The 57671-nt window shown below is 72.6% G+C and carries 42 protein-coding genes, 2 pseudogenes and 1 riboswitch (1 of these 45 running past the window's edge); of the genes and pseudogenes, 22 read left to right on the top strand and 22 right to left on the bottom strand.

What is annotated here, in order from left to right; translation table 11 throughout:
- On the top strand, positions 1-160 hold the 3' end of the coding sequence (locus ACIO6U_RS33495; RefSeq protein ID WP_401724890.1) for a DUF5691 domain-containing protein. It extends 1442 nt beyond the left edge of the window; only the last 160 of its 1602 coding nucleotides appear in the window; its start codon lies off the left edge, out of view; the stop codon is at positions 158-160.
- A 104-nt stretch (positions 161-264) separates the two neighbouring features.
- Here ACIO6U_RS33495 and ACIO6U_RS33490 read toward each other — a convergent pair whose 3' ends face one another.
- Positions 265-678: a cobalamin B12-binding domain-containing protein gene (locus tag ACIO6U_RS33490; protein ID WP_355336833.1), complete on the bottom strand. Its 414-nt coding sequence runs from the start codon at positions 676-678 to the stop codon at positions 265-267.
- Positions 679-1047: 369 nt separating this feature from the next.
- On the opposite strand from ACIO6U_RS33490, the gene ACIO6U_RS33485 reads away from it, so the two are divergent.
- Together ACIO6U_RS33485 and ACIO6U_RS33480 are read left to right on the top strand one after the other, a co-directional pair.
- A complete protein-coding gene (locus ACIO6U_RS33485) occupies positions 1048-1989 on the top strand; it encodes an esterase/lipase family protein (protein WP_401724887.1) in 942 nt (313 codons plus the stop codon).
- Between the two features lie 139 nt (positions 1990-2128).
- Positions 2129-3679, top strand: coding sequence for a peptidoglycan DD-metalloendopeptidase family protein (locus ACIO6U_RS33480; protein ID WP_401724884.1), 1551 nt, complete (start codon positions 2129-2131; stop codon positions 3677-3679).
- A gap of 382 nt (positions 3680-4061) precedes the next feature.
- On the opposite strand, the gene pcrA is transcribed toward ACIO6U_RS33480, so the two are convergent.
- Entirely contained in the window at positions 4062-6530 is a 2469-nt protein-coding gene (gene pcrA, locus ACIO6U_RS33475) for a DNA helicase PcrA (protein WP_401724882.1), read from the bottom strand.
- A gap of 343 nt (positions 6531-6873) precedes the next feature.
- Here pcrA and ACIO6U_RS33470 point away from each other — a divergent pair, with 343 nt between their 5' ends.
- From ACIO6U_RS33470 to ACIO6U_RS33450, 5 genes are all read left to right on the top strand, one after another.
- Positions 6874-8004 (top strand): NlpC/P60 family protein, encoded by a 1131-nt coding sequence (locus tag ACIO6U_RS33470; RefSeq protein WP_401724879.1) that lies wholly within the window; start codon positions 6874-6876, stop codon positions 8002-8004.
- Positions 8005-8170: 166 nt separating this feature from the next.
- A riboswitch (cyclic di-AMP (ydaO/yuaA leader) is annotated at positions 8171-8325 on the top strand.
- A gap of 7 nt (positions 8326-8332) precedes the next feature.
- The gene (locus ACIO6U_RS33465; protein WP_401309338.1) at positions 8333-9418 is read left to right on the top strand and encodes an NlpC/P60 family protein; all 1086 of its coding nucleotides are present in this window, start codon (positions 8333-8335) and stop codon (positions 9416-9418) included.
- Between the two features lie 296 nt (positions 9419-9714).
- The gene (locus ACIO6U_RS33460) at positions 9715-9846 is read left to right on the top strand and encodes a hypothetical protein (protein WP_355336827.1); all 132 of its coding nucleotides are present in this window, start codon (positions 9715-9717) and stop codon (positions 9844-9846) included.
- 7 nt (positions 9847-9853) lie between these two features.
- Positions 9854-10966 carry an NlpC/P60 family protein gene (locus ACIO6U_RS33455; RefSeq protein WP_401724875.1) on the top strand — a complete coding sequence of 371 codons (1113 nt, stop codon included), beginning with the start codon at positions 9854-9856 and terminating at the stop codon, positions 10964-10966.
- Between the two features lie 134 nt (positions 10967-11100).
- On the top strand, positions 11101-12594 hold the full coding sequence (locus tag ACIO6U_RS33450) for a VWA domain-containing protein (RefSeq protein WP_401724872.1): 1494 nt from the start codon (positions 11101-11103) through the stop codon (positions 12592-12594).
- Positions 12595-12633: 39 nt separating this feature from the next.
- Here ACIO6U_RS33450 and ACIO6U_RS33445 read toward each other — a convergent pair whose 3' ends face one another.
- Both ACIO6U_RS33445 and ACIO6U_RS33440 read right to left on the bottom strand, forming a co-directional pair.
- The gene (locus tag ACIO6U_RS33445) at positions 12634-13434 is read right to left on the bottom strand and encodes a hypothetical protein (RefSeq protein WP_401724869.1); all 801 of its coding nucleotides are present in this window, start codon (positions 13432-13434) and stop codon (positions 12634-12636) included.
- Positions 13431-20006, bottom strand: coding sequence for an RHS repeat-associated core domain-containing protein (locus tag ACIO6U_RS33440; protein ID WP_401724866.1), 6576 nt, complete (start codon positions 20004-20006; stop codon positions 13431-13433). The genes ACIO6U_RS33445 and ACIO6U_RS33440 overlap by 4 nt, the downstream gene beginning before the upstream one ends.
- A gap of 742 nt (positions 20007-20748) precedes the next feature.
- Here ACIO6U_RS33440 and ACIO6U_RS33435 point away from each other — a divergent pair.
- Complete coding sequence (locus ACIO6U_RS33435) at positions 20749-21477, top strand: methyltransferase domain-containing protein (RefSeq protein WP_391163394.1); 729 nt, start codon at positions 20749-20751, stop codon at positions 21475-21477.
- Between the two features lie 10 nt (positions 21478-21487).
- Here ACIO6U_RS33435 and ACIO6U_RS33430 read toward each other — a convergent pair whose 3' ends face one another.
- From ACIO6U_RS33430 to ACIO6U_RS33415, 4 genes are all read right to left on the bottom strand, one after another.
- Entirely contained in the window at positions 21488-22129 is a 642-nt protein-coding gene (locus ACIO6U_RS33430; RefSeq protein ID WP_355336821.1) for a class I SAM-dependent methyltransferase, read from the bottom strand.
- Positions 22130-22162: 33 nt separating this feature from the next.
- Complete coding sequence (locus tag ACIO6U_RS33425; protein WP_355336820.1) at positions 22163-22435, bottom strand: hypothetical protein; 273 nt, start codon at positions 22433-22435, stop codon at positions 22163-22165.
- 101 nt (positions 22436-22536) lie between these two features.
- Positions 22537-23229, bottom strand: coding sequence for a response regulator transcription factor (locus ACIO6U_RS33420; protein ID WP_188281968.1), 693 nt, complete (start codon positions 23227-23229; stop codon positions 22537-22539).
- The gene (locus tag ACIO6U_RS33415; protein WP_401724861.1) at positions 23226-24665 is read right to left on the bottom strand and encodes a PspC domain-containing protein; all 1440 of its coding nucleotides are present in this window, start codon (positions 24663-24665) and stop codon (positions 23226-23228) included. Before ACIO6U_RS33415 ends, ACIO6U_RS33420 begins: the two co-directional genes overlap by 4 nt.
- Positions 24666-24799: 134 nt before the next feature.
- On the opposite strand from ACIO6U_RS33415, the gene ACIO6U_RS33410 reads away from it, so the two are divergent.
- Positions 24800-26266: a PspC domain-containing protein gene (locus tag ACIO6U_RS33410; RefSeq protein WP_401724860.1), complete on the top strand. Its 1467-nt coding sequence runs from the start codon at positions 24800-24802 to the stop codon at positions 26264-26266.
- On the top strand, positions 26263-26481 hold the full coding sequence (locus tag ACIO6U_RS33405) for a hypothetical protein (protein ID WP_355336817.1): 219 nt from the start codon (positions 26263-26265) through the stop codon (positions 26479-26481). The genes ACIO6U_RS33410 and ACIO6U_RS33405 overlap by 4 nt, the downstream gene beginning before the upstream one ends.
- Before the next feature lie 46 nt (positions 26482-26527).
- Here ACIO6U_RS33405 and ACIO6U_RS33400 read toward each other — a convergent pair.
- Positions 26528-27010 (bottom strand): annotated as a pseudogene (locus ACIO6U_RS33400) (DoxX family protein); the annotation flags it as partial.
- Between the two features lie 201 nt (positions 27011-27211).
- Between ACIO6U_RS33400 and ACIO6U_RS33395 the strand changes: the two are divergent.
- A complete protein-coding gene (locus ACIO6U_RS33395; protein WP_355336816.1) occupies positions 27212-27571 on the top strand; it encodes a hypothetical protein in 360 nt (119 codons plus the stop codon).
- A 7-nt stretch (positions 27572-27578) separates the two neighbouring features.
- Here the strand turns inward: ACIO6U_RS33395 and guaA are convergent, their stop codons facing one another.
- Positions 27579-29183 (bottom strand): glutamine-hydrolyzing GMP synthase, encoded by a 1605-nt coding sequence (gene guaA, locus ACIO6U_RS33390; protein WP_355336815.1) that lies wholly within the window; start codon positions 29181-29183, stop codon positions 27579-27581.
- Positions 29184-29477: 294 nt separating this feature from the next.
- Here guaA and ACIO6U_RS33385 point away from each other — a divergent pair, with 294 nt between their 5' ends.
- Positions 29478-29831, top strand: a complete 354-nt coding sequence (locus ACIO6U_RS33385; RefSeq protein WP_401724856.1) for a chorismate mutase — start codon at positions 29478-29480, stop codon at positions 29829-29831.
- Positions 29832-30332: 501 nt separating this feature from the next.
- Here ACIO6U_RS33385 and ACIO6U_RS33380 read toward each other — a convergent pair.
- The 7 genes from ACIO6U_RS33380 to ACIO6U_RS33350 form a co-directional block, all read right to left on the bottom strand.
- Positions 30333-32123, bottom strand: coding sequence for a GMC family oxidoreductase N-terminal domain-containing protein (locus ACIO6U_RS33380; RefSeq protein ID WP_391050455.1), 1791 nt, complete (start codon positions 32121-32123; stop codon positions 30333-30335).
- Between the two features lie 114 nt (positions 32124-32237).
- Positions 32238-33905 (bottom strand): succinic semialdehyde dehydrogenase, encoded by a 1668-nt coding sequence (locus tag ACIO6U_RS33375; protein WP_401724853.1) that lies wholly within the window; start codon positions 33903-33905, stop codon positions 32238-32240.
- Positions 33906-34091: 186 nt separating this feature from the next.
- Positions 34092-35651, bottom strand: a complete 1560-nt coding sequence (locus ACIO6U_RS33370; protein WP_401724850.1) for a serine/threonine-protein kinase — start codon at positions 35649-35651, stop codon at positions 34092-34094.
- Positions 35652-36005: 354 nt separating this feature from the next.
- Positions 36006-38009: a protein tyrosine kinase gene (locus ACIO6U_RS33365; RefSeq protein ID WP_355336806.1), complete on the bottom strand. Its 2004-nt coding sequence runs from the start codon at positions 38007-38009 to the stop codon at positions 36006-36008.
- Between the two features lie 147 nt (positions 38010-38156).
- Positions 38157-40046 carry a serine/threonine-protein kinase gene (locus ACIO6U_RS33360; RefSeq protein ID WP_401724847.1) on the bottom strand — a complete coding sequence of 630 codons (1890 nt, stop codon included), beginning with the start codon at positions 40044-40046 and terminating at the stop codon, positions 38157-38159.
- Between the two features lie 72 nt (positions 40047-40118).
- Positions 40119-41897, bottom strand: a complete 1779-nt coding sequence (locus ACIO6U_RS33355) for a serine/threonine-protein kinase (protein ID WP_401309291.1) — start codon at positions 41895-41897, stop codon at positions 40119-40121.
- 60 nt (positions 41898-41957) lie between these two features.
- A complete protein-coding gene (locus tag ACIO6U_RS33350) occupies positions 41958-43664 on the bottom strand; it encodes a glycerol-3-phosphate dehydrogenase/oxidase (protein ID WP_188281981.1) in 1707 nt (568 codons plus the stop codon).
- Positions 43665-44010: 346 nt separating this feature from the next.
- Here ACIO6U_RS33350 and ACIO6U_RS33345 point away from each other — a divergent pair, with 346 nt between their 5' ends.
- Positions 44011-45291, top strand: a complete 1281-nt coding sequence (locus tag ACIO6U_RS33345) for a nucleotide sugar dehydrogenase (RefSeq protein ID WP_355336803.1) — start codon at positions 44011-44013, stop codon at positions 45289-45291.
- A gap of 133 nt (positions 45292-45424) precedes the next feature.
- On the top strand, positions 45425-46090 hold the full coding sequence (locus tag ACIO6U_RS33340) for a hypothetical protein (protein WP_355336802.1): 666 nt from the start codon (positions 45425-45427) through the stop codon (positions 46088-46090).
- Between the two features lie 103 nt (positions 46091-46193).
- Here the strand turns inward: ACIO6U_RS33340 and ACIO6U_RS33335 are convergent, their stop codons facing one another.
- From ACIO6U_RS33335 to ACIO6U_RS33320, 4 genes are all read right to left on the bottom strand, one after another.
- Entirely contained in the window at positions 46194-47315 is a 1122-nt protein-coding gene (locus ACIO6U_RS33335; RefSeq protein WP_355336800.1) for a GuaB3 family IMP dehydrogenase-related protein, read from the bottom strand.
- A gap of 232 nt (positions 47316-47547) precedes the next feature.
- Positions 47548-49050, bottom strand: a complete 1503-nt coding sequence (gene guaB, locus ACIO6U_RS33330) for an IMP dehydrogenase (protein WP_355336799.1) — start codon at positions 49048-49050, stop codon at positions 47548-47550.
- A gap of 203 nt (positions 49051-49253) precedes the next feature.
- Complete coding sequence (locus ACIO6U_RS33325) at positions 49254-49874, bottom strand: sigma-70 family RNA polymerase sigma factor (RefSeq protein ID WP_355336798.1); 621 nt, start codon at positions 49872-49874, stop codon at positions 49254-49256.
- A 225-nt stretch (positions 49875-50099) separates the two neighbouring features.
- A complete protein-coding gene (locus tag ACIO6U_RS33320) occupies positions 50100-50711 on the bottom strand; it encodes a response regulator transcription factor (protein WP_003948568.1) in 612 nt (203 codons plus the stop codon).
- Between the two features lie 469 nt (positions 50712-51180).
- On the opposite strand from ACIO6U_RS33320, the pseudogene ACIO6U_RS33315 reads away from it, so the two are divergent.
- Both ACIO6U_RS33315 and ACIO6U_RS33310 read left to right on the top strand, forming a co-directional pair.
- Positions 51181-51495: pseudogene (locus ACIO6U_RS33315) on the top strand (WhiB family transcriptional regulator); the annotation flags it as partial.
- Between the two features lie 18 nt (positions 51496-51513).
- Complete coding sequence (locus tag ACIO6U_RS33310) at positions 51514-51681, top strand: pentapeptide repeat-containing protein (RefSeq protein WP_401725033.1); 168 nt, start codon at positions 51514-51516, stop codon at positions 51679-51681.
- Positions 51682-51859: 178 nt separating this feature from the next.
- On the opposite strand, the gene ACIO6U_RS33305 is transcribed toward ACIO6U_RS33310, so the two are convergent.
- Positions 51860-52765, bottom strand: coding sequence for a LysR family transcriptional regulator (locus tag ACIO6U_RS33305; protein ID WP_401309282.1), 906 nt, complete (start codon positions 52763-52765; stop codon positions 51860-51862).
- 84 nt (positions 52766-52849) lie between these two features.
- Between ACIO6U_RS33305 and ACIO6U_RS33300 the strand changes: the two genes are divergently transcribed.
- The 5 genes from ACIO6U_RS33300 to ACIO6U_RS33280 all read left to right on the top strand — a co-directional run bounded on the left by ACIO6U_RS33300 (position 52850) and on the right by ACIO6U_RS33280 (position 57100).
- On the top strand, positions 52850-54037 hold the full coding sequence (locus ACIO6U_RS33300) for an aminotransferase class V-fold PLP-dependent enzyme (protein ID WP_401724840.1): 1188 nt from the start codon (positions 52850-52852) through the stop codon (positions 54035-54037).
- 96 nt (positions 54038-54133) lie between these two features.
- Entirely contained in the window at positions 54134-54922 is a 789-nt protein-coding gene (locus ACIO6U_RS33295; RefSeq protein WP_401724838.1) for a GNAT family N-acetyltransferase, read from the top strand.
- A gap of 19 nt (positions 54923-54941) precedes the next feature.
- Positions 54942-55607 (top strand): MOSC domain-containing protein, encoded by a 666-nt coding sequence (locus ACIO6U_RS33290; RefSeq protein WP_391050438.1) that lies wholly within the window; start codon positions 54942-54944, stop codon positions 55605-55607.
- Positions 55608-55617: 10 nt separating this feature from the next.
- Positions 55618-56289: an MOSC domain-containing protein gene (locus ACIO6U_RS33285; RefSeq protein WP_401309269.1), complete on the top strand. Its 672-nt coding sequence runs from the start codon at positions 55618-55620 to the stop codon at positions 56287-56289.
- Positions 56290-56323: 34 nt separating this feature from the next.
- On the top strand, positions 56324-57100 hold the full coding sequence (locus ACIO6U_RS33280) for an SDR family NAD(P)-dependent oxidoreductase (protein WP_401309266.1): 777 nt from the start codon (positions 56324-56326) through the stop codon (positions 57098-57100).
- Positions 57101-57671 lie beyond the last annotated feature (571 nt).

The following is a 57671-nucleotide window of genomic DNA, read 5'->3' as shown; positions in this document are numbered from 1 at the left end:
GGCGGCGGAGGAGCCGCCGGACGGTTCGCCGGGCGCGGGCGCGTACTGGTCGGAGGCGTTCCAGCGGCTGACGGGCACGCTGCGGCTGCGCGCGGTGATGCTGGCCGAGCTGCGCGGCAAGGCCACCGCCCCCGGGGCGCCGGGGGACGGGGGTGAGTGATCATGCGGACGGTACGGCGGGCGGCCCGCACCGCGGCCCGGGCGCTCCGGGGCCTGGCGCGGCCCGGAGGGCCCGGCGGGCTCGGGCGGACGGGGCGGCGGCGGTCAGGCGCCGGTGGCCTGGTGGACGTTGGCGCGCACCCAGTCCACGGCGGCCGTGGTCGGGGTGCCGGGGGTGAAGATCGCGGCGACGCCGAGTTCCTTGAGGGGCGCGATGTCGGCCTCGGGGATGATGCCGCCGCCGAAGACCTTGATGTCCAGGGCGTCGCGCTCCTTGAGCAGTTCGAGGACCTTCGCGAAGAGCGTCATATGGGCGCCGGACAGGATCGACAGGCCGATCGCGTCGGCGTCCTCCTGGATGGCGGTGTCGACGACCTGCTCGGGCGTCTGGTGCAGGCCGGTGTAGATGACCTCCATACCGGCGTCCCGCAGGGCGCGGGCGATGACCTTGGCCCCGCGATCGTGGCCGTCGAGACCCGGCTTGGCCACCACCACGCGGATCGGACCGGACACTCCCATCACTGCCTCCATGCGTACGGCTCGCGGGCCGGGAATTCGGGGCTGCGGTCGCGGAGAGCGTCCCACAGTGTGAACGAACGTTATCGCCCCGCTCCGCCGCCCGACAGTTTCGCGGGACCCAGGGAGGGGGAAATCACACAGTGGGACACATTCACCACGGGTGGGACCCCGGGAAACGGCTCGTCACGGTGTGGGACACGCCGGAGCCGTCGCTCACCGGTCCGGCCCGCTGTGGAGGAGCCGCTGCCAGGATGCCGTGTTCCCGCGCTCGCAGCCGCAGAGCACGGGGACACGGCCTCCGCTCCGGCCCTCGACAGGGCACGCCGGGCCACCGGGCCGCACGGAGCGTGCCGTGACGGGAGGTGGGCCATGACCGTCGGACCAGCCGATTCGCCGGACGCCACGACACCGGCCGGCACCACGGCCGCCACCGGCCCTCCGCGGGCCGCGGAGGACCCGCAGGCGGACCGTCCGTCCGCCGGGGCGGCGACGGCCCCGCTGGCCCGGCTGCTGCACGGCGCGGCGCTGGTCAAGGCCACCGCGTTCGACCTGGCGATCCTGGCGGGCCACCTACTGCTCTACCCGACGGGGATACTCCCCGCGCGGACGGCCGCCCCCTCACCGAAGACACCCGCGATAGGCCAGGCGCCCGGCGGGGCGCTGCGGCTGCCGACCGAGGGCAGGGCCCACCCGCCCGTGGTGATGCTGCACGGCTTCGTGGACAACCGGTCGGTCTTCACCCTGCTGCGCCGCTCCCTGCTGCACCACGGCTGGACACGGGTCGACGCGCTGAACTACTCACCGTTGACCTGTGACATACGCGGAGCGGCCGAGCTGCTGGGGCGGCACGTCGAGCGGATCTGCGCGGAGTCCGGGCACAGCCGGGTCGACCTGGTGGGACACAGCCTGGGCGGGCTGATCGCGCGGTACTACGTGCAGCGGCTGGGCGGTGACGCGCGGGTGCGGACGCTGGTCACGCTGGGGACGCCGCACACCGGGACCAGGGTGGTGCCGCTGCTGACGCCGCTGCCGATCGTGCGGCAGATGCGGCCGGGGTCGGCGCTGCTGGAGGAGCTGTCGCAGCCCGCGCGGGGGTGCGGGACGCGCTTTGTGTCGTTCTGGAGCGACCTCGACCAGTTGATGGTCCCGGTGGCCGCGGCGCGCCTCGAACACCCGGATCTTTCGGCGGAGAACATCCGGGTGAGCGGGATCGGCCACCTGGCACTGCCCGTGCACCGGGGTGTGGCCGCCGAGATACGGCAAGCGCTGAGCGGGAAGGAGCTCTGGAGGGGCGCGATCGACGCCGCATAACGGACACGTAACGGTCGAATATCAACCGAACACCGGGCAAGGCGGACGCCAGGTCACCGCAGAAGATTGTCGGCTCCCCGTACGGGGAGCTACAGTCACCGCTAATTCTCCTGCTGCCTAGGCGAAAGAGAAGCTGGCGGTGAACGAACGTCCTGCGTCGGGGTACGCCCCCGACTACGACGCCTACGGGTACGACGCTTATTCCACGGGCGCCTACCAGACCGTCGGCACCACCTTCGCTGACGCCGATCCGCTGTACGGCCACGCGCCCGACGCGACCGGTAGTTACGCGTATGCCCCGCAGCCCCCGCAGTACACACACGGGTACGGCTACGACACCGGTTACAGCTACGACCAGGGGCAGCCGCAGGCCCAGACCCAGGTCCAGCAGCCCCACGTACCGGCGCAGTCCCAGCCCGCCGACGCGTACGACACCGGCACGTACACCTCGTACGACACGGGCACGTACGACACGGGCGTCTACGACACCGGCATGTACGCGGCCGGGACCGGGACGTACGACACCGGGACGTACGACACCGGCGGCTACGCGGCGTACGACCCGTACGCGACGCAGGCCGCGGGGACGTACTACGACACGGGGACGTACGACAGCACGGCGTTCTACCAGCAGCCGTATCAGGAGCCGCAGGCTCCGGCCCAACAGCCGCAGCAGGACTGGGACTCGGGCGCGTATCCGACGTACGGCTACGGGTACGGCTACGACGCCAGCGGCGACACCGGTGTGTACGAGCAGATGGCGCCGGTCCACGAGGAGCCGCAGCCGCACCCGCGGGTCGAGGAGCCGGTGGCGGAACCCGCCGCGATGACGGCCGAGTTCGAGGCGGTCGACGCGGTCGAGCCCGTGACGGCGACGGCCGAGGCGGCCCGCGACGACGAGCCCGCCGTGGAGCACGCCTACGCGGACGCGTTCCCGGCGGACGGCGAGCCGGTGGCGCGCAGCCGACGACGAAAGCCCGCCCGGCGGTCGGCGCTGCTGACCGTGGCGGTCCCCTCCGTCGCGGTGATGGGCGTGGCGGCCGTGGGCGCGGCGGCGGTCTCGGGGGTCGGCGTCGCCGAATCCTCGAAGACGCAGGCCGACGGCGGGAGCGCGGCGACGGACGCGAACGCGCCGACGACGCAGTTCGACCGGCAGCTCGCCGGGGTGAGCGCCGACGCGAACGACTTCGCGGACCGCGCGAGCCGGACGCAGGAGCGGATCGACCTCAAGGACCGCGAGGCGGCGGCGAAGAAGGCCAAGGCGGACGCGGCGGCCCGCAAGGAGGCGCTGCGGCCGAAGTTCCTGCTGCCGGTGACGGAGAAGGGCCTCAGCGCGTACTTCGGCCAGGCCGGCGTCAACTGGATGGCGCTGCACACCGGCATCGACTTCCCCGTGTCGGTGGGGACGCCGGTCATGGCGGTCACGGACGGCACCGTCCGCACGCAGTGGAACAGCTCCTACGGCAACATGGCGATCGTCACGGCGGCCGACGGCACGGAGACGTGGTACTGCCACCTCAGCAGTACGAAGATTCGCAGTGGGTCGGTCAAGGCGGGCACCGTCATCGCCTACTCCGGCAACACCGGCAACACCACCGGTCCGCACCTGCACCTCGAGGTGCGGCCCCACGGGGGATCTCCGATCGATCCGCTGCCCTGGCTTCTGGCCCACGGGCTCGACCCCCGCTGACGCCCTGCGGGCGGGCCCACTCGCGACGTCCACCCTGCGCATGACGGTGCGCCCCGTCAGGGGCGCGGCCCCTGTGCGTCCACCCTGCGGGTGGGCTGTGCCCCGTCTGGGGCGCTGGGGGCACCCCCGGCCGGAGGTGGGGGGAGGAACTGCGCGGCCGACCGCCGCGCTCCCGCAGGTCACCACCCGCCCCGGCGGGGCAGTCCGGTTGTCTCCGGACCAGCCGCCGGTGGGGGCTTGTCGCGCAGTTCCCCGCGCCCCTAAAGACCAGGCCCCGCGCAAGGTGAATCCCACGGGGGCCGCGCCCCTAAAAACCAGGCCCCGCGCAAGGTGAATCCCACGGGGGCCGCGCCCCTAAAGACCAGGCCCCGCGCGGGAGGGGCTAGAGCTTTTCTACGGGGGCGTAGCGGAGAAGAAGCTGTTTGGGGCGTTCGTCGCCGAAATCGATGGTGGCCTTTTCGTCGCCCGGCTGGCCGGTGACGGAGATGACGGTGCCGAGGCCGAACTGGTCGTGGGTGACGCGGTCGCCGACCTTGAGGGAGATGACGGGGCGGTCACCGGAGGAGCGGCGGGTGGCGAAGCCGCCGGCGGCGCCGGACCGGCCGCGGGCGGTGACGGAGGAGGCCGCGGAGGCGGACTTGGTCATGGGCCCCGAGGACCCCCCGGCGGAGCCGAGCCGCTTCCATTCGATCAGCGTCGGCGGAATCTCCTCCAGGAAACGAGACGGCGGGTTGTAGGAGGGCTGGCCCCAGGCGCTGCGCATCGTCGAGCGGGTCAGGTAGAGCCGTTCGCGGGCGCGGGTGATGCCGACGTAGGCGAGCCGCCGCTCCTCCTCCAGCTCCTTGACCTGGCCGAGCGCCCGCATGTGCGGGAAGACGCCGTCCTCCATGCCGGTGAGGAACACCACGGGGAATTCCAGGCCCTTGGCGGTGTGCAGGGTCATGAGGGTGATGACGCCGCCGGAGTCGTCCTCGTCGGGGATCTGGTCGGAGTCGGCGACCAGCGCGACCCGTTCCAGGAAGTCGGCGAGGGTGCCCGGCTCGTCCGCGTCCCGCTCCTGCTCGAACTCCAGGGCCACGGCGGCCAGTTCCTGGAGGTTCTCCACGCGGGTCTCGTCCTGCGGGTCGGTGGACGCCTGCAACTCGGCCAGATAGCCCGTGCGTTCCAGCACGGCCTCCAGGACGACCGCGGGGCCCGCGCCGGACTCCACGATGGTGCGCAGCTCCTCCAGGAGCGTGTTGAAGCGCTTGACGGCGTTCGCCGAGCGGGCCGCCATCCCGTACGCCTCGTCCACCCGCCGCAGCGCCTGCGGGAAGGTGATCCGCTCGCGCGCGGCCAGCGCGTCGATCATCGCCTCGGCGCGGTCGCCGATGCCGCGCTTGGGCACGTTGAGGATGCGGCGCAGCGGCACGGTGTCCTCGGGGTTGGACAGCACCCGCAGATACGCCAGGACGTCGCGGACCTCGCGCCGCTCGTAGAAGCGGACGCCGCCGACGACCTTGTAGGGCAGGCCGACGCGGATGAAGACTTCCTCGAAGACACGGGACTGCGCGTTGGTGCGGTAGAAGACGGCGACGTCGCTGGGGCGGGCGTCGCCCGCGTCCGTGAGCCGGTCGATCTCCTCGGCGATGAACTGCGCTTCCTCGTGCTCCTGGTCGGCGACGTAGCCGACGATGACCGGGCCGTCGCCGGACTCGGTCCACAGGTTCTTCGCCCGCCGCCCCGCGTTGCGCTCGATGACGGCGTTGGCGGCCGTGAGGATCGTCTGCGTGGAGCGGTAGTTCTGCTCCAGCAGGATCGTGCGGGCCTGCGGGTAGTCCTCCTCGAACTGGAGGATGTTGCGGATCGTCGCGCCGCGGAAGGCGTAGATCGACTGGTCGGCGTCACCGACCACGCACAGCTCGGCCGCGTCCTCGTCCTGGTCGGTGCCGACCAGTTCGCGGACCAGCGTGTACTGGGCGATGTTGGTGTCCTGGTACTCGTCGACCAGGACGTGCCGGAAGCGCCGCCGGTAGTGCTCGGCGACGTCGGGGAACGCCTGGAGCAGATTGACGGTGGTCATGATGATGTCGTCGAAGTCCAGCGCGTTGGCGTCCCGCAGCCGCGCCTGGTACATCGCGTACGCCTCGGCGAGCTTCTTCTCGAAGGGGTTCTCCGCGGTGGCCGCGAAGGTCTCCTCGTCGATCAGCTCGTTCTTCAGATTCGAGATCTTCGCGCTGAACGACTTCGGCGGGTACTGCTTGGGGTCCAGGTCGAGGTCCCGGCAGACCAGCGCCATCAGCCGCTTGGAGTCGGCGGCGTCGTAGATCGAGAACGACGAGGTGAAACCGAGCGACTTGGACTCGCGGCGCAGGATGCGCACGCACGCGCTGTGGAAGGTGGAGACCCACATCACATTGGCGCGCGGGCCGACCAGCTCCTCGACGCGCTCCTTCATCTCGCCCGCGGCCTTGTTGGTGAAGGTGATGGCGAGGATGGAGCCGGGGTGCACGTGCCGGGCGCCGAGCAGATAGGCGATCCGGTGGGTGAGCACCCGGGTCTTGCCGGAGCCCGCGCCCGCGACGATGAGCAGCGGGCCGCCCGCGTGCTCGACGGCGGCGCGCTGCTGCTCGTTGAGCCCTTCCAGGAGCTGCGCGGGGTCGGTGGCGGGCCGCGGGGCGCCGTCCCGGTAATACGCGTCCCGCCCGGTGGCCTGCGGCGGCGGTCCGTCGAACCGGCCGCCGAACAGGTCGTCCGGTACGTGCTCGCCGCCGGGGCCCCCGTCCTCCGGGGGCGGCGGAGCGGTGGGGTCGGCGGGCTCGGGGGCCACATGCAGACCGTTCAGGAAGTTGTCGTCAAAGAGGCTGCTCATCGCTCCCCGAGTCTAGAGCCCGGCACCGACAGCCCACGGCCCTTCCCCGCACAGCCCCCGGCCGACCCCCCACGACCCCCGTACGACGGCCCCCCGGCCGACACCCCCCGGCCCCTTCGCCCGGAGTCCCGGCCGACACTCCCGGCCCCCCGCCCAACGGCCGCCTCCGGGGCAACCACGTACCTTTACCCCGTAGTCCCGTTACCACGCACCGTGACAATGGGAAATGATTACGAAAAGGTATCGGGCCTATCGGACACCGCTCTTCCCAGCAGCCCGGAGCGTTGGCTACGGTCTCGCTCCAGCAGCGTCCGGATGGGCGTCCGAAAGGAGTCCGCGCGCCATGGCGACACACCGTAAGGCTCGCGCCGCGATCCTCAGCACCCCCGGCCCGCGTGCGGCCGTGGGGATCACGACGGCCGCGCTGGCCACCGTGACCCTCTTCGCGGAGAGCGCCAGCGCCGAGCCGGCCAAGCCGAAGCAGCCGAGCATCGCCGAGGTGAAGGCGAAGGTCGACGGGCTGACGCACCAGGCCGAGGTCGCCACGGAGAAGTACAACGGCATCAAGGAGTCGACCGACGCGCAGAACGCGAAGGTCAACCGGCTCCTGGAGCAGGCGGCGAAGAAGACGCAGGCGCTGAACGACTCGCGCCGGGTCCTCGGGCAGTACGCCGCCGCGCAGTACCGCACCGGGGGCGACGACTCGACCGGCCGCTACCTGCTGGCCACCGACCCGCAGTCGATGCTCGACCAGGTGCACCTGTCGGACGTGCTCGGCAAGCGGCAGCAGAAGGCCGTCGAGTCGTACCGGGTGCAGCAGGCCGCGGCCACGCAGCAGCGCATAGAGGCGGCCAAGAGCCTGGCGACGCTCACCACCCAGCAGGGCGAACTGCGCACCGCCAAGCGGGATGTGCAGGCCAAGCTGGGCGAGGCGCAGAAGCTGCTCAACAGCCTCAACGCGCAGGAGAAGGCGCGGCTCGCGGCGCTGCGGGCCAAGCAGGAGGAAGAGGCGCGCGTCAAGGCCGCCGCCATCGCGGCCAAGGAGAAGGCGGCGGCCGAGGCCGCGGCGAAGGCGGCGAAGGCCGCGAAGGACTCCTCGACGCCGACCGTGCTGAGCACGGGTTCCTCGAAGGCCGACGACGCCATCGCCTTCGCGCGCAAGCAGCTCGGCAAGCCCTACGTGTGGGGCGCGACCGGGCCGACGTCGTACGACTGCTCGGGGCTCACCCAGGCGGCGTGGAAGGCGGCCGGGGTCGATCTGCCGCGCACGACCTGGGACCAGGTGAACGTCGGCACGCGGGTGTCGGAGTCGAATCTCCGGCCGGGTGACCTGATCTTCTTCTACAGCGACATCAGTCACGTCGGCCTCTACATCGGCGGCGGCCAGATGATCCACGCGCCGCACACCGGCACCGTGGTCAAGATCGCCCCGATTACCGAAATGCCGTTCTACGGGGCGGTCCGTCCCGCATAGTCCACCCGGCATAGTCCGACTTGTCCGGACGCCGTCGCGCTCACAAACGGTAAGATCACAAAGCGATTTCGGTCACATTGCAATCCAAACTTCCCAAGGCTCGCACAAGTTGACTACGGTAGCCCGCTAGGTGGTGAGCTTCCCCGTCGGCTGAAGAGCCGACAGCGAATCACCTCCGCTCAATCCGGCCCAGGCCGGAGCCGGGGACCCAACAGCACGTGGGGTGAATCGGAACGGACGCCGCAGCAGGCGTCGGGACCGTAGGGCGACCTTCAGCCCGAACCCGTCAGCTAACCCGGTCGGCGGTATTCGGAAGGAGTCGCCTCCCTTGGCGTCGCACCGCAAGCCGCGCAATCGCATACTGTCCACGGCCGGTCCACGGGCCGCCGTCGGGATCACCACAGCGGCCCTCGCGTCGGTCACCCTGCTCAGCGAGAGCGCCAGCGCGGCGCCCGCGAAGCCCTCGATCACCGAGGTCAAGGCGCAGATCGACCAGCTCAACCAGGACGCCGAGGTAGCGACGCAGCACTTCGACGCCGCCAAGGAGAAGACCGACAACCAGCGGGCCAAGGCCAATCAGCTCCTGGAGCAGGTCGCGCAGAAGACCGCGAAGATGAACGAGACGCGGCGGGTGCTCGGGCAGTACGCCACCGCGCAGTACCGCGACGGCGGCCTCGACCAGACGACGCAGTTGCTGCTGACGGACGACCCCCAGAAGTTCTTCGACCAGTCGCACATGATGGACCGCATCTCCACCACGCAGGAACAGGCGCTGGAGACCTTCAAGGTCCAGCAGGAGCAGGCGTCCATCCAGCGCGCGCAGGCCACCAAGAGCCTCAACGAGCTGACCAGCGCGCAGAACAAGCTCGCGGCGGCGAAGAAGAACGTCCAGACGAAGCTGGCCGCCGCGCAGAAGCTGCTCAACAGCCTCAACGCGCAGGAGCGCGCCAAGCTCGCCGCGATGCGGCCCACCGCCCCGACCAACACCGCGGGCTCCTCGAATTCCTCGAACTCCTCGAACTCCACGGCGAGCAACGTCAGTTACACCTACAACGGCCCGGCGTCCGGCCGCGCCGCCGCCGCCATCCAGTTCGCGATGTCGCAGCGCGGCAAGCCGTACGGCTCCGGCCGCACCGGCCCCGACGCGTACGACTGCTCCGGGCTCACCCAGGCCGCCTACCGCGCCGCCGGTATCTCCATCGGCCGCACCACGTGGGACCAGGTCAAGGACGGCACGGCGGTCTCGCAGTCCGACCTGCGCCCCGGCGACCTGGTGTTCTTCTACTCCAGCATCAGCCACGTCGGCATGTACATCGGCAACGGCCAGATCGTGCACGCCCCGCACAGCGGCGCGGTCGTCGAGGTCGCCCCGATGAGCTGGATGCCCTTCGCGGCGGCCCGCCGCATCGCCTGAGCCGTATCACCAGGGCCCGCACCGCCTGAACCCGTGCAGTCTGAGCCCGTATCGCCTGAACCCGTGCAGCCTGAGCCCGCGTCCGCGGAGCCTCAGGACCGCCGGGCTCACAGCCCCGCATAGCACCCCGTGCCCGGTCGGACCTCCCGACCGGGCACTTTGGTCAGCAGGCGCGCGCATATGACCGGGTCACCCGTCGAACGGCGGTCGTTTACGGTCACGGGCCGGTCGAATCGGAGCAGTCCCGGTCTCCTTCCCCTGGCGCACCCCCGGTCAGGTTTAGCGTCGCTCCCCAGGTGACCGATCCCCACAGCCGTCAGGACCGTGGCGGCGCGGTCACCCCCGCCGAAGGTCCGGCGGCGCTCTGCTCCCCCGTGCAGGCGTCGCCGGGCCTCCGCGCGGGCCCGTCGGAGCACTGGAAGGAATGACGGCCGCATGGCCTCCCACAGTCCCGCCTCACACCGCAGAACCTCGGCGGCGCGTACGTCCGCCCGCACGTCGGCGCTCACCGCGACCCGCGCAGCCCTCACCGTGGCGCTCGCGGCCGCCGCCTCCGTGAGCCTGCTCGGCGAATCCGCCCTCGCGGACCCGCGGCCGCAGGCACCGGCCTCGCTCAGCGAGGTGAAGGACCAGGTCGACACGCTCTACCGGCAGGCGGAGGCCGCCACCGAGCAGTACAACGGCGCGAAGGAGCAGGCCGATCAGGCCCGCGCCGCGGTCGCCGATCTGCAGAACGAACTGGCCCGCAAGACCGCGCGGCTGAACGCCACCCGCGACACGATCGGCGCCCTCGCGGCGGCGCAGTACCGCACCGGCTCGCTCGACCCCAGCGTGCAGCTCGCGCTCAGCTCCTCGCCCGACACGTATCTGGACCGGGCCGGGATGCTCAACCGCCTCGACTCGCGGACGGCGACCGCGCTCGCGCAGCTCACCGAGGAGCAGCGGGACGTCACCCGTACCCATGACGCGGCCGACGCGAAACTCGACGCGCTCAAGGAGGCGCAGTCCAAGCTGGCCGCGCGCAAGGCGACCGTGCAGAGCAAGCTGCGGGCGGCGCGCGCGCTGCTCGACCGGCTGACGGCCGCCCAGCGCGCGGCCGTCGAGGCCGCCGACACCCCGTCGTCGGGACCGGCCGCCGCGACCCGCGCCAGCGCCCGTACGCCGCTGCCCGGCGACACGACGCCCGTCGCCGCGCCGTCCTCGCGCGCCGCCCAGGCCGTCGCCTTCGCCTACCGCGCGCTCGGCCTGCCGTACGTCTGGGGCTCCACCGGGCCCAACTCGTACGACTGTTCCGGCCTCACCCAGGCCGCCTGGAGGGCCGCGGGGGTCTCGCTCCCGCGCACCACGTACACCCAGATCAACGCGGGCACCCGGGTCTCCGAGTCCCAGCTCCAACCCGGTGACCTGGTCTTCTTCTACTCCGGCATCAGCCACGTGGGCCTCTACATCGGCAACGGCCAGATGATCCACGCCCCGCACCCGGGCGCCCCGGTCCGTATCGCCCCGATCTCCGAGATGCCCTTCGCGGGAGCCACCCGCCCCACCTGACCGAGGCCGCCCGCCCGCTGAGCCCGGCCGTCGGCCCGTCCGCCCCGCCCACCGGTCCGCACGTCAGATGTTGATACGAAATCCGGACAAGCTCTTCTCCTGACGAACCGCCCGACTCCGGGCAGACTTGCCCCATGACGTCTACGCCGCTGAGCAAGGGTGCGAATGTGCCGGTCGCCGTGCCCGCCGTACGGGCCGAACTGGCCTGGGGAGCGGGCGGCGGGCCCGACGCCGACGCGTCGGCGCTGCTGCTGGCGGGCGGCGGGAAGGTGCGGGACGACGCCGACTTCGTCTTCTACAACCAGCCAGGACACGCGTCGGGGGCCGTACGGCACGCGGGGAAGCGGCAGGCGGCCGTGGTCACCGACACCATCGAGGTGGACCTGGCGCGCGTCGAGCCGGGGATCGAGCGGATCATGCTGTGCGCGTCCGCCGACGGCGGCACCTTCGGCGCGATGACCGGCCTCGGGCTGCGGCTGCTGGACGCGGCGTCCGGCGCCGAACTGGCGTACTTCCCGGTCACCGCGACATCCGAGACGGCGCTCGTCGCGGGTGAGCTGTACCGGCGCGGGGACGGCTGGAAATTCCGCGCGATCGGCCAGGGGTACGCCTCGGGCCTCGCGGGGCTCGCCACCGATTTCGGCATCAGCGTGGACGCGGAGGAGGAGGAAGCGGCGCCCGTTCCCGTGACGGCGCCCGCCGCCGCGCCGCCGATGCCCGCCGCGCCCCCGCCGCCCGCGTCCCCGTACGCGGCGCCCTCGCCGTACGGCTCTGCGCCCGCGCAGCCCGCTTCCCCGTACGGCTCTGCGTACGGCGCGCAGCCCGCGTCCGGATACGCGTCGGCGCCTGCCCCCGGCTCCGGCGCGCCCTCGCTCGTCAAGGGCGAGGAGCACCTGCCGGTCGACATGCGCAAGCGGCTGTCGCTGCGCAAGGAGCAGGTCGCGGTGAGCCTGCGCAAGCACGGCGCCGACAACGTCCGGGCGCGGGTGATCATCGTGCTGGACGCGTCGGGGTCGATGTCCCACCTGTACTCGCGGCGCGTGGTGCACGACGTGGTGGAGCGGATGGCGGCCGTGGCCGCCGCGCTCGTACCGGACGGCGTCATGCAGGCGTGGACCTTCGCCAGCAACCCGGCGCGGCTGCCCGACCTCGACCTCGGCTCGCTGCCGCAGTGGCTGGAACTGCACGTCCGGGTCGGCGCGATCGGCATCTTCAAGCGCCGCAAGCCGTCTCCGAACGGCCAGGTGGACATGAAGCTGGTCGGCTTCGGCAACGAGGAGCAGAAGGTCATCGCGCAGGTACGGGACTACGTGCGCGGCGAGCCGTCCGCCGCCCCGACCCTCGTGCTCTTCTTCTCCGACGGCGGTGTCTACCGCAACGCGGAGATCGAGCGCGAGCTGCGCGGGGCCGTCGAGGAGCCGCTGTTCTGGCAGTTCGTCGGACTCGGCCAGTCCAACTACGGCGTCCTGGAGCGCTTCGACACCATGACCGGCCGCCGCGTGGACAACGTCGGCTTCTTCGCCGTCGACGACATCGCCAGCCTCTCCGACGCCGAGCTGTACGACCGCCTGCTCACCGAGTTCCCGACCTGGCTGAAGGCCGCGACGGCCGCGGGCATTCTGCGCTGAGCGCGCGCCCGCGGCCGTACGCCTCCACCGGTCGCCGGGTCAGTACCGCCCGGCGACGAGCAGCAGCAGCGCGCCGAGGACGGCCAGCCCGGCCGCCGAGGCGAGCGACGCCAGCCAGGCCCGCGTCCACCGCGGCGCCCGTACGGACCCGTCCCCCGAGGTGCCGGTGCCGGGGCCGCCTCCCGGCTCCGCCCACAGGTAGCCGAAGAAACCGGCCCCCGTCACCGCGCACGCCAGCAGCCACGCGGGGCCGCTCGCGCGCCGGTGCCGGGTCACCGCCAGCGTCCGTACGACCACCAGGAGACCGGCGAGCAGCGCCGCCACCCGCAGCCACGCCCACGGGGTGAGCAGGACGTAGGCGACGGGCACCAGCAGCGTCAGGCCCCCGGCGCCGTAGGAGCTGTCGAAGCTCCGTACGGCGAGGCCGTCCGCCGCGGGTCCCGCCTGCCGCCTGATGTCCGCGGTGAACTCCCCGACGACACCGTTCCGGCCGCCGGGGAAGGGGTTCGCGGGCCGGTAGGTGTACTGCCGTTCGGTCAGCGGCCCGGCGCTCCAGCGGACGGTGATCCCGTCGGAGCCCTGGTCGTCGACCCGTACCGAGTGGGTCCGCCCGGCCTCGATGTCCCGCGCCAGGGCGCCGGTCGACCCGCCGCCCGGCACGATCCGCAGCAGGACGGTGGCGAACGACAGCACCAGCACGGCCAGCAGCACCCAGCGGACGGGCCCCCAGAGCCGGTCGAGCCGGGCGGCGGGCCCGGAGCCGTGACCGCCGGAGCCCGGCCCCCCGGGCTCCCCGCCGTCCGGTGCGGCGGGGAGCGTGGCCTGCGGACCGGTGGTCACTCGACGCTCACCGTGACGGACCAGTAGTACTCCTGGTACACGCTCGCTCCTCCGTAGCCCTGCTTGATGTCCGGGACCCCGAAGTGGAAGGCGGACGCGGTGCCGGTGTCGTTGAACGCGGCGAAGGCCACGGTCATGGAGTGGTCCTTCTTGTTCTGGTTGATCACCTGGTACACGAGGTCGTAGCCGCCGGTGAAGGCTTCGGGGACCTTGGTGCCCACGCGCCCCCTGGTGGCCATGCCGCTGAGGTCCTTGGGCAGGTTCTTCATCTTCTCCCCGAGGTTCTTCCCGTCGACATAGTCGTCCTGGCCTCCCAGCGCGTCAATGTCGGCCCCGAAGTCGGCGTCCGAGACCGCCCTGGCCAGATTCTTGATGATCTGGAGACTGTGGCCGTTGAACGCCAACTGCTTGGTGAGCAGGCTGTTCGCGTCGAAGGGCACATTGGCGCCCTTGCCGCCGAGCCACAGTTGCAGCAGGTCGGTCCAGGTCAGTTGCGGCGAGTTGCCGCCCATCTGGTTGCAGGCGGCCATGGTGCCGGAGGTCACGGACGCGCCGACCTTGCAGGGGTTGGTGTTCCCTGCGAGGGCGAGGACGTAGTCGCGCAGTTCCTTGGCCAGCGCCGCGTGGACGTTCTTCTCGTTCTTGTCGTCCTTCCAGGTGTTCTGCTGGAGCGCGGCGAGCGCGTTCTGGCAGGCCCGGTCGCAGCCGCCGCTGCCACTGCTGTTGCTGTTGCCGTTGCCTTTGCCGCCGCTGTGGGACGGCCGGTTCCCCGGGTCGCGGTCCGGGTGGTAGACCGAGCCCTTGCCGGGCACGCCGTTGTGGCAGCCGGTGATGACACCGGTCATGCACTCGGGAACGCCCTCGCCGGTCGGGTCGGCGAGCCCGGTGGGATTGTCGGCGGCGTAGACGTAGCCGTTGAGGGTCTGCGCCTTGTCGGTCTGGAGCAGCGGGTCGACGCTGATGAAGCGGCCGGTCGACGGGTCGTACTCGCGGGCGCCGATGTGGACGAGTCCGGTGCCGGTGTCCGCGGGCTTGCCGAGGAAGGTCTTGTCGTCGGGCCACGCCGTCGCGGGCGCGCTGCCGCGGGCGGCGCCGAACGGGTCGGTGTAGCGCTTGGTGACGGCCTGCGTGCCGGCGTCCACCGCGAGGCTGCTGGTGCCGTGGTTGTCGCCCGCGAGCCAGGTCAGGGTGGTGGCGCCGGACTGGGTGGAGCGCACCGCGATCGCCGGTCCCCCGGCGCCCGCGGTGTAGGTGCGGACCGCCCAGGTGGTGGTCTTCCCGGCGCTGACCTTGCTGTGGATCTCGGTGGCGCCCAGGTAGACGACGCTCTCGCCGTCGCCCGCGGACGCCCGGCGGATCAGCAGGTTGTCACCCGCGTCGTAGAGGTAGTCGGTGACCTTGGCGCCCTCGGTGGTCCTGGTCAGGTCGCCCTCGCTGTTCCAGGCCAGCGTCTGCGAAGTGCCGCTCGGGCCGGGCCGCTTGGTGGTGTCGCCCGCCTCGTCGTAGCCGTACGTGGCGGTCGCCCCGGTGCAGCTCGCCGCCGCCGTGACGGTGGTCAGGGCGTGCGGGTGGGCGGAGTCGTTGTAGCAGGACTGGGCGGTGCTGTCGCCGGTCGCGGTGTGCTGGGTCCGGGTGAGCCGCAGCCCCGCCGGGTTGTAGGTCCAGCCGGTGGAGTACGGGGCCGCGCCGCCGGTCGTGGTGCTCGCGCAGTCGGCGTTGGCGGGCGTCCAGGCGCTGGTCATCCGCTGGTAGCCGTCGTAGCCGAAGCACTGCGTGTCGGCCTGCGCGGTGCCGCCCTGCGTGGTCGGGTCGGCGATCTTGGTGACGTTCCCGGCGTCGTCGTAGCTGTAGTTGAGGTCCTGCGTCATGTACGCGTGGGTCTGGTCGGTGACCGAGGAGCGGGTCAGCCGGCTGGTGCCCTCCTCGTAGACGTTGGTGATGTACGCCTTCTTCACCCCGGACGCCGCGGTGGCCAGGGTGAGTTGCTGCGGTTCGCCGAGCGCGGAGTAGGAGGTGTCCTGGAGGTAGCCGCTGGTGCCGGTGGCGGTCTCGATCTGGCCGGTCGGCGTGTAGCCGTAGCTGACCGACTCCTGCGGCAGGCCGCCGACGGCGGGCTCGGTGGTGTGCTGGAGGCTGCCGTCGACGTTGTAGTAGGCGGAGTAGCTGTAACTGGCCTTCGCCGCACCGGACTTCACCAGCGGGTCGTTGGCGTCGAGGTCGATCTCGCTGCCGGTGACGTGGTAGGCGTCGTCGTACGCGGTGACCTTCTGGGTGTACGCCTTCCCGGCCAGTCCGCCGTCGTAGCGGGTGGAGGTGTCGAGCTGTCCCGCGGCGGCCGTGTCGTACGTCCACGCGGCGATCTTCGTCGCGTCGGTCCTGGCCGTCTCCCACTCGCCGGTCTTGCGGCCGAGCGTGTCGTACTCGAACAGCAGCGTCTTGTGCGTGGAGCCGGTCGTCGTGGCGATCTGGTCGAGCGCGTTGTACGTGGTCGACGTGGCGCCCATGTCCGGGTCGTTCGCGGAGACCTGACGGCCGAACAGGTCGTAGCCCCAGCTCCACTTGGCGTTGTCGGGGCCGGTGGCGGTGGACTGCTTACCGTCCCTGGTCAGGCCGTACAGGGTGCTGGTGTGCGCGGGCAGCGGGGCGGCGCCGCCGTAGTCCGCGTCGGCGGGCGAGGCGCCCGAGTAGTCGCGGCGCTCGACGGTGCGGCCGAGCGCGTCGGTGATCACGCGGGAGGCGGTGCCGCCCGGCTGGGCGCTGGTGGCCGTCGAGTCGCCGGTGTACGTCGAGGTGACGGTGACGCCCTTCTGCACGCCGTAGACGAGCAGCTTGTCGGAGGTGGTGCGGCCCGCGCCGTCGAAGGTGATCTCGTGCTGGGTGGGCGCGCCGCCGTATTCGGCGCGGGCGTACGTGCCGCTCGGCGTGTGGTCCTGGTCGAAGATCCCGGCGAAGGTCTCGTACGCCAACCCCCGTGAGTCGTAACGGGTGTCGGTGAGGACCCGGCCGCCCAGCGGGCTCGGCGACTGCGTCTGGAGCGGGCGCAGCAGCGCGTCGTCGATCTGGTAGGTGACCCTCCGGACGTTGTTCGGGCCGAGCGTGGAGGTGCTGACGTACGGCGCCGAGCCGCGCTCCATGTGGTAGCCGTAGACGATGCTGGCGCTGTCGCCCGCCGACTTGACGCGGCCCGGCTGCCACACGCCGGTCAGCCGTCCCAGACCGTCGTAGGTCAGCTCGGTCTTCTTGGTGTTGACGTCGTAGGTGGTGGTCGGCAGGCCGCGCAGACCGTCGTAGAAGGTCGTGGTCTTCTGGCTCTTGGCGTTGGTGATCACCGAACGGGTCGGGACGCCCGCGCCGGTCGGGGTGTAGGTGTTGGACGTCGGGTTGCCCGCGCCGTCCTTGGCGAGGGTCATCCGGCCGAGGGTGTCGTAGGCCGAGGTGCCGGTGGTCTGCCAACTACTGGGGTTGCGGTCGCCGTTGGCGTCCGCGCCCGCCGGGTACGCGGCGGCCCGGCCCTTCCACATCGCGTCGCCCTTGGCCGGGCTCTGGTTCGCGGTCCAGGCCGTCGCGGCCGAACTGTCGTAGACGGTCGCGGTGTCGGCGAGCACATCGCCGCGCGTGGTGCTGTTCGCGGGCAGCGACAGCGACGCGTCGGCGGTGCCGCACGGCTGGCCGACCGTACGGACCCTGGAGGTCAGGGAGTTGATGCCCGCGCTGTCGTTGCGGGCGTACCAGGTGCGGGTGCAGGTCTCGTCGCCGCTCTTGGCGGTGTCGCCCGCGTCGTCGACCGTGACCGGCATGCCGTAGGAGTCGTAGGTGCTGGCCGTGGTGCTGGTGCGCCACTTGGCGGGCACGGTCAGATAGGTGTCGGAGTACGTCTTCGCGGTGCGCACGTAGTACGCCTCGACGTCGGCGTACGACTTGTGCTGCGTGGCGGTCCTGACCGACCACGGGTCGTTGACGGTCGCCGAGACGGGCGTGTCCCCGTTGTAGGTGACCTGTTGGCGCTGGAAGCCCGCGTACTGGTCGGAGTCGGTGAGCGCCGCCGTGGTCAGTCCCGGCACGGTCAGCCCCGCCACGGTGACCGTACGGGTGCCGCCCGCCTTCACCTTGTCGCCGTTCATGCCCTGCATGTAGCGGGTGACGGTCCTGAGCCGGTTGCCCGCGCCGGTCCCGGAGTACGAGGTGACCGTGCCGTAGCCGCGGAAGACCGACCAGGTGCGCTCGTCGTCGGGCGTGAACGGGCTGTCGTTGTAGTGCCACGCCGGGTCGGTGTAGACGTAACTCTGCTCCAGCGCCTCGTTGTTGCCCGCCGGGTCGGAGGTGGTGACGTCCACGACGCGGTACTTGTGGAACCAGTCGAGCCCGGCCTCCTCGGCGCCGTTGATGTGCCAGTACTGCGGATAGCAGTTCATGGTGTCGCTGTCCTCGGCGGCGGGCATGTGCGAGCCGCGCACGCACTCCGGCGTCGACATCGTGACGCTGGTGACCGCGCCGGTCTCCGAGGTGACCGACTGGATGCGGGGCCGGTGCAGCGGCAGGATGTCGTCGGTGGCGTCGACCCGGTTCGCCAGCATCTGGTAGGTGAACGACACCGGGTCCAGCGGGACCGCGGTGCCGGCCTCGCCGGTCCGCTTGATCGAGTCGAGCACCAGCGTCTGGTCGCTGCTGTCGCCGAGGTCACCGGCGTCCAGGTACTTCTCCGCCAGCGCCCAGGTGTCGACGGGCGTGTACGAGGTCCCCGACAGCACCAGGGCCTGCACCGACGTGAGGCGCTTGCGGGTGAAGAACGACGGCGCCTGGGCGGCGCAGTCGGTGTCGGACGCGCCGGAGGCGCAGATCGCGTCGAAGGGCACGTCGGGCCAGTTGTGCGCGGTGTCCTTGGTCAGCTTCGAGCAGTCCGAGGCGGTGCAGCGCTCGGTGTAGCCGAAGGTCACCTCGTAGGGCGCGGTGGCGCTGAAGAGCGTGTCGGAGCGCTGCCCGTAGAGGATCTTGTCGAGGTGACCGCCGCGCGTGTAGGAGGCGTTGGCGGTCTTCGAGCCGTTCTTCTTGTAGAAGTTGGACTCCGCCGTGTACCAGTACGACTCGGCGTTGCCGTGGGTGTCGACGACGTAGTCGAGGTTCCAGCGCCACGCCTGGTTGTAGGAGCGGTCGGCGAAGGCGCTGCCCTTGGCGTAGCCGGGCTCGCCGGAGTCGTCGCCGAACACCGGGACGGTCCATACGGAGTTGGTGCGCTGCGTGCCCGCGCCGGTGAGCTTGTTGAGGCCGAAGACGTACTGGGTGCCGTCGCCGGTCGTCACCGTCCAGTACTCGCCCGCGCCGTCCACGCTGTCGCCCTCGTCGCCGTTGTCGGCGCCCGTGGAGTGGGTGACGGTGGAGGCGTCGTCGTCGGCCAGCCGCCACTTCCCCGTGGTGTCGTCCTTGACCAGCTCCGTGGACTTGCCGTTCAGGACGACCGAGGCGTTGTCGAACTTCCAGCACTGGTCGAAGACCTCGGCGTGCCCGTCCTTGTCGCAACCGCCGTACTGGCGCTCGACGTAGGAGTCGGCGGAGACGGTGAAGCCCTCACCGACCTGCGAGCCCTGGTTGTTCGTCGAGGCGGTGCGGCCGTCGATGCTGCCGGAGTCGTAGGTGAGCGTCACCGCGGGCACCGGGCCCGCGACGGACGGGGCGACCTCCATCGGGTACGACCAGTCGAAGGAGCCGGAGGAGGTGCCCGCCGACCACTTGGAGGACGCCGACAGGGGGGTGGCGCCGTAGTCGCCGCTGCCCTTGGCGGACTCGCCGCTGTCGGCGGTGACGGCGAAGGCGCTCAGGGTGCCGGCGTCGGTACCGGCCGTGGCGGGGGCGTCGTCGGTGGCGTCAGCACTGGCGTCACCACTGGCACCGGCACCGGCATCGACATCGACATCGGCACTGACGTCGGCCGAAACCGTCTGCCGGGCAAGGTCGTTGGTGGACGAAGGGACCGGGGTCCGGGTCCTGCACCGCGCCTTCTGCGGGGTGGTCAGGGCGCACGCCGGGAGCCGCACCAGGCGCAGGCGGCCGGACCAGTCGCCGCCGTAGGCGGAGGCGAAGGAGGAGTAGTCGACGGAGACGTGGACGCGTGCGCCGGCCGGGCCGGTGTGCGCGGCGGAGGCCGAACTCGCCTCGCGCGCCCGCGGTGTGACGGCGAGCAGCACACCTCGTACGCCTGCCGCGTCGGTCGCGGCCCGGTCCAGGACGGTGACCTCGGAGGTGCCGGACACGGCGCTCTTGAGGGTGCTGCCCTTGGGCCAGGTCGTGTGCTGCTCGGCGAGCGCGCGCCGCGCGCTCCGGTCGTCGGCCGCCTTGCCCGCCGCGGCCTTCGCGCGGGCCTGCTGCGCGCCGAGGCCCGCGGTGTGCACCGTGCCGTTGCGCGGCGCGGGCAGATCGGGGCGGCCCAGCGGCCCCGGCGCGGCGTGCGCGAGCGGGCTCAGCCCGACCGGCACGGTCAGCGCGGCGGCGAGCGCCACGACGAACAGCTTGGCGCGCCTGCCCGGCAGGTACGCGCGGGCGCGTGCCCGCCGCCCGCCGCCGGCGAATCCCGATCTCACGATGACAACCCCCTGGTGAATGACGGCCGCGGACCGGAGCACCGCGGCACGAGCAGTCCCGACACCGGCCGCGGACGGACATCCCGCCCCGCGGCCGTACAACCCCACGAACGATCACCACGCGCCCGGCCGGGCCGGTCCGTCCCGCCCCGCCCGGCGGCCGTCACCCGCCGACGACCGCGTCGGCCCGTTCCCGACGCGCCGCCGCCCCGGCCGTGTCGCCGCCGCCGGAGGAGAGGGCCGTTCGCGAGGCGACGGTCCCGGACGGGGCGGAAGCCGTGGACGCTTTTGTATTCGCGCGGGAATCCGGACGGGCCGAATCCGGACGGGCAGAATCCGTATAGCCGGAATCCGGAGCGGCGGAATCCGGACGGCCGGAATCCGTAGGTGACGTCGGCAGGGGCGGCACTCCCGGAATGGCTCCCGCCGTCGGCGGTACGGCGGCGCTCACACGCACCGCACCCGCCGCGCGCGGCCTCAACCGCCCCTCGCGCACGCCGAACAGCCCCGCTCCACCCCGAGCCATTTCCCCCACCCCACGCTCAGCGATACCTACAGCCGCGTATCGAATCACCGGTCGCCGGGTGGTGACTACGAACCCCCGTGTTCGTAAGGATTGGCGCCGATCGGCGAGGCCGGCCGAATAGCGGAGCGCGCCGGAAAGGCATACGTGCCGGGGGCACCTTCCCGGCGGCCGGAATAACCGGTTGGCCGCGGACGGCCGCGCCTCAATACTGTCCCGGTGTTCACCGACGACGACGATGCCGTGCTCTACGACCTGCTCAATCAGTGGGACCCCGAGCGGTCACCCGGCGACCGGTTCTACACCGACCTGGTCATGGCCGCCGACTCCGTTCTCGACGTGGGCTGCGGCACCGGCATGACGCTGCATCACGCGCGGGCGCTGGGCCACCGCGGCCGTCTGGTCGGCCTCGACCCGCACCCCCCGTCCCTGCGCCGGGCCCGGCGCCGTACCGACATCGAGTGGCTCGACGGCCGCGCCGCCGACGCCCCGCCCGGCGCCGGTTTCGACCTGGCGATCATGACCGGGCACGCCTTCCAGTGCCTGCTCACCGACGACGACATCCGCGACTCGCTCGCCGCCGTCCGCGCCGCCCTGCGCCCCGGCGGCCGTTTCGTCTTCGAGACCCGCCACCCCCAGGCCCGCGCCTGGCTGTCCTGGACCCCCGGTCACCCCGTCACGACCACCCACCCCACCGCCGGTCCGCTCCGCGTCTGGCACAGCGTCGACTCCGTCACCCCCGACCTCGTCACCTTCACCACCACCACCGCCGCCCCGGACGGCACCCCCCTCCATACCGACCGCTCCACCCTCCGCTTCCTCTCCGAGCCCGCCCTCGACACCTTCCTCACCGCCGCGGGCTTCCGCACCGAGTCCCGCTACGGCGACTGGCCCCGCACCCCGGTCACCCCGGCCAGCCGCGAGATCATCACCGTCGCCCTGGCCTGACCCCCGCCCTTCAGACGGGCCTGGCCGCCAACAGGTAGCCCTGGGGCTGGCGTTCGTCCGGGGCCGGAGCGCGGGTCGTGGTGGCGGTGACGGTGAGGCCGGCGGATTCGGCGAGGGCGGTGATACGGGCGGGGGGATGCCAGTAGACGTCGAGGGAGATGGGGTGGCCGTAGCCGTGGGAGAGGTGGTGGCGGGTGTCGCCGATCTTGTAGGCCACGGCGAGCGGGGCGCCGGGGGCCAGGACGCGGTGGAATTCGGCGAAGACGCGCGGCAGCAGGCGCGGGGGCAGGTGGATGATCGAGTACCAGGCGACGAGGCCGCCGAGGGAGCCGTCCGGGAGGTCCAGGTCGGTCATCGAGCCGACGTCGAAGCGCAGTCCGGGCAGATCGCGGCGGGCCACGGCGACCATCTCGGGCGAGAGGTCGACGCCGAAGACGTCGAGTCCCAGCTCCGCCAGATACCCGGTGATCCGGCCGGGGCCGCATCCGATGTCCGCCACCGGCCGTCCCCGCTGGGCCAGTTCGGCGAACGCCCCCAGCGTCGCGCGGTCCAGGACGCCGGCCGCCAGCGCGTCCCGCAGCAGGTCGGCGTAGCTGTCGGCGACGGTGTCGTAGGCCGCGCGGATGTCCGTCAGGTCGGTGGATTCCGTCATGCGGGCGACCGTATCGCCGCCCTCTGACACCGCTTATCCGACGCTGCCGTCCGTCAGCGACCTGCGGTCACCGCCCGGCGGACCGCCGCGGCGACGGCGGGCGCGTCGTTCCAGGGAGGTCAGGACGGCGGCCAGGAAGGCCAGCGGGATCACCAGACCGAAGAGCGTCCACCAGGCGGCGGTACGGTCGTCGGCCCGGCCCTGGTAAGGGGTGTCGGACGCGCTGGCGACGAAGGCGACGACGTCCAGCACCCCGGCCAGCAGCAGCAGCGCCCACACGAGGACCAGGCACGCCAGCCACAGCACACGCCCGGGCGTGACGCGACGCTCGCGGCCAGGCTCTCCTGCGGGCTCGCGGCCAGGTTCACGTACGGGCTCTCCTGCGGGCTCCGGCATGCGCGCCCGGCTCAGACCAGGCGCCGTGCCGTCGCCCACCGCGTGAGCTCATGGCGGTTGGAGAGCTGGAGCTTGCGCAGGACGGCCGAGACATGGGACTCGACGGTCTTGACCGAGATGAAGAGCTGCTTGGCGATCTCCTTGTACGCGTAGCCGCGCGCGATCAGGCGCAGGACCTCGCGCTCGCGCTGGGTGAGCCGGTCCAGGTCCTCGTCGACCGGCGGGGCGTCGGTGGACGCGAAGGCGTCCAGCACGAAACCGGCCAGCCGCGGGGAGAAGACGGCGTCTCCGTCGCGCACCCGGAAGATCGAGTTGATCAGGTCGGGCCCGGTGATGGTCTTGGTGACGTAACCGCGCGCGCCGCCCCGGATGACACCGATGACGTCGTCGGCCGCGTCGGAGACCGAAAGGGCCAGGAAACGCACCGGGTTGTCGGGGTCGGCGGCCAACGGGGCGCAGCGGCGCAGGACTTCGACACCGCCGCCGCCGGGCAGGTGCACGTCGAGGAGGACGACCTCGGGCCGGGTCGCGGTGACGACACTGACCGCCTGGTCGACGTCGGCGGCCTCGCCGACGACCTCGACACCGGTCTCCTCGGTGGCGCCGATCTCCGCCTGGACCCCGGTACGGAACATCCGGTGGTCGTCGACGAGCACCACCCGTACCCGCCGCTCCCCCGCCAAAGGCGCACTCGGTGTGCTCATGCCGCCACCCTCTCCATCTCCAGTTCGACTTCCGTACCGCCGCCGGGTGCGGCCCGCAGCCGGGCCTCGCCGCCGTTGCGCTGCATCCGGCCGATGATCGACTCGCGGACGCCCATGCGGTCGTCCGGCACCTGGTCGAGGTCGAATCCGGGGCCGTGGTCGCGCACGGAGACGAACACCTTGACGCCCTCCACCTCCGCGTAGACCTGAACGGGTCCGCTGCCACCGTACTTGGCCGCGTTCACCATCGCCTCCCGCGCGGCCTGCATCTGCGCCGCCAGCTTCTCGTCCAGCGGGCAGTCGCCGACGCAGACGACCTCGACCGGGACGCCGTGCGCGTCCTCGACCTCGGCGGCTGCGGCGCGTACGCCCTCGGCGACCGTCGTCGGCTCGTCGTCGCGCCCGGTGCCCTCGGGGCGGTAGAGCCAGGCGCGCAGCTCGCGTTCCTGGGCGCGGGCCAGCCGGTTGACCTCGCGGGGTTCGTCGGCGTGCCGCTGGATGAGGGTCAGGGTGTGCAGGACCGAGTCGTGGACGTGGGCGGCGACTTCGGCGCGCTCCTGGGCGCGGATGCGCATCAGCCGCTCCGCCGACAGGTCCTGTGTCATACGGACCAGGTAGGGGCCCGCGATCAGGGCGACGCCGACGAGGACGGCGAGCGCGGCCTGGAGGATGCCGCCGAGGTGGCTGCCGGAGCCGCGCACCACGATGAAGCCGGTGACGCCCGCGACGACCAGGGCGACACCGGCCGCCGCGCGGGCCAGCGGCCAGAACCGCTTGCCGTGGCTCATCTCGACCCAGCGGGCCTTGCGGGCGTTGTCGGCCTGCCGCCAGACCAGCGCGACACCGAGGCCGATGACCAGCAGCGGCCACACGGCGCGGTTGGCGGCGCCGAGGTTGAGGTTGTCGATGAGGATGCCCGCGCCGACGGCCAGCGCGATCAGGGCCATGATCTGGCCCTTGTCGGGCCGCTTGCCCGCCAGCCACGAGCGGGCGTCGCGCGGCTCCTTGGCCATGGCGACACCGCCGACGCCGAGCGGTACGAAGAACCAGAAGACGGCGTAGAGGAGCACGCCGATGCCGTTGAAGCAGGCGAGCAGCACGAACAGGCCGCGTACCCACAGCACGGGCAGGCCGAAGTGCCCGGCCAGGCCGCGCGCGACGCCGCCGACCATCCGCCCCTCGGAGCTGCGGTAGAGCTTGCGCACCCCGGAGTCCCCCGGCTCGTGCGAGGACAGGGGCGAGGAGAGGAAGGACGCCCCGCTGGGACCGCCGGGACCGCGCGGAGCACCGGGCCCGCCGAGACCGGGACCGCCGGAGCCGCCCGGGCCGGGACCACCGGGACCGGGGCCGCCCGGCACGCCGGGTCCGCCGGACCCGCCCGGCATACGGGACGCTCCGGGCATGCCGGACGCTCCGGCCGGGCTGCTCGCTGACATACCCCGATCGTCACACGTCCGGGCCGCCCGGGGCATCAGGGTTGTCCCCCCAGGGGTAGGGCAGGGTACGGATCAGGGACGTACCAGGGTCGGGGCCGATGCCGGCCGCCCCCGCGAACCGTCACCATGGTCGTATGACGGACCAGCCACCCGAAGAGCCGAGCGACGAGCCGCGCGACCGGCCGAGTGCACCGCGCGCCGACGACGCCGATGGCAGCGACCTCGGCACCGGCGGCACCGGCGGCCCGGACGGCGACAGCGCCGCGCCCAAGCGGCGGCTGACCCGTGGCCGCGACCACAAAGTCCTCGCGGGCGTGTGCGACGGAGCGGGCCGCTACTTCGACATCGACCCGGTGATCTTCCGCGTGGTGCTGGCCGTTCTCTCCCTCACCGGCGGCATAGGTCTGATCATCTACGGCATGGGCTGGCTGGTCATCCCGCTGGAGGGCGAGCGGCAGAGCGAGGCGCAGCGGCTGCTGTCCGGCCGGATCGAGGGCGCGCCGCTGACCGCCGTGCTGATGGCGCTGGTCGGCTGCGGGCTGTACGCCTCGATGCTGGACAACGGCGACGACCAGGCGTTCTCACTGATCCTGCTGGCCGCGACGACCGGCGCCGTCTACTACTGGGCCCAGGTACGGCGTCGGCAGGCCGCGGGCGAGGCCGCCTCCCCGTCGGGCGCGGCGAGCGCGGTGGTGGACGCGCCGCCCGCCGTGCAGGCGCCGCCGGAGCCCGGCGGCTCCGCGTCCTGGTGGCGCGGCCCGCTGACCAAGGAGCCGTCGTATCTGTGGGGCCCGGACGACGGCCCCTACGGTGACGAGGACAAGGTCGCCTGGCGGGAGCGCAAGCGCGCGGCCCGCAAGAAGGAGAGCTCGTGGGTCTTCGGCCTGACCGTCTTCGTGCTGGTCGTGGCGGCGGGCGCGATCGGCACCGGGGCCGCGGCGCCGTACCAGTCTCCCGCCGTGAGCGTCGAGATCGGCCTGATCGCGGTGCTCGGCGTCTTCGGCCTGGCCTTCGTCGTCGCGTCGTTCGCCGGGCGGGCGCGCGGCGGCACCGTCTTCTTCACCCTGCTGACCCTCGCCGGGCTGATCGGCACCGCGTCGGTGCCGCACGACAACGCGGGGTGGCGCGACACCTGGAGGCCGATGACCGCCGCCGCCGTCCAGCCGACGTACGAACGCGGCAGCGGACAGGGCGTCCTCGACCTGACCGACCTGACGCTCGACGGCAGGACGGTCAACACACGGGTCGACCTGCGCGTCGGCGAAGTGCTGATCAGACTGCCCAAGGACGCGACCGTGCGCCTGACCTACCACGTCGCCGTCGGCGCCATCCGCCTGCCGGAGAAGGACCACGGCGGGCTGAACGTCAACAGCGAAGGGGCCGTGCCGGTCGTCTTCGCCCCGCCCGCGGGCACCATGAACACCGGCACGGTCAACGTCCACGTGCGGATCGGCGCCGGTGACCTGCGGATCGAGCCCGCCACGGCCGGGACCGGTACGGGGACGGCCCCGCTCGCGCCGACCGCGCCCGCCGTACCCGGCGCGCGCCACGTGCCCGTACCCGGCGTGCCCGGCCCGCCCGCAGGACAGGTGAACCGATGAGAAGGCACCGCTTCGAACCCGCCGTCCTGGTCATGGGCCTGGTGCTGCTCTGGCTGACGGCGTGCTTCATCCTCGACGCCTGCCAGGTCTGGGACCTGCGGCCCGAGGACTCCGTCCCGCTCGTCGTCAGCGGTCTGGCCCTGACGGTGGCCACCGCGATCGTCACACAGGTCGTGAGGGCGGTACGGGGGCGCCGGAAGCGCCGCCGCGCGTAGCGGAGCCCGAGCCGTCGGCGGCGTGCGCGCCGGGCCCCGGCACCGCGCCGCCGCCCTTGCCGCGCCGCCGCGCGAGCAGCGCGTCCAGCGACAGGTAGGGCGTGCCCGCGAGCACCAGCGGCAGCCAGGCCATCAGATACGCGAGGTCGTTGCCGTAGTAGTACGGCGTCGAGGACCAGCTCACCGTCAGCCACAGGCTGAGCGAGACCAGCGCGCCGCCGAGGGCGGCGACCCGGCCGAGGAGCCCGAACAGCGTGCCGAGCCCCGCCGCTGTCTCACCGAGCGCGATGGCGTACCCGAAGCCGTGCGGCGCCTTCAGCGCGAGGTCGATCATCGCGGGGATCGCCGCGGTGTCGTGGGCGCCGTGCAGGATCTGCACCAGCGAGCCGTTCGCGGAGTCGGTAAAGAAGGTGTCGCTGGTCAGCTTGTCGAGCCCGGCGTAGATGAACGTGACGCCGAGGAAGATCCGCAGCGGCAGCAGTGCGTAGCGACGGGCGGTGTCCCGCCGGACGTCGAGCCGTTCGAGCATCGTGTTCCGCCAATCCCGCCGCCCGTGCGTTCCCTGATGAGAACGATTCTGCCGGTACGGCGCCCTCGGAGGGACATACGTACGCCCGGCGGCTGTCACTCAAGGCGGCGGCCACAAAGCGCGGGACCGCAGAAAGACCCGCACGTCTCTGGCAGTACGCGGCCCCGCCCCCGATACTCAGGCATCGCACGGACCCGACGGGTGGAGGTATCCGAGTTGCCGTACGACCTGACGATCTACCTGGCCCACCGCGACGACTACGCGGACTTCCTCACCGCGACCGACGAGGAGGCGTCCGTCGTCTGGCACCGCAGGCAGGGCGACCACACCGACAGGGCCGACCTCCTGGAGCGTACGGAGGCCGCGTACGGCAGGACCCAGGCCGCCCTCAATGTGCTGGACATCGAGGGCGGCGGCCCGCTCACCGAGGCGAAGGCCCTGGTCGGCCGCATCCGGTCCTTCTACGATATGGACGAGATCCCGGACAGCGCGTGGGAGGAGTACAAGGCGGCCAGGAGCCGCTACGTCACCGCGGCCCGCGAGAGCCTGGCGGCGCACTGAACGCGCGTCACTCCCACTCGATGGTGCCCGGCGGCTTGCTCGTCACGTCGAGCACCACGCGGTTGACGTCGGCCACCTCGTTGGTGATCCGGGTGGAGATCTTCGCCAGCACCTCGTACGGCAGCCGCGACCAGTCCGCGGTCATGGCGTCCTCGGAGGAGACCGGGCGCAGCACGATCGGGTGGCCGTAGGTGCGGCCGTCGCCCTGGACGCCGACGGAGCGGACGTCGGCGAGCAGCACCACCGGGCACTGCCAGATGTCGCGGTCGAGCCCGGCCGCGGTCAGCTCCTCGCGGGCGATGGCGTCGGCCTCGCGCAGCAGGTCGAGCCGGTCGCGGGTGACCTCGCCGACGATCCGGATGCCGAGCCCGGGGCCGGGGAACGGCTGCCGCTGCACGATCTCCTCGGGCAGGCCCAGCTCCTGGCCGACCATCCGCACCTCGTCCTTGAACAGCTTGCGCAGCGGCTCGACGAGCGTGAACTGGAGGTCTTCGGGCAGGCCGCCGACATTGTGGTGCGACTTGATGTTCGCGGTGCCGGTGCCGCCGCCGGACTCGACCACGTCCGGGTAGAGGGTGCCCTGGACCAGGAACTCCACCGGCTCGTCGCCGGGCGCCTCGGCGACGATCTCCGCCTGCGCCTGCTCGAAGACCCGGATGAACTCCCGGCCGATGATCTTCCGCTTCTGCTCCGGGTCGCTGACCCCGGCGAGCGCGTCCAGGAAGCGGTCGGTGGCGTCCACGACCTTGAGCTGGACGCCGGTCGCGGCCACGAAGTCCTTCTCGACCTGCTCGGTCTCGCCCTTGCGCATCAGACCGTGGTCGACGTACACGCAGGTGAGCCGGTCACCGATGGCCTTCTGGACGAGGGCGGCGGCGACCGCGGAGTCCACGCCGCCGGACAGCCCGCAGATGGCCCGGCTGCTGCCGACCTGCTCGCGGATCAGCGCGATCTGCTCGTCCACGACATTGACGGTCGTCCACGTCGGCGCGAGGCCCGCGCCGCGGTAGAGGAAGTGCTCCAGGATCTGCTGGCCGTGCGTGGAGTGCAGCACCTCGGGGTGGTACTGGACGCCGTACAGCCGCTTCTCGTCGTTCTCGAACGCGGCGACCGGCACCACGTCGGTGGACGCCGTCACGGCGAAGCCCTCGGGCGCGGCCGAGCAGGCGTCGCCGTGCGACATCCACACCGACTGCTCGGCGGGGGTGCCCTCGAAGAGGGTGGAGCCGGGCTTGGAGACGGCCAGCGCGGTGCGGCCGTACTCCCGCGCCCCGGTGTTGTCGACGGTCCCGCCGAGCGCCGTCGCCATGAGCTGGAAGCCGTAGCACATGCCGAAGACGGGGACGCCCGCCGTGAAGATCGCCGGGTCCAGGGTGGGGGCGCCCGGCTCGTAGACCGAGGACGGGCCGCCGGACAGGATGATCGCGCTCGGCCGCTTCGCCAGCATCTCGCTCACCGGCGTCGTGGAGGGCACGATCTCGCTGTACACCCGGGCCTCACGGACCCGGCGCGCGATCAGTTGCGCGTACTGCGCACCGAAGTCCACGACCAGGACCAGGTCCGGTGTATCCGGTGTGCCCGACGAGGGGGCGGGGGCGACTGGCGTTACCACGGTGTGCCTTCCGGCGGTTCCAACGGGGATAGGACCCGATTCTACCGGGGCGGCGGACTCCCTCCTTCCCCCGGCTTGCCCCGCGGGAGGCGAGGGGGGCACACTGACGCCATGCACACGCACAGCGTCACGTTTACCTATGGCACCGGCTGGTCCGGCTGCCATGGTCGCGTCGCGTGAGCTGACGAGCGACTTCCCAGGCGCCCCGGGCCGGACGGCCCGGGGCGCCTGTCGTTTCGCTCCCCCGGGACCCGAGGCCCGCGGCGCCGCCCGCCCCTCCCGAGGAGAGCAGACATGACGACCCCGACCCCGACACCTATCTCCGTCCCGGCCCCCATTCCGGCCCCGGCCCCCGCGACCGCGGGCACCGAGAGCGCCCCGGACACCCACGGCGTCCCGGAGTCCGCGGACGCGGTCATCGCGCGCAAGCGGCGGCGGATCGACGATCTCGACACCCGGATCATCGGCCTGGTCAGGGAACGGATGACCGAGTCGGCCGACATCCAGCGCGCCCGCATGACGTCCGGCGGTCGCCGGGTGAGCCTGAACCGCGAGATGGAGGTGCTGACGCACTACAGCGCGGAGTTGGGGAGGCCGGGCACGTCACTGGCGATGACGCTGCTGGAACTGTGCCGCGGCAAGGTGTGAGCGGCGCGGCCGGAGCGGCCCGCGAGGCGTGACGTTTCGCCCTTTCGAGCGGCATCACCCGTACGGCACGTGACCGGCCCGCGATGGCTTCGTTGGAGGTGGTGTCCGTGCCATCCAGGGGCGGTAACCCAACACCACGCGTGGAACTGGACACCGCCTAGACGCAGCTAGGCGGGGTGTGACCGATGCGATGAGGCGACCGCAGGTGTGCGGTCGCCGTGGGACCTCGTGTCGGTGCTATGTGACCGGACGGCAGGGGACAGCAGCCCGGTCACGACTCAAAGAGGCGGTCGGCTCCGGGGACGCTTGGATCCGGCCGCTCTGCGAGAACCCACATTACTCATGTACGGCTCCCGGCACGGACTTCCCGTCCACGATCGGGTGACACAGCGCGTGCCCGTGCGCACGGGTACGCGTCGGCGCGCGCGGACGCGTCACCCGAACGCGTCAGTCACCGCAGTCAGTTCAGGCAGTTCAGCCGGTTCAGCCGGTTCAGCCGCGTCACTCTGCCGCGGACCTGGGCGGCACCGCGGGGACCGGCAGCATCGGAAGCCGCAGCGCGCCGAAGGCTCCCTCCGGCACCACCGGGGCGGCGGGCCGTACCGCGGCGATCCTGCGGTAGCCCTCGCCCTGGGCCGGACGCGGGTCCGCCTCGCCCTTGTTGGGCCACAGCGACATCGCGCGCTCCGCCTGCGCGGTGATCGTCAGCGACGGATTGACGCCGAGATTCGCCGAGACGGCCGAACCGTCGACCACATGGATGCCCGGGTGCCCGTAGAGCCGGTGGTACGGGTCGATGACGCCGTGGTCCGCGTCCTCGCCGATCGGGCAGCCGCCCAGGAAGTGCGCGGTCATGGGGCGTTCGGTGGCCTCGCCGACATTGCTGCCCGCGAAGCCGTTGATCTCCTCGGCTATCAACTCCGCGGCCCGCGCGCCCTCCGGGATGTGCGTCGGGTTGGGAGCGCCGTGACCCTGACGGGCCGTCAGCAGCCCTTTGCCCAGGCCCTTGGCCTTGCGGTAGGTGGTCAGCGAATTGTCGCTGGTCTGCATGACCAGGCCGATGATCGTCCGCTCCGACCAGTGGAAGTTGGACAGCGAGCGGAGGCCGACCGCCGGGTGGCGCAGGTAGTTGACGGCGAATTCGGCCCAGCGCGGCACCTTCCCGCCGTACGGCGCCGCCATGATCGACAGATTCCCCATCGCGTTGGAGCCCTTGCCGTAGCGGACCGGCTCGATGTGGGTGTGGTCGTTGGGGTGCACGGACGAGGTGATCGCGACGCCCTTGGTGAAGTCCAGCGCGCGGTCCGGGTGCCGCTTGCGGTAGCGGCGGGTGGAGGTCTGCGCGCCCACCAGCGCCTCGGAGTTGGTACGGGTCAGCTCGCCGAGCTTCGCCGAGATGCCGGGCAGCCGGCCGCCGTCGCGCATCGCGTGCAGCAGCGTCTGCGTCCCGTACGTGCCCGCCGCGACCACGACCTGACGGGCCCTCAGCACCGCCCGCTCGCCCTTCTTGCGCTGGTCGGTGGGGACGGCGGTGACACGGTAGCCGCCCTCGGGGTCCTCGGTGAGGTCGGTGACGGTGGTCATCGGGTGGATGACGGCGCCCGCCCGCTCGGCGAGGTGCAGATAGTTCTCCGTGAGGGTGTTCTTCGCGCCGTGCCGGCAGCCGGTCATGCACTCGCCGCACTCGGTGCAGGCCCGCCGCGCGGGGCCGGTTCCGCCGAAGTACGGGTCGGGCACCTCGCCGCCGGGCGCCGCCTTCGACGCGCCGCCCGCGTCCTGGCCGTCGCCGAAGAACACCCCGACCGGCGCGAGGTGGAAGCTGTCGCCGACGCCCATCCGCTCGGCCGCCGCCTTCAGATGCTCGTCCGAGGGGGTGAGCGTGGGGTTGGTGCGCACCCCGAGCATCCGCTGGGCCTGGTCGTAGTACGGCGCCAACTCCTGCTGCCAGTCGGTGATCGCGCCCCACTGCCGGTCCTCGAAGAACGCCTTCGGGGGCACGTACAGGGTGTTGGCGTAGTTCAGCGAGCCGCCGCCGACGCCCGCGCCCGCCAGCACCAGGACGTTGCCGAGGACGTGGATGCGCTGGATGCCGTAGAGGCCGAGCGCGGGCGCCCACAGGTAGTTGCGGACGTCCCAGGAGTTCTTCGGCAGTTCGTCGCGGGCGAAGCGGCGGCCGGCCTCCAGCACGCCGACCCGGTAGCCCTTCTCGGTCAGCCGCAGCGCGGAGACGGAGCCGCCGAAGCCGGAGCCGATGACGACGACGTCGTAGTCGTAGCCGTCTTCCTGTGACACGTGATCCTCCGTGCGTCGGTGCGGGACTCGTCCGGTCCGGCCGGGTCGGCGGGCAGGGCGTGGGCGGGGCGCGGGCGGCGGGCGAGGGCCGGGCAGCGCGCGGGCGGGCGGGGGTCAGCGCATCCGCAGGGCCTTCATCGCCTTCAGCGAGACGGTGAGGAACTTCGCGTACGTCTCGTCGGTCATGCCGAGCGAGGGCGCCATCGGCAGAAGGCGCTGGGTGGCGACGGTCTGGGCCTCGGTGTGCTTGAGGATGCCCTCGGAGCCGTGCCTGCGGCCGAGCCCGGAGTCCTTCATGCCGCCCATCGGCGCCCGGACACTGCCGTACGCGGCGGCGTACGCCTCGTTGATGTTGACCGTGCCGGAGCGCAGCCGGGCCGCGATCCGCGCGCCGCGCCGGGTGTCCTTGGTCCACACACTGGCGTTGAGGCCGTAGTCGGTGTCGTTGGCGCGCTCGATCGCCTCCTCCTCGTCGCGGAAGCGGTAGACGGACACGACGGGGCCGAAGGTCTCCTGCGCGCAGACGGCCATCGGGGCCTCGACGCCGTCCAGGATCGTCGGCTCGTAGACGTACGGGCCGATGTCGGGGCGGGCCCGGCCGCCGGCCACCACCGTGGCGCCCTTCTCGCGGGCCTCCTCGACGTGCCGGACGACGGTCTCCAACTGCCGTTCCCCGGCCAGCGATCCCATGCCCGCGCCGTACGCGAGGGCCGTGCCGAGCCTGATCGCCTTCGTGCGCGCGGCGAACTTCTCCAGGAACGCGTCGGCGACCGACTCGTCCACCAGCAACCGCTCGACGGAGACGCAGAGTTGACCGGCGGAGGCGAAGCAGGCGCGGACGGCGCCGTCGGCGGCCTTGTCGAGGTCGGCGTCGCGCAGCACCAACAGGGGGTTCTTGCCGCCGAGTTCGAGGGAGGCGCCGATCAGCCGGGCGGCGGCGCGCTGGGCCACGTCGCGGCCGGTGCGCGTCGAGCCGGTGAAGGACACGTAGTCGGCGTGCTCGACCAGGGCCGGGCCGACGACCGGGCCCTCGCCGATCACGATCTGCCACACGTCGGCGGGCAGCCCCGCCTCGACCAACTGCTCGCGCGCCCACAGCGCGGTCAGCGCGGTCTCGGTGTCCGGCTTCATCACCAGGGCGTTGCCCGCCACGAGTCCGGGCAGCGCGTCGCCGACGGACAGCTCCAGCGGGTAGTTCCAGGGCGCGATCTGGCCGACGACCCCGCGCGGCTGCCGCAGCTCCACGGCCTTGGTCAGCGTCGGGATGGCGCCGGTGTGCCGCTTGGGCTTCAGGTACGCGGGGGCCTTGCGGCCGTAGTGCCGGGCCGCCATCGCGACCACCTGCACCTCTTCGTGCGCGTGCATGCGCGCCTTGCCGGTCTCCACCTGGATCAGGTCGAGCACCTCGGCCTGCCGGGCGAGCACCAGGTCGTGGAAGCGGAGCAGGACCGCGGCGCGCTGCCGTACGGGGGTGGCGGCCCACGCCTTCTGCGCCGTGCGGGCGCGCGCGAACGCCTCCGCGACCTCCTCGGGCGTGGTCTCCGGCAGGTCGGCGAGCTTGTCGCCGGTCAGCGGGGTGTGGCTGGCGGTACGGCCTCCCCCTGCTTGCCAGCGGGGGGACCCCCAGCCGATGACGTCGCGGGTGAGGCGGGCGACCAGATCGGGGGTGACGACGTCCTTCGGGCCGCGCGCCGTGGTGGGCGCGACCGGGTTTCCGTCGGTGGGGCCCTCGGTGGGGCGGCCGTCTGCGGGGGGCGTGCTGCGCTCCAGCGAATCCGTCATGCCGGTGAGATTACGACCGTCCGGCACCGATTGGATACCCGTGAGTAAGTATTTTCCTCGTGATCCGTGCAACTAAGCCAGCAATCGGTGGCGTCGTGCGGATCTTCGCAGGTCACGCAGGTTGCCCGGAGGGGCAGTGGCGGCAGGCGCCGGACGCCCGCAGGGCGCGTACGTGTCGGTGGAACATCAGTGCGGACGGAAGGCGGCGCGCGCCGCGTCGAAGGTGTCCCGCGCCCGCTCGACCTGCTCGATCGGCGCCGACAGCCACATGTCGTACATCCGGCCGCCCTCCGTCCAGCACAGGTCGAACGTGCGGCGCGCGCCGTTGCCGTCGGCGAAACCGTCGTACGTGAACTGCCACAGCGCGGCGGGCCGCCCGCGCTGCGTGGTCTCGGTGATCACGCCGTCCCGGTACCCCGGATAGACACTGCCCGCCTGGGGACCTGCCAGATCCTGGTCGCGCAGCACCGCGTACGGGCCGCGCGGGTCGGGCGACTGCTCGCGCTCGCCGAAGCGGAAGGCACGGTCGGGCGACCAGTAGTACACCCGCAGGACGCCGCTGCTGTCGCGCTGCGCGTCGCGTACGTATCCGGCGGGCAGCGCCAGCGAGAAGCCGGTCGGATCGGTGACGCGCTCGTACCCGGCCGGGAGGGCCGGGGCCGTCGGCGGGGGTGTCGTCGGGCTCGGCGTCGTGGGCGGCGTCGTGGGCGGCGGGGTCGTGCCCGTCACCGGCGCCGTGCTCGGCGGGGGCGACGCGGCGCGGGCGCCGCCGTCGTCGTGCCGGACGACCAGCACCGCGGCCAGCGCGCCGCCGCCGACCGCGAGGGCCGCCACGCTCACGGCGGCGGCGGCGAGGACACGGCGCCTGCGGCCCTTCGGGCGGGGGGTCGCCCGCCGCTCGGGCTCCGCGTCACGCGGGGGTTCGGCCGCCGGGACCACCGGTACGTGCTGGGCGGGCGGCGGCTCACCGGTCTCCGCGTACGCCGTCAGCAGCGTCTGCGCCCGCGCCGCGCCCATCCGGCGGCCCGGGTCCCGGTCGAGCAGCGCCGTGACCACCGGCAGCAGCGGCTCCGCCGCCTCGGGCGTCCTGATCGTGTCGATCGCGACCGCGTGCACGATCTCGCCTATCGACTCGCGGTGGAACGGGGACTCGCCGTCCACCGCCGCGCACAGCAGCGCGCCGAGCGACCACAGGTCGGACTCCGGGCCCGCCGCACGGCCCGACATCCGCTCGGGCGAGGTGTACTCCGGCGACCCCACGAAGGACCCGGTCTCGCTGATCGTCGCGCTGCCCGCGACCCGGGCGATTCCGAAGTCCGTCAGCACGACGCGTCCGGTGCCGCGCTCGATCAGCACGTTCGCCGGTTTCACGTCACGGTGCTGGACCTCGCTCGCGTGCGCCGCCCGCAGCGCGCCCGCCACGGCCGCGCCGATCCGCGCCGCCTCCCGCGGTTCCAGGGGGCCGTCCTGTGCCAGCACGTCCGCCAGCGAACGACCGTCCACCAGCTCCATCACGATCCACGGGCGGCCGTCCTGCTCCAGCACGTCGTACACGACGATCACATGCGGGTACCTGATCCTGGCCACGCTGCGCGCTTCGCGCAGTGCCCGGTCCTGGCCGCCCTCGGGCAGGTGCAGCTCCTTGACCGCCACCGGTCGGTGCAGCAGCTCGTCCTCCGCCCGCCACACCGTCCCCATCCCGCCGCGGCCGAGCCGCCCCGTGATGCGGTACCTCCCCGCCACCACATCCCGAGGCTCCGCCTCCGCCGTCCACCCCCCGTCACTCCCCATACCCCCCAGGCTATCCACCCTCCCCACCCCAGCCCACCCTCCAGGGCCCCCTCCCCAGCGCGCCCCCCTTTGCGCAGGGCCTGTCTTCCAGGGACGGTGAGCCGATCTTTTAAGGGGCGCGGGGAACTGCGCGGCCAGCCACTGGCAGTGGCGCGGGCGAAGATCCCGCCCCAGCGGGGCAGTTCGGTTGTCTCCGGACCACCGGCCGGTGGTGGGTTGCTCGCGCAGTTCCCCGCGCCCCTGACGGGGCGGACTCAACCGCGCAAGGTGAACGGGCCGGGGCGGCGAGCCCTTGGCGTGGGGCGGGCGTCAGCTCGCCGCGTAGGTTTCGACGGCTTTGTCGAAGGCACGCTGGACATCGGCGCGCCGAGCGTCCGGCCCGCTGACGACGACGACGTGGTAGGAGCCGTCGATGATGACGGCGAGATTGAGGGCGTAGATCTGCGTGTCGTTGGCGTCGCGGTAGCTGTACTCGCCCTCGGCGGCACTGTGCCCGCGCAGGTCGAGCGTGTGGAGACCGGAGGCGGCGGACCAGGAGGAGCCGCGGAAGGCGGCCAGTTCGGGCTCTTCGAGCTGGTAGGCGAGCGGATCGCTGCCGTGGTCGGAGACCTTGTCACGGCCGGGCACGACGGTGAGCTGGAGGTCGCTGCCGGAGTAACGGACCTGCCCCTGACCGTTCTTGCCGGAGCGCTGCCACCCGGTGTGGACGGCGACGGTGAACCCGGCGGAGTCGGTCCGCATGACGAAGTCGCTGCCGAGGTCGGGCGGCGGCACCGCCGTACTCGGCGGCGGGGCCGGCTTCGTGGTGGCCGGCTTCGTCGTCGGCGCCGCGGTCGTACGAGTGGGCGTCGGCGTCGGCTTCTTGCCGCCGCTGTGGCCGCCCGGCACCTCGGCCGGGACCGTACGGTCGCCGCCCTTGGCCCCGTTGTCCGACGTGTCGCCGTTGCCGGGCATGGCGAGCACCGCGTACGCGACGACGGCCGCGAGCACCACCAGGACCGCGATCAGCAGCCGCACGCCCAGCTTGCGCGGTGCCTCGTCGCCGCCGCGCGGGGGCTTGCGGTAGACGACCTCCTGCTCCTGGTGGATCTGCTCCTGCCGCATCTCGCTGCGCCGCGCCTGCTCGCGCTTGGCCTTGGTGACCCTGGCCTGCTTGCCGCGGGCGTGCCTGCGGTGCTGAATCCCGGCGACGTCGGCCTCGGCGGCGGCCTTGCGGCGCCGCCGCCGTACCAACTCGCCCTTGCGGCGCACGATCGGCAATTTGGCCGGATCCGTCGGCACCTGGACCATGTCGAGGCCGAGATCCGGCTCGGGCGCGGAGCGGATCAGCGACCGCAGCCAGCCGCCCAACTCCTCGGCCTCCGGCCGCTCCTCGGGGTCGGGCCGGAGCAGCGACTCGACGATCGGCCGCAGCGCGCCGCACTCCTCGGCGAAGGCGGGCGGCTCGGCGCACACCATCTGCACCAGTTCGGCGGCGCTCTCCTCGGGGAACGGCGGATGCCCCTGCACGGTACGGAAGAGCAGCGAGCCGAGCGCCCACAGGTCGGCGGCCGGGCCGACCGGCGGCGACAGCCGCCAGTTCTCGTGCACCTCGTGCGCCTGCTCCGGCGCCCAGCGCTCGGTGACGGCGCCGATGACGGTGATCCGGTTCTGCCGGGCCCGCTCCTGTTCGAGCGCGGACTCGGGGCCGTGCCACGACTGGTCCTCACCCGCGCCCGACAGGCCGCCGCCCGCGAGGACCTGGATGTGCTGCGGCACGGGGTCGTAGCCGCACAGCGCCTCCTGGGCGGCGCCCGCGGCGAGCCCGGCGAGCATCGCCCGGCCGTCGTCGCAGACCAGCACGGTGCTCGCGGTCACATTGCGGTGCGTCCAGCCGTACGCGTGCACGGCGCGCAGCGCGGTGAGCACGTCGGAGGCGACCTCGGCGGCGCGGTAGGCGTCCAGCGGCCGGTCGGCGAGTAACGCGGCGAGCGGCCGGGCGGACACCAGTTCGCTCGCGATCCAGAGACTGCCGCCCTCGATGAAGATGTCGAAGACCTGGACCAGGCGGGGGTGGTCGGGTATCGCCGCCGCCGCGCGGGCGGCCTCGAGGGCGCGCCGGGCGCTGTCGCTCAGCGCGTCCTGGTCGCCGTATCCCCGGTCGTCGCCCGGGTCCTCGGCCGTGACGACCTCGGGCAGCAGCACCTGCCGGACCAGGACCTCCTGGCCGCTGTAGGTGTCGAAGGCGCGCGTCTCGACCAGTTCGAACTCGTCGGCGGGCGGCCGGGGCAGCCGGTACCGGTCGGCGAGCACGCGGCCCGCGTATTCGTCCACGACGCCCCCTCTCCGGCCCTTCCCGACCCGATGCCATCCGTGCGGGAACCCTCGCCCGCACCCCACCTTGTACCCGAAGCGGTCCGATCCGAACGGAATCCGGCTGCGGACAGTCCACGGCTACTCACAATACGTGCTGCGGAAGGCTCACTTGGCCGGTTTGAAGGTAGCGAAGAAGGTCGTGAGGGCCTTGGTGCTGGTATCGCTGGTCCACGCGTCGGCCGGAGTCGTGAACATGATGGCGTACCCGTGCTTCGGGTCCGTCACCATGCCGCGATTCAGGACGTGTACCTGCTTACCCTTCACGTCCCGCTTGTACTCCCAGTCGGCCGCGTCGTACGAGCGGTACTGCGTCTGGGCCACCTTGAGTTCCTGGTAGCCGGGCATGCCGTTCCGGCCGGACTTGGCGGTCTTCGCCGCGTTCTGCCAGTCCTTGAGCGCGCTCGGCCCCGGCGAATGCGTCCAGTCCACGAGCAACTCGCTGCCGTCCGAGCCCCGGAACTTCGAGCCGCTGCCGTACCCGTTGTCCCCCACGCGCTTCCAGCCGTTGGGCAGGGCTATCGAGAAGCCCTCGGAGTCGTCGTAGCGGTAGAAGCCCGCCGGTACGGCGTCCGAGCCGCCGGTGGCCGGCGGGGACGAGGCGGGGGTGGTCGGCGCGGAGGCCGAACTGCCCGGCGACGACGGCGACTTGCTGTCGTCCGTGCCGCCCTTGCTGTCGTCGTCGTTCTTCGCGCCGGTCGACGCGGACGCGGAGGCCGAGGCCCCGCCCTTCGGCTTCGACGCCGATCCGTTCCCGCCGTCGCCGCCACCGGAGTTGGCGAGCGCTATGCCGATCACCGCGCCCAGCAGGACGATCACGATCGCCGCGGCCACGATGACCATCGTGCGGCGCGGTACGACGTCGGTGAGCGACGCGCGCGGCGGGGCGGGCGGCGGGACGGGGCCGCCCGGCTCAGGGGCGGCGGCCGACGTCGCGGGCTTCGCGGGGATCTTGGCGGCGGCGGCCTTGCGGACCGAGCGCAGCGCGTCGCGCACCCGGGCCTGGTCGGCGGCGGCTTCGCCTCCGGCGGTGGGGGTCCCCCCGCCGGAGGCAGCGGGAGCGTCGGTCGGGGTGGGCTGCGGGTCCACGTTCAGCACGACGGTACGGGCGTCGGAGGTGGGCGGCGCGACCGGGCGCTCGGGGGCGTGCGCGACGGTGGACAGCAGGGCGTACGCGGCGTCGTGGTCGAGGCGTTGGGCCGGGTCCTTGACCAGCAGGCCCTTGATCGCCTCGGCGAGCGGCCCGGCGTTGGTCATCGGCCCGACCGGCTCGGTCATCACCGCGGTCAGGGTGGCGATGGCCGACCCCTTGTCGTAGGGCGGGCGGCCCTCGACCGAGGCGTAGAGCAGCGCGCCGAGCGACCACAGGTCGGCGGGCGGGCCCGGCTTCTGGCCGCGCGCACGTTCCGGCGAGATGTACGAGGGGGCGCCGACGAGCATGCCGGTGGAGGTGACGGACGGGTCGCCGTCGATCTGGGCGATGCCGAAGTCGCTGAGGACCACGCGCCCGGCGCCGCGGCCCGCGGGGTCCGAACCGCGGTCGGCGAGCAGGACGTTGGAGGGTTTCACGTCGCGGTGCAGGATGCCGGCGTTGTGGGCGGCCTTGAGGACGTCGAGTATGACGAGGCCGACCTCGGCGGCGCGCTTGGGCGTGAGCGGGCCGTCCTCACGGATCGCGTCGGACAGCGAGCGGCCCTCGACCAGCTCCATGACGATCCACGGCCGGTCGTCCTCCTTGACCACGTCGAAGACGGTGATCGCGCCGGTGTTGCGAATCCGCGCGGTGGCCTTGGCCTCGCGCAGGGTCCTGGTGACCAGGCGCTGTTTCTCGTCCTCGTCGACGTTGCCGGGGAAACGCAGCTCCTTGACCGCGACGGTACGGCCCAGCGTCTCGTCGACGGCGCGCCACACCGTGCCCATGCCGCCTTTGCCGAGGACTTCGCCGAGGCGGTACCGGTCGGCGAGCACGCGTCCGTCGGTACTTTCGACCTCGCTCATGGGATCCCTCTGGAGTGCTGGACGTGTAAACACCCATCATCCCCGAACGGGGGACGCGGAAGCGAACCCGGCTTATGGGTTCGATAGCCGGAAACCGGCCACAGCGTTCGTGAACACCGGTCGGTAGGTGTCCCATTCGGCGTCCGGAGCCGACAGGTAGACCGCGTACTCACGACCACCCGGCTTGCCGAATCCGAGGTCGATCGCATGGAACTTGCGGACCGAGCCCTGGAAGGTGAACTCCCACAGCGCGGCGGGCATCCCCAACTGCACGGTGCGGATCATCCGTTCACGGTGGTACTCGTCAACCTGCTCCTGGGTCTGCGGCTCCAGAGTCAGCCAGTGCTCGTACGGGTCGTCGCTGCCGAAGTCCAGCGAGCTGATCTTCAGGCCGATCTTGCCGGTCGGGTCGATGAAGTCGACCTCGTCGCCGTCGTTCTTGACCTGCCGCGTCCAGCCGTCGGGCACCGGCACCGCGTAACCGTGGTCGGACTCCGTGACCAGGTGGTAGCCGTCGGGGACCGGCGGGGGCGGCGCCGTGGTGCTCGGCGTGGGACCGGCCGAGGACGTGGTGCCGGTGGGCGGTGTACTGACCGCGGTGGTGGGGCCGGGGCTCGCGTCCTTACCGGAGCCGCCGTTGTGGATGACGGCGAAGGCGGTGCCCGCGGCCACGAGGGCGAGGACGGCGACGCCCGCGATCCACGCTCCGGTACGGCGGCGCGGCCGTTCGGGGCGGTGCGCGCCGGAGTGCGGGCCGGTGTCGGGGCCTGAACCGCCCGCCCCCGTACCGAAACCGGCGGCCGTTCCCGTCCCGGTTCCCGTGGAGTAGGGCGGCGGGGGCCCGAAGGAGTCGGCGTACGGAGGGGAGTGCGCGCCGCCGGGCGGCGGGGCGCCGGGCACCTGGGTCACGGTGGCGGTCCGGCCGTCGCCCGCGGGGTAGGTGAACCGGTCGGTGTCGACCTGCCCGGTGTCGGGTTCTGCCAGCGGAATCCGCAGCAGCCGCTCGGTCTCGGCCGCGGACAGCCGCTCGGCCGGTTCCTTGGCGAGCAGCCCGGCGATCACCTGGGTCAGCGCGCCCGCGTTGGCGGCCGGCAGCACCGGCTCCTCGGCGATGGCGTACGCGGTCTCGATCGCGGTCGGCCGCCGGAAGGGCGACTCGCCCTGGACGGCCTGGTAGAGGGTGGCGCCCAGCGCCCACAGGTCGGCCTCGGGTCCGGGCAGGGCGCCCCTGATCCGCTCGGGCGACAGGAAGTCGATGGAGCCGATGAGTTCGCCGGTCCGGGTGAGGGTGGAGGTGCCGGACGCCTGGGCGATGCCGAAGTCGGTGAGGACCACGCGCCCGCTGCCGTAGCCCTGTTCCGCGGAAGCGCCCTCGACGGGCGCGCCGCCCTCGACGCCGAGCAGGACGTTGCCCGGCTTGACGTCGCGGTGCAGCACTCCGGCGCGGTGCGCGGCCCGCAGCGCGGCGACCATGCCGCGGCCGATCCTGGCGACTTCGGCGACGGGCAGCGGTCCGTGCTTCTTGAGCTGTTCGCCGAGCGTGACCGACGGGACGTACTCCATGACGATGGACGGCAGTCCCTCGTCGTCCACGACGTCGTGCACGACCACCACGTTGGGGTGGCTGATCCGGGCGGCGGCGCGCGCCTCGCGGCGGGTGCGTTCGAAGAGGGTGGCCAACTCGTCGTCGTGCATGTGCGGCTGGGGCGGGTGCAGCTTCTTCACCGCGACCTGCCGGCCGAGGAGTTCGTCCTCGGCCCGCCACACGGTGCCCATGCCGCCCCGGCCGATGCGTTCGAGCAGCCGGTACCGGCCCGCGACCAACCGCCCCTCGTCGGCCTGTCCCGTCATCTCGCGCCCTTCCGCCCGCTCCCCCGACGCGCGCCGCGTCTCCCCCGAGACGCACCGTGCCTAGAGGGGAACGATATCGGGCGCGCCCAGCCTGGCCGCATCCGCGGTCAGATCATCGGGCTGGAGCTGCGACTCGCGCTCGGCCTCCACGCGCTTCTCGTAGTAGGCCACTTCCTTGTCGATCTGGTCCTTGTCCCAGCCCAGGACGGGTGCCATCAACTCGGCGGCCTCGCGGGCGCTGCGGGTGCCGCGGTCGAAGGTCTCGATCGAGATCCGGGTCCTGCGGGCGAGCACGTCGTCCAGGTGGCGGGCGCTCTCGTACATCGCCGCGTAGACGATCTCGGCCCGCAGGTAGTCGTCGGCCGAGGTCAGCGGGGCGCCCAGCGACGGGTCCTCGGCGATCAGCGCGAGCACCTCCTCGGCGAGCGAGCCGTACCGGTTGAGCAGGTGCTCCACCCGGGCGACGTGCAGTCCGGTGCGGGCGGCGGTGCGGGCGCGGGCGTTCCACAGCGCGTGGTAGCCCTCGGCGCCGACCAGCGGCACATCCTCCGTGCAGCACTCGGCCACCCGGTGGTCCAGGCCGTGCACGGCCTCGTCGACCGCGTCCTTGGCCATCACGCGGTACGTCGTGTACTTGCCGCCCGCGACCACCACGAGTCCCGGCACCGGGTGCGCCACGGTGTGCTCGCGCGAGAGCTTGCTGGTGGCGTCCGACTCCCCGGCCAGCAGCGGACGCAGGCCCGCGTAGACGCCCTGGACGTCGTCCCTGGTCAGCGGGGTGGACAGCACCGAGTTGACGTGTTCGAGCAGGTAGTCGATGTCGGCGCTGGACGCCGCCGGGTGGGCCTTGTCCAGGTCCCAGTCGGTGTCGGTGGTGCCGATGATCCAGTGCCTGCCCCAGGGGATGACGAAGAGCACGCTCTTCTCGGTCCGCAGGATGAGCCCGGTGGTGGAGTGGATCCGGTCCTTGGGGACCACCAGGTGGATGCCCTTGGACGCGCGGACGTGGAACTGGCCGCGCTCGCCGATCAGCGCCTGCGTGTCGTCGGTCCACACCCCGGTGGCGTTGACGATCTGCTTGGCGCGGATCTCGTACTCGCCGCCCTGCTCGCCGTCCTGCACCCGCGCGCCGACGACGCGCTCGCCCTCGCGGAGGAAGCCGATCACCCGCGCCTGGTTGGCGACCTGCGCGCCGTAGGAGGCGGCGGTACGCACCAGGGTGGTGACGAAGCGCGCGTCGTCGACCTGCGCGTCGTAGTACTGGAGCGCGCCGACCAGCGCGTCCTTGCGCAGCGCGGGCGCGACCTGGAGGGCGTGCTTACGGGTGAGGTGGCGGTGCACCGGCAGGCCGCGGCCGTGCGCGGAGGAGACCGACATGGTGTCGTACAGCGCGACGCCGGAGCCCGCGTAGAGCCGCTCCCACGCCTTGTGCTGCAAGGGGTAGAGGAACGGGACCGGCCGCACCAGGTGCGGGGCGAGGCGTTCCAGGAGCAGGCCGCGCTCCTTGAGGGCCTCGCGGACCAGCGCGAAGTCCAGCATCTCCAGGTAGCGCAGGCCGCCGTGGATCAGCTTGCTCGACCGGCTCGACGTGCCGGACGCCCAGTCGCGGGCCTCGACCAGACCGGTGGACAGGCCACGGGTGACGGCGTCCAGCGCTGTTCCCGCGCCGACCACCCCGCCGCCCACGACCAGCAGGTCCAGCTCGTGCTCGGCCATCCGGGCCAGTGCCCCGGCCCGCTCGGCGGGGCCCAGTGTTGACGTACGCATCCGTGTGCCTCCCATGGTGGCGGCGCTCTCGCGTGCCGCCGCGGTGGATAGCCCTCCACTCGATAGTGACCGCCACCGCCGCGAGCGGCCACCCTTGACCCGCCGTCGAGGGGGGTGCCGGGGCGCGCCCGCGGTGCGGCGAGGCGGTGAACGCCCTGCGGGCAGGGCGTCCGGGCCGTCCCTCTCCTACCCGGCGATCCCGTGCCTCTTCTGCCCGTAACCCGGATGACTGCACGGCGCGCCGTGCGGTCATATCAGTCATTTGTCTGGTTAGCCTGATTTAAAGCCATCCGTGGAGCCATCCGTGGAGTCCCCGTGGTGGTCGCAAGGGAGAGGACTGAACCGCATGCCCGCAGACCTCGCAGTGCTCGGACTCGGCCGCACCGGACTTCCCCTCGCCCAGGCGGCGACCGCCGCGGGCGTCGGCGTCATCGGCTACGAACCCGACCCGGCCGCCGCGGCCGACATCAACGCGGGCCGCGTACCGCCGGGCACGCTCGCCGCCGCCGACCTGCGCCGGATGCTCGCGGGCGGCTTCCGCGCGACCGCGGACCCGGCGGTGCTCGGCCGGGTCAGGACCGCCGTGATCTGCGCGCCCACCCCGCTCGGCGAGGACCGCGCCCTGGACCTGACGGCGGTGTCCGCCGCCGCCCGCGCGCTCGCCGGGCACCTGCGCCCGCACACCACCGTCGTCCTGGAGTCGGCGGTCTACCCCGGCACCACCGAGGGGTTCCTGCGCCCGCTGCTGGAGGCCGACGGGCTGCGCGCGGGCCGGGACTTCCACCTCGCCTACTCCCCCAGCCGCCTCGACCCCGGCAACCGGGACTTCCACCTCGCCAACACCCCCAAGGTGATCGGCGGTTGCACCCCCGCCTGCACCGAGGCCGCCGCCGCCTTCTACGGCCGCTTCACCGAACGCATCGTGCGCGCCCGCGGCCCCCGCGAGGCCGAGGCGGTCAATCTGCTGGAGACCAACTACCGGCACGTCAACATCGCCTTCGCCAACGAGATGGCGGTCTTCTGCCACGACCTCGGCGTCGATCTGTGGGACGTGATCCGCTGCGCCGAGACCAAGCCGTTCGGCTTCCAGGCGTTCCGACCGGGACCCGGTGTCGGCGGCCCGGCCGCCGCCCTCGACCCCAACGCCGTCCCGCTCTTCGCCGCCATGCCCGCCCAGGGCCAGGTCCGGATGCTCGGCCACCCGCTGCGGATGGTCGAACTGGCCCAGGAGGTCAACTCCCGCATGCCGCGCTACGTCGTCCAGCGCGCCGCCGCGCTGCTCAACGAGCACGGCAAGTCCCTGCGCGGCGCCCGCGTCCTGCTGCTCGGCGTCACCTACAAGGCCGACCTGGCCTCCCAGGAGGGCGCCCCCGCCCGCGAGATCGGCACCCGGCTCATCGAACTCGGCGCGCAGCTGTGCTACCACGACCCCTACGTACCGCAGTGGCGCGTTCTCGACCGTCCGGTGCCGCGCGCCGACTCCCTGTGGGAGGCCGCCTCCGAGGCCGATCTGACGGTGCTGCTCCAGCACCACCGCACGTACGACCTCCAGGGTCTGGCGGTCAAGGCGCAACTCCTGCTGGACACAAGGGGGGCGACGCCCGCGGGCGCGGCGGCGCGGCTGTAGCGGCCCGCCGCGGCGGGGTTCCCGATCCGCGTGTAGTGGTCATGTAACGACCGGAAGAACAACTTGTCCGATTGTCACCCCCTGCTGCTAGATTTCGGCGTCCATCGTCGAATGCCGTATCCCGGGGGACCCCATGAGCGCCAACTACCCGCCGCCGCAGCAGCCGCAGCAGCCCGGTGGCCAGAATCCGTACGGACCGCCGCCGGGCGCCGGATACGGCTACCCGCAGCAGCCCCAGGCCCCGTACGGCCAGCAGCCCCAGGCGCCCTACGGTCAGCAGCCCCAGCAGCAGTGGGGCGCGCCGCCCGCGCCCGGCGCCTTCAACCCGGCCGCCTACCCGCCGCCGGTGCCGGTCGCCCGCCGCGACAACCCCGGACTCGGCTTCCTGGTCGGCCTGCTGGCCGCGATCGTCGCCGCGCTCGCGTACGGCGGCATCCTGCGCGCGCTGTCCAGCGACGACGGCAGCACCCACGAATTCCGGCTGATGGCGATCGGCGTCGGCGCGCTCGTCGGCCTCGCCGTCGGCAAGGCCGGCGGACGCAACCCGGCCCTGCCGTTCGTGGCCGTCCTGCTCGCGCTGTTCGCGGTCGTCTTCGGTGAACTCTTCGGCGGCGCCCTGGTGATCAGCCACTACGTGTCGGGCCAGGGCGGCTCGATGCCGGTCACCGACATCTTCTTCCACCACTTCGGCGACCTGCTCGACTCGTGGAAGCAGGACTTCAGCTTCATGCGCTTCCTCTTCCTCGCCGTCGCCGCGTTCATCTCCTTCGGCGTCGCGAAGCACGCGGGCGACAACTGACGACAACCGCCCCGGCGCGGTGACGCGTACCGCGCCATGACGCGACGAGGGGCCGTACCGCCTGCGCGGTACGGCCCCTCGTCCGTGCTAATGCGTGTGCGCCCTAGCGGTGGTGGGTCGGGGAGACCGTCACCTCGACGCGCTGGAACTCCTTCAGGTCCGAGTAGCCGGTGGTGGCCATCGAGCGGCGCAGGGCGCCGAAGAAGTTCATCGAGCCGTCGGGCGCGTGGGACGGGCCGAGCAGGATCTGCTCGGTGGTGCCCGCGGTGCCGAGGTTCATCCGCTTGCCGCGCGGCAGTTCGGTGTTGACCGCCTCCATGCCCCAGTGGAAACCGCGGCCCGGCGCGTCGGTGGCGCGGGCCAGCGGGGAGCCCATCATCACCGCGTCCGCGCCGCACGCGACCGCCTTGGGCAGGTCACCGCTGGCGCCGAAGCCGCCGTCCGCGATGACGTGCACGTACCGGCCGCCGGACTCGTCCATGTAGTCCCTGCGGGCGGCGGCGACATCGGCCACCGCGGTCGCCATCGGCACCTGGATGCCCAGCACATTGCGCGTGGTGTGCGCGGCGCCGCCGCCGAAGCCGACGAGGACGCCCGCGGCGCCGGTCCGCATCAGGTGCAGCGCCGCCGTGTACGTGGCGCAGCCCCCGACGATCACCGGCACGTCGAGTTCGTAGATGAACTGCTTGAGGTTCAGCGGCTCGTGCGAGCCGGAGACGTGCTCGGCGGAGACCGTGGTGCCGCGGATCACGAACAGGTCGACGCCCGCGTCCACGACCGCCTTCGAGAACTGCGCGGTGCGCTGCGGCGACAGCGCGGCGGCCGTCACGACGCCCGCGTCCCGGACCTCCTTGATCCGCTGCCCGATCAGCTCCTCGCGGATCGGCGCCGCGTAGATCTCCTGGAGGCGGGCCGTCGCCCGGGTGTCGTCCAGCTCCGAGATCTCCGCGAGCAGCGGCTCCGGGTCGTCGTACCGGGTCCACAGCCCTTCGAGGTTCAGCACCCCGAGGCCGCCGAGGTTCCCGATCCTGATCGCCGTCTCCGGCGACACCACCGAGTCCATGGGCGCCGCGAGGAACGGCAGCTCGAAGCGGTACGCGTCGATCTGCCACGCGATCGAGACCTCCTTCGGGTCCCGGGTGCGCCGGCTCGGCACGACGGCGATGTCGTCGAACGAGTACGCCCTGCGGCCTCGCTTGCCCCGACCGATCTCGATCTCTGTCACGTCCTGCGCCTTTCTTTTGACCTGCGGCCCCTCAGTATCCCCGTTCGGCCCGCGGGCGGCCCGTGCCCCGTCGGGGATGCGCCCCCGCGCGCTGCCTCGACACGGGACCTGTGCCCCGTGGGGGCGCGGGGAGAAGAACCGCCCGGGGCCGCGCCGCTAGGAACAACGTCCAGCGCGTGGCGGACGCACAGGGGCCCCGGCCCGGAGGACCAGGTCCCGCGCAAGCGCGGCGTCAGCCGTGGTAGTTGGGGGCCTCTACGGTCATCTGGATGTCGTGGGGGTGGGACTCCTTGAGCCCGGCGGCGGTGATGCGGACGAACCGCCCCTTGGACTCCATCTCGGAGACGGCGGCGGCGCCGACGTAGCCCATGGTCTGCCGGAGACCGCCGATGAGCTGGTGGAGGACGGCGGACAGCGGTCCGCGGTATGGCACCTGGCCCTCGATCCCCTCGGGCACGAGCTTGTCGTCGGAGGAGACCTCGGCCTGGAAGTAGCGGTCCTTGGAGTAGGAGCGGCCCTGGCCGCGGGACTGCATCGCGCCGAGCGACCCCATGCCCCGGTAGGACTTGAACTGCTTGCCGTTGATGAAGAGCAGCTCCCCGGGGGACTCCTCGCACCCGGCGAGCAGGCTGCCGAGCATGACGCTGCTGGCGCCCGCGGCGAGCGCCTTGCCGATGTCGCCGCTGTACTGGAGGCCGCCGTCGCCGATGACCGGCACCCCGGCCTCGATGCACGCCTGCGCGGCCTCGTAGATCGCGGTGACCTGCGGGACGCCGATGCCCGCGACGACGCGGGTGGTGCAGATGGAGCCGGGTCCGACGCCGACCTTGACGCCGTCGACACCGGCGTCGATGAGGGCGCGGGCGCCGTCACGGGTGGCGATGTTGCCGCCGACCACGTCGACCCCGCCGACGCTGGACTTGATCTTCGCCATCCAGTTCAGCGCGTTGCTGTTGTGGCCGTGCGAGGTGTCCACGACGAGGAAGTCGACGCCCGCGCCGACCAGCGCCTGGGCGCGGTCCAGCGCCTCGGGGCTGGCGCCGACGGCGGCGCCGACCAGCAGTCGGCCCTCGGAGTCCTTCGCCGCGTTCGGGTACTGCTCGGCCTTGACGAAGTCCTTGACGGTGATGAGCCCGCTGAGCTTGCCGTCGGCGTCGACCAGCGGCAGCTTCTCGATCTTGTGGCGGCGCAGCAGCGCCATCGCGTCGACCCCGGAGATCCCGACCTGGCCGGTGACCAGCGGCATCGGGGTCATGACCTCGCGGACCTGGCGGGAGCGGTCGCTCTCGAAGGCCATGTCGCGGTTGGTGACGATGCCGAGCAGCCGCCCGGACGCGTCGGTGACGGGCACACCGCTGATCCGGAACTTCGCGCAGAGCGCGTCCGCGTCGGCGAGCGTCGCGTCGGGCCTGACGGTGATCGGGTCGGTGACCATGCCGGACTCGGACCTCTTCACCAGGTCGACCTGGTTGACCTGGTCCTCGATCGACAGATTGCGGTGCAGCACGCCGACGCCGCCCTGGCGGGCCATCGCGATGGCCATCCGGGCCTCGGTGACCTTGTCCATGGCGGCGGACAGCAGCGGGATGTTCACCCGGACGTTGCGGGAGATGAGGGAGGAGGTGTCCACCTGGTTGGGCAGCACCTCTGACGCCCCCGGAAGCAGCAGCACATCGTCATAGGTCAGCCCGAGTGTGGCGAACTTCTCAGCTACTCCGTCGGCGTTCAGCGTCATGACACCTTCCCGAATGGTCTTGCCCGGCGAGTTGTTCAATGGTAGTGGCTTCGCCGCTATTCCCATGACGCCCTCGGCCGGGCCCGTACACCCGTACGGCCACCAGCGGTCGGACCGCGCGGCCGGACAGCGCCGTCGCACCCGGGTGCCGGGCCCGGTGCCGGGCCCGCCCGTCCGTTTCCGCCCGTCCGTTTCCGCGTGTCCTACGCCGAGAGACCCGGCGCGTCCCCGGCGGCGGGCGCCCCCGCCGTCTGTTCCGCGATGGCGCGCAGCCGGCTGAGCGCGCGGTGCTGCGCCACCCGTACGGCCCCCGGCGACATGCCGAGCACCTGGCCGGTCTCCTCGGCGCTCAGCCCGACGGCGACCCGCAGCAGCACCAACTCGCGCAGGTGGTCAGGGAGGTTGTCGAGCAGCTTCTTGGCCCAGGCGGCGTCGCTGTTGAGCAGCGCGCGCTCCTCGGGGCCGAGCGAATCGTCCGGTTTCTCCGGCATCTCGTCGGACGGAACGGCGGTGCTGCCGGGCCCGCGCATGGCGGCCCGTTGCAGATCGGCGACCTTGTGGGCGGCGATGGAGACCACGAAGGCCTCGAACGGCCGCCCCAGGTCGCGGTAGCGGGGCAGGGCGCACAGCACCGCGAGACAGACCTCTTGGGCGAGGTCGTCGACGAAGTGCCGGGCGTCGCCCGGAAGACGGGACAGTTTGGTGCGGCAGTACCGCTCGGCGAGCGGGTGGACATGCGCGAGCAGGTCGTGTGTCGCCTGCTCGTCGCCGTCGACTGCGCGCCGGACAAGGGCACCGATGGCCGGAGTGTCGTCGTCGCGCATCCACCCATGGTGCCTCGCCGCGGCGCGATCCGCGTCATCGCGGCCGTACTTCTGCACCGAAGCGTTATGAGCGGCCGAACCCGACGCTGTCATCTCCGCCATGTGAGGCCCCCGCCGATCCCCGAGGAAGTCCATACGTCAAGCATGCGTCCTCCCCCGGGAAACCGAGGACTTGTGGGCGACTTCGCCGGAACGGCCGCCCTCTCGGGCGTACGACACGACGGCTCAGCGAACCAGGCCCCAGCGGAAGCCGAGCGCCACGGCGTGGGCCCGGTCGGACGCGCCGAGCTTCTTGAACAGCCGCCTGGCGTGCGTCTTCACGGTGTCCTCGGAGAGGAACAGCTCGCGGCCGATCTCGGCGTTGGAGCGTCCGTGGCTCATGCCTTCGAGCACCTGGATCTCGCGGGCGGTGAGGGTGGGCGCGGCGCCCATCTCGGCCGAGCGCAGCCGCCGCGGGGCGAGCCGCCAGGTGGGGTCGGCCAGCGCCTGCGTCACGGTCGCCCGCAGTTCGGCGCGCGAGGCGTCCTTGTGCAGGTAGCCGCGGGCACCGGCGGCGACGGCCAGCGCCACGCCGTCCAGGTCCTCGGCGACCGTGAGCATGATGATCCGGGCGCCGGGGTCGGCCGACAGCAGCCGCCGTACGGTCTCGACGCCGCCGAGGCCGGGCATGCGGACGTCCATCAGGATCAGGTCCGACCGGTCGGCACCCCAGCGGCGGAGGACTTCCTCGCCGTTGGCCGCGGTGGTTACGCGCTCGACACCGGGCACGGTGGCCACCGCGCGGCGCAGGGCCTCTCGGGCGAGCGGGGAGTCGTCGCAGACGAGGACAGAAGTCATGACCGCCCTCCGCAGCTGAACCGCGTCACGTTGTGCCTCCAGGCTGTACGAATGTTCACCGTTGAGGCTGACGGCCTCGGGCACCTGCCCGATTCACTTGTCCGCCAACCGCTTCCGCCAGACTCAACGACCCTCACCCGAAAGAGTTACGAAGTTTGCCGACGGTCATCGGCACTCTACGTGATCATGCGCACACGGATCGCCCAGGCCGCAGGTCAGACGGGTGAGAGAGCCGGTATTTCGGAGGCGGAACGATTCCTCTACGGCCGAGCGGCCCTGCCCGGATGCTGCCGAACGGGTGTTATGCCAGATTTTTCACTGTTTGGACGCTCTTTCGCGCCTTGTGGGCTATTCGCCACTAGATTGGCGATGAGTCATATTTACATCTACTACGACAGTAGATGTACGGTCGAGACGCTGACTCTTCACGGCCTCCCAGACCGACACACACCCTCCGAGGGGATAAGCAATGGCAGACTTCTCCCGCCTTCCCGGCCCCAACGCCGACCTCTGGGACTGGCAGCTCGTGGCCGCCTGCCGAGGCGTCGACAGCTCGCTCTTCTTCCACCCCGAGGGCGAGCGGGGCGCCGCCCGGAGCGCGCGCGAGGCCTCCGCCAAGGAGGTGTGCATGCGCTGTCCCGTACGGGCCGAATGCGCCACCCACGCCCTCGCCGTCCGCGAGCCCTACGGGGTCTGGGGCGGCCTCACCGAGGACGAGCGCGAGGCGATGATGGGCCGCTCGCGGTCGCGGATGCCCTCGGCGGACGCCGAGGCGGGCCGCTCCGAGCGCGAGCCGTCGGACGTGCGCGACGCGACCGACCGGCACGACGCCGACTTGGACGACGCCGACCTGCACGACAGGTCCGAGCTGCACGACGCCGACCTGCACGATTCTGACCTGCACGACGCCGACCTGCACGACGCCGACCTGCACGACGCGTCCGACATCCGCGACGCGTCCCACGTGTGAGCGCGCTTTCGCGAGACGCCAGCAGAATCGTTCCTGCACTCCCGGCGCCGTCGGCACTCCCGGTTCCATCGGCCGCGTCGGCCGCGTCGGCCGCGTCGGCTCCGTCCGCCCTGACGCGTACGGCACGCGCGGCGCGCCGCCCGCCGGGCCCGGCTGACGGGCGACCGGTGCCCTGAGATCAGCGGGCCGCCGCCTGCGCGAGGCGGCCGAGCATCATGTCCACCGCCGGGACGTTCGCCAGATCGGGCAGCGTGAGGGCCACCACCTCGCGCTGCACGGCCGGACGCACCTCCACCACGGCGACGCCCTTGGGACGTACCGACTCCAGCGCCAGCTCCGGCAGCACCGCGACCCCGAGACCGGCCGCCACCAGGCCGACCACCGCCGGGTAGTCGTCGGTCGCGAAGTCGATCCGCGGGGTGAACCCGGCCCGCTCGCACACCTCCACGAGGTGGCGGCGGCAGCGCGCGCACCCCGCGATCCACTGCTCCTGCTCCAACTCCGCGATCTCCACCGGGCGCCCGCCGACGGCGAGCGCGTGCCCCTCCGGGACGACGCCGACCAGCCGGTCGGTGAGCAGCGGGCGCACGACGAGGTCGTCCCACGACTCCTCGGCCGGGGTCGGCAGATCCACGTAGCGGAACGCCAGGGTGATGTCGCAGTCGCCCGCGCGCAGCATCTCCACCGAGCGCGGCGGCTCGGCCTCCTCCAGCGACACCTTCGTGCCCGGGTACTGCGCGCGCATCGCCGCGACCGCGCCCGGCACCAGCGTGGAGCTGCCCGAGGGGAACGAGGTGAGGCGTACGCGTCCGGCCCGCAGCCCCGCGATCGCCGCGACCTCCTCCTCGGCCGCCGTCAGCCCGGCCAGGATGCCGACGGCGTGCCTGACCAGCACGTCACCCGCCTCCGTCAGCCGGGTCTCGCGGGCGCCGCGGACCAGCAGCGGGGTGCCCGCGGAGTGCTCCAGCGCCTTCATCTGCTGGCTGACGGCGGGCTGGGTGCAGCCCAGTTCGCGGGCCGCCGCGGAGAACGAACCGGTGCGGGCGACGGCCCGCAGCACCCGGAGATGACGTGCCTCGATCATCCGCCCACCATAAGCGGAACTTAGGGATACCCGACAGATATCGGTAATGGACTTTGAGGCGGGCCCGCGCCACGCTGAGGAGCCATGGACGCCATCGCATTCGGCAGCACAGGCACAGGCACAGGCAGCGGTACAGGCAGCGGTACGGGCGCGGGCAGGGGTACGGGCGCGGGCAGGGGTACGGGCGCGGGCGGCGGCGCCTCGGGGGACGGCCTCGCCGCGAACCGCCTCATCCGTGCCGAGTATCCGGACCTCGACCCCGGCGCGCCCTACCTCAACACCGCCACCGTCGGGCTGCTCCCGGCCCGCACCGCGGCGGCGCTGCGCGGGGCCGTCGACGAGTGGGCGGCGGGCCGCCCCGACACCGACGCCTTCGAGGCGGCCGTCGTCTCGGCGCGCGCCGCCTACGCCCGGATCGTCGGGGTGGCGGTGGAGCGGGTGGCGCTGGCCAGCACGGTCGCCGAGAGCGTCGGGCTGATCGCGGCGCGGCTGCCGCCCGGCGCCGAAGTGGTCGTCGCCGACCGGGACTTCAGCTCCCTCGTGCAGCCCTTCGCCGCCCGCGAGGACCTGGACCTGCGGATCGTGCCGCTGGACGCGCTCGCCGACGCGGTGCGGCCGGGCACGGCGCTGGTCGCCGTCAGCGCCGTGCAGTCCGCCGACGGCCGGGTCGCCGACCTGCCCGCGATCCGCGCCGCCGCCGCGGCCCACGGCGCCCGTACGCTCCTGGACGGCACCCAGTCCGTCGGCTGGCTCCCGCTGTGCGCCGACGACTACGACTACGTGGTCTGCCACGCCTACAAGTGGCTGCTCAGCCCGCACGGCGCCTGCTTCCTGACCGTGCGCGCGGGCGCCGAGCCGACCCTCTCCCCCGGCTTCGCGGGCTGGTACGCCGCCGACGACCCCTGGGAGTGGTGCTACGGCCCCGTCACCCGGCTGGCCCCCGGCGCCCGCCGCTTCGACGCCCGCCCCGCCTACCTCCCCCTCGTCGGCGCCGCCGCCTCCCTCTCCCTGATCGAGGAGATCGGCGTCCCCGCGATCCACGCCCACGACACCGCCCTCGCCGCCCGCTTCCGCGACGGCCTCACCGCCCTCGGCCACACCCCCGTCCCCGGCCCCTCCGCCACCGTCACCGTCGCCCTCCCCCCGACCGCCCCCGCCCGCCTCACCGCCGCCGCCGTCCGCTTCTCCACCCCCACCACCTCCCTCCGCTTCGCCTTCCACCTCTACAACACCCCTTCCGACATCGACCACACCCTCGAATCCCTCGCCTGACGCCTCTCCCGGCGGGGCGCGTCGCGGGGGGAAACGGGGCGCGTCGCGGGGGGAAATCGGTTGGGGGTGGGGGGGTGGGCGTGTTGGGATGGGGGGATGGATCGCGCTTATGTACTCGGGTTGTTCGATGCTCAGATGCGGCGGGACGCTCCGCCGGAGGGGGCGGGGACGCGGGTGGAGCGGGGCGGCGGGGTGGTGCGGCAGGTGGGGGCCGCGGTGCACGACTGGAGCGGGGTGCTCTGGTCGGAGCTGGACGAGGGCAGCGCGGGCCCCGCGGTCCAGGCGCAGCTCGCGTGGCTGAAGTCGCCCGAGGGGGCGGGCCGGGAGTTCGAGTGGAAGCTCTACTCGCACGACCGGCCGGCCGATCTGGGCGAGCGGCTGCGCGCGGCGGGGTTCGTGCCGGAGGAGCCGGAGACGCTGATGGTCGCGGAGGTCGCGGCGCTGCCCGGCGAGCCCGTCCCGCCGGACGGCGTACGGCTGGTGGAGGTGACCGACGCCGCCGGGGTGGACCTGCTGGCCGCCGTGCACGAGGAGGCGTTCGGTACGGGCGCGGAGCGGTTGCGCGAGCGGCTGCTGGACGCGCTCGCGCAGGCGCCGGACGAGATCGCGCTGGTGCTGGCGATGGCGGGCGACCGGCCGGTCTGCGGGGCCCGCATGGAGATGCCGCCGGGCAAGGACTTCGCGAGCCTGTGGGGCGGCGGGACCGTCGCCGAGTGGCGGGGGCGCGGCGTCTACCGCGCGCTGATCGCCCACCGGGCCCGTATCGCCGCCGCCCGCGGCTACCGCTACCTCCAGGTCGACGCGATGGACGCCAGCCGCCCCATCCTCCAGCGCCTCGGCTTCAGCGCCCTGAGCGTCACCACCCCGTACCTCTACCAGCCCTGAGAGCGGAGGCGCGCCCCGCATGGGACTGCTGCTGAGCGTCAACATCGGCCACCCGCGCCCCAACCCGTGGAAGCGGCTGCCGGCGACCGGCATCGACAAACGGCCGGTCACCGGCCCGGTACGGGTCACCGCGCCGGGTCCGAAGGGGGACGGCGCGGTCGGTCTGGCCGGTGACCGCGCGCACGACGTCAAGCACCACGGCGGCGCCGACCAGGCCGTCTACGCGTACGCCCGCGAAGACCTCGACCACTGGGGCCGCGAGCTGGGCCGTACCTTCGCCAACGGCTTCTTCGGCGAGAATCTGACCACCTCCGGCATCGACGTCAACGCCTCGCTGATCGGCGAGCGCTGGCGGATCGGCGCGCGCGGACCCCTCCTGGAGGTGTCCTGCCCGCGCATCCCGTGCGCGACCTTCGCGGGCTGGCTCGGCGAGAACCGGTGGCTGCGGCGCTTCACCGACGCGGCGCTGCCGGGCCCGTATCTGCGGGTGATCGAGCCGGGCGAGATCCGCGCCGGGGACCCGGTCGAGGTCGTGCACCGGCCGGACCACGAGGTCACCGTCGCGCTGTCCTTCCGGGCCTTCACCACCGAGCCCGAGCTGCTGCCGCTGCTGACCGGCCTCGACGCCCTCCCCCGCGAGGACCGCGACGCGATCCGCCGCCGCCTCGCCCGCGACGCGAAATAGGCTGCCTCCCATGTCCCGAGTGCGCTCCGTGAACGTCGCCCGCCCCCTCGTCGTGCCCTACACCGACGGCGAAGGCGGCCTCACCGGCATCGGGAAGCTCCCGGTGACCGGACCCGTCGCCGTCACGGCGCCCGGACCGCGCGGCGTCGCGGGCGGCGGCCTCGCCGGGGACACCGTCTGCGACCTGCGCTTCCACGGCGGCGACGAACAGGCGGTGTACGCGTACGCCCGCGAGGATCTCGACCGCTGGGAGCGGCGGCTGGGGCGCGAGCTGCCCGACGGCCGCTTCGGCGAGAATCTGACCACCACCGGCATCGACGTCAACGCCGCGCTGATCGGCGAGCGCTGGCGGATCGGCGCCGCGGGGCTCGTCCTCGAAGTGACCTCGCCCCGCATCCCGTGCCGCACCTTCGCCGGGTGGCTGGACGAACGCGGATGGGTCAAGCGGTTCACCCGGGAGGGGCTGCCTGGCCCGTTCCTGCGGGTGATCACACCGGGCGAGGTCCGCGCGGGGGACCCGGTCGAGGTCGTGCACCGGCCGGACCACGAGGTCACCGTCGCCTTCCTCTTCCGGGCGATGACCCTGGAGTCCGAGCTGCTGCCGCGGGTCATGGCCGCGGCCGACACCATGAACCGTACGTATCTGGAGGCGGTCAACAGCCGCTTGAGTCCGGCGCGTTGACGAAGGGTCCGGCGGCGGCCCGTACGCTGCCGGGATGACGACTTCACTGGTCACCGGGGCGACCTCCGGCATCGGAGCGGCCTTCGTACGACGGCTCGCCGCCGACGGACACGCCCTCGTCCTCGTCGCCCGCGACGAACAGCGGCTCGCCGACACCGCGGCCGGGCTGCGCGAGCGGTACGGGGCCGACGTCGAGGTGCTCCCCGCCGACCTCACCACCGACGACGGGATCGCCGCCGTGGAAGCGCGGCTGCGCGACCGGGAACGGCCCGTCGACGTCCTCGTCAACAACGCCGGTTTCGGCAACCACGGCACCTTCCTCGACGCCCCCATGTCCGACGAGCTGCGCATGCTCAAGCTGCACTGCGAGGCCGTGCTGCGCCTCACCGGCGCGGCCGTCGAGACCATGCGCCCGCGGGGGCGCGGGTACGTGATCAACGTCTCGTCCGTCGCGGCCTACATGCCTCGCGGCACGTACGGGGCCAGCAAGGCGTGGATCGTCCACTTCACCGAGGGCGTGGCCGCCGAGACGGCCGGGTCCGGCGTGCGGCTCCTCGCCCTGTGCCCCGGCTTCGTCCGCACCGAATTCCACGCCCGGGCCGGGATGGACGCCTCCCGGCTGCCCTCCTTCGCCTGGCTCGACGCCGATGCCGTGGTCACGGCGGCTCTGCGTGATCTCGCCCGTCGGCGCACTCTCAGCGTGCCCTCCGCCCGCTACAAACTCGCCGTGTCCCTTGCCCGGCACCTTCCTCCCGGCCTCTACGCAGCCGCCTCCACCCGCGCCGGCCGCCGCTTCGACCCTCGTGGGTAAGCCGATCCCTCAGCTCACGCCCCCAGGGCCGCAGCTACGCGCGCCGCGCCGACGCAGGGCCTGTTTTTCAGGGCCGCAGCTACGCGCGCCGGGCCGACGCAGGGCCTGTTTTTAGGGGCGCGGGGAACTGCGCGACCAGCCCCCACCGGGCTTTCAGTCCGAGAACAACAGCGACTGCCCCGCTGGGGCCGGTTTTCACCCGCGCCACCGCGCGGGCTGAGCGCGCAGTTCCCCGCGCCCCTAACTACACGGCGTGCCGCCTCGGCAGAAGAAGCGTCCCGGGGCCGCGCCCCGAAAAAGAACGGCCTGACGCCCAGCGCAAGGAAACCGCCCCGGGGCCGCGCCCCGAAAAAGATCGGCGTGACGCCCAGGGCAAGGGAGCCGTCCGGGGGCGCGTCGCGGGGAAGGCGGTGTGCCGCCTCTGGGGGAGGCGGCGTAGGGCGGGGGCGGGGAAAGGGGGCGGCCCCCGGCCCCCCCGGGGGGGGGGCGGGGGCCCCCCCCGGGCCCCCCCCCCCCCCCCCACCCGGGGGGCGCCGGCCCCCCCCGCCCCCCCCCCCCCGGGCGCCCATAA

The sequence above is a fragment of the Streptomyces sp. NPDC087422 genome (assembly GCF_044744145.1).
Lineage (GTDB): Bacteria > Actinomycetota > Actinomycetes > Streptomycetales > Streptomycetaceae > Actinacidiphila.
Note: the sequence above shows the minus strand (reverse complement) of the source record. Positions and strands in the feature narration are given on the sequence as shown.

Excerpts from the sequence above, each read along its gene's own strand:
- ACIO6U_RS33490 (WP_355336833.1), bottom strand. The coding sequence starts at position 678 with ATGGGAGTGTCCGGTCCGATCCGCGTGGTGGTGGCCAAGCCGGGTCTC.
- ACIO6U_RS33485 (WP_401724887.1), top strand. The coding sequence starts at position 1,048 with ATGACCGTCGGACCAGCCGATTCGCCGGACGCCACGACACCGGCCGGC.
- pcrA (WP_401724882.1), bottom strand. The coding sequence starts at position 6,530 with ATGAGCAGCCTCTTTGACGACAACTTCCTGAACGGTCTGCATGTGGCC.
- ACIO6U_RS33470 (WP_401724879.1), top strand. The coding sequence starts at position 6,874 with ATGGCGACACACCGTAAGGCTCGCGCCGCGATCCTCAGCACCCCCGGC.
- ACIO6U_RS33455 (WP_401724875.1), top strand. The coding sequence starts at position 9,854 with ATGGCCTCCCACAGTCCCGCCTCACACCGCAGAACCTCGGCGGCGCGT.
- ACIO6U_RS33450 (WP_401724872.1), top strand. The coding sequence starts at position 11,101 with ATGACGTCTACGCCGCTGAGCAAGGGTGCGAATGTGCCGGTCGCCGTG.
- ACIO6U_RS33430 (WP_355336821.1), bottom strand. The coding sequence starts at position 22,129 with ATGACGGAATCCACCGACCTGACGGACATCCGCGCGGCCTACGACACC.
- ACIO6U_RS33420 (WP_188281968.1), bottom strand. The coding sequence starts at position 23,229 with ATGAGCACACCGAGTGCGCCTTTGGCGGGGGAGCGGCGGGTACGGGTG.
- ACIO6U_RS33415 (WP_401724861.1), bottom strand. The coding sequence starts at position 24,665 with ATGTCAGCGAGCAGCCCGGCCGGAGCGTCCGGCATGCCCGGAGCGTCC.
- ACIO6U_RS33410 (WP_401724860.1), top strand. The coding sequence starts at position 24,800 with ATGACGGACCAGCCACCCGAAGAGCCGAGCGACGAGCCGCGCGACCGG.
- ACIO6U_RS33405 (WP_355336817.1), top strand. The coding sequence starts at position 26,263 with ATGAGAAGGCACCGCTTCGAACCCGCCGTCCTGGTCATGGGCCTGGTG.
- ACIO6U_RS33385 (WP_401724856.1), top strand. The coding sequence starts at position 29,478 with ATGACGACCCCGACCCCGACACCTATCTCCGTCCCGGCCCCCATTCCG.
- ACIO6U_RS33375 (WP_401724853.1), bottom strand. The coding sequence starts at position 33,905 with ATGACGGATTCGCTGGAGCGCAGCACGCCCCCCGCAGACGGCCGCCCC.
- ACIO6U_RS33360 (WP_401724847.1), bottom strand. The coding sequence starts at position 40,046 with ATGAGCGAGGTCGAAAGTACCGACGGACGCGTGCTCGCCGACCGGTAC.
- ACIO6U_RS33355 (WP_401309291.1), bottom strand. The coding sequence starts at position 41,897 with ATGACGGGACAGGCCGACGAGGGGCGGTTGGTCGCGGGCCGGTACCGG.
- ACIO6U_RS33350 (WP_188281981.1), bottom strand. The coding sequence starts at position 43,664 with ATGCGTACGTCAACACTGGGCCCCGCCGAGCGGGCCGGGGCACTGGCC.
- ACIO6U_RS33345 (WP_355336803.1), top strand. The coding sequence starts at position 44,011 with ATGCCCGCAGACCTCGCAGTGCTCGGACTCGGCCGCACCGGACTTCCC.
- ACIO6U_RS33340 (WP_355336802.1), top strand. The coding sequence starts at position 45,425 with ATGAGCGCCAACTACCCGCCGCCGCAGCAGCCGCAGCAGCCCGGTGGC.
- guaB (WP_355336799.1), bottom strand. The coding sequence starts at position 49,050 with ATGACGCTGAACGCCGACGGAGTAGCTGAGAAGTTCGCCACACTCGGG.
- ACIO6U_RS33325 (WP_355336798.1), bottom strand. The coding sequence starts at position 49,874 with ATGCGCGACGACGACACTCCGGCCATCGGTGCCCTTGTCCGGCGCGCA.
- ACIO6U_RS33320 (WP_003948568.1), bottom strand. The coding sequence starts at position 50,711 with ATGACTTCTGTCCTCGTCTGCGACGACTCCCCGCTCGCCCGAGAGGCC.
- ACIO6U_RS33305 (WP_401309282.1), bottom strand. The coding sequence starts at position 52,765 with ATGATCGAGGCACGTCATCTCCGGGTGCTGCGGGCCGTCGCCCGCACC.
- ACIO6U_RS33300 (WP_401724840.1), top strand. The coding sequence starts at position 52,850 with ATGGACGCCATCGCATTCGGCAGCACAGGCACAGGCACAGGCAGCGGT.
- ACIO6U_RS33295 (WP_401724838.1), top strand. The coding sequence starts at position 54,134 with ATGGATCGCGCTTATGTACTCGGGTTGTTCGATGCTCAGATGCGGCGG.
- ACIO6U_RS33290 (WP_391050438.1), top strand. The coding sequence starts at position 54,942 with ATGGGACTGCTGCTGAGCGTCAACATCGGCCACCCGCGCCCCAACCCG.
- ACIO6U_RS33285 (WP_401309269.1), top strand. The coding sequence starts at position 55,618 with ATGTCCCGAGTGCGCTCCGTGAACGTCGCCCGCCCCCTCGTCGTGCCC.
- ACIO6U_RS33280 (WP_401309266.1), top strand. The coding sequence starts at position 56,324 with ATGACGACTTCACTGGTCACCGGGGCGACCTCCGGCATCGGAGCGGCC.